Raw genomic sequence first — 57,671 nt, 5'->3', positions numbered from 1 at the left:
GGTCGAGCAGGAACACCTGCTGGCCGCGGCGGCCGCCAAGGGCACCGGTAAGCAGCAGCGGGGCAAGAAGATGGACCCGCTGGACGACAAGCTCTGGGGTCTGGAGATGATCCGGGCCGACAAGGCACGCAAGGTGGAGCCCGGCGACCGCCGGGTGACCGTCGGAGTCCTCGACACCGGCGTGGACGCCGGTCACCCCGACATCGCCCCCAACTTCGACTGGGCGCTGTCACGCAACTTCGCCCCCGACATTCCGGAGGTCGACGGGGAGTGCGAGGTGGCGAGCTGCCTGGACCCGGTCGGCACCGACGACGGCGGTCACGGCACCCACGTCGCCGGCACCATCGGTGCCGCCGCCAACGGGTTCGGCCTCTCCGGGGTCGCGCCGAAGGTCTCGCTCGTCGAGCTCAAGGGTGGCCAGGACTCCGGCTACTTCTTCCTGAACCCGGTGGTCAACGCCCTGCTGCACGCCGGCCGTTCGGGACTGGACGTGGTCAACATGTCCTTCTACGTCGACCCGTGGCTCTACAACTGCACGGCCAATCCGGCTGACTCGCCGGAGGCACAGGCGGCCCAGCGGGCCACCATCAGGGCAATGCGACGGGCGCTTACCTTCGCCCACAACCGGGGCGTGACCCTCGTGGGCGCCCTCGGCAACAACCACGAGGACCTGGGCGACCCGCGCACCGACGCCTCCAGCCCCAACTACGGTGACGTCGCGCCCTACCCGCGCGAGATCGACAACGACAGTTGCTGGGACCTGCCCACCGAAGGGCCGCACGTCATCAGCGTCTCCTCGGTCGGCCCGTCGGGCAAGAAGTCCGACTTCTCCAACTACGGGACTGAGCAGACCTCGGTGGCCGCGCCGGGCGGTTGGTACCGGGACGGCTTCGGCACGGACACGTTCCGCACCGACGCCAACATGATCCTCTCTACCTACCCGAAGCATGTCCTCCAGGAGGAGGGGGCGGTTGACGAGGACGGCAACATCGTGCCCGGCGCCGAGACCTTCGTGTTCAAGGACTGCAAGCGCAACGGAGAGTGCGGGTACTACACCTACCTGCAGGGCACCTCGATGGCGGCACCGCACGCCTCCGGGGTCGCCGCGCTGATCGTGAGTCGCTACGGCAAGCAACAGGGCCGTGACGGCTACGGCATGGCACCGGACCTGGTCGAGCAGCAGCTCCTTCGGACGGCCGCCGAGCGTGCCTGCCCGGAGCCGCGGCTGTTCAGCTACGCCGACGAGGGTCGCCCGGCCGAGTTCGACGCCTACTGCGTCGGCTCGCGCAACTTCAACGGGTTCTACGGGCACGGCATCGTCGACGCGTACGCGGCGGTGACGGTCAAGCCGCGCCGATAGCACCCCTCTGATCGACGGCACGATGGCCGGGCTGGAATCCTCAGCCCGGCCATCTGCCGTCATCGGCGCCATCCCCGATCGCGTAGCACGGAGCTGACTTCCCGGACGACCCCCGGGAAGTCCTGACGAAGACGGCGACTGGTGACGTGCAGCACCAACCAACCGGCACCGACGAGACGGTTCAGGCGCTGTCGATCCCGATGCAACTGCTCGTGGTCCGAATGCCAGTGGCCGTCGTACTCCACCGCCACCCGGACGGCGGGCCAGGCGAGGTCGGGATGCAGGACCAGCCCGCCGGACACCTGCACCGGATGCTGAACCACCGGTCGAGGCAGACCGGCCAGCACCAGGCGGACGCGCAGCTGCGACTCGGCCGGCGACTGGGCCGCCGGCTCAGCCAGATCGAACAGCCAGCTTGCCCGGCGTATCCCGGGACGGCCGTCGTGCAGGGCCGCGAACCTGGTGAGAGCTGCCCGTGTGGTGAGTCCCCGGCCGAGCAGGGTGTCGATGATCGCGATCGCGCGGGTCGGCTGGAGCCAGACGGCGCTCTCCCAGGCTGCCCGGGTCGGGTCGGTGCGGCGGAGCGTGCCCGTGCCGATGCCCTGGAGCCAGGGTTCCTCAGACATCGTGTGGACTTGCAGGCCGGGTTGGCTGCGCAGCCCGGCTGGAGCCGGCACGAGCACGTGAACCTTGTCGGTGAAGCTTGCGGCATGCTCGACGCCGTGCAGGTACGCCGCCGACGGGCCGGCGAACGCTGCCGCGACCGGCAGTTGCAACGCCACGGCACGGCAGGCCAGCTCGTGATCGCGATCGAGCCGGGCATCGGCGTAGATGCCCCGTCGCAGCCGCACCCAGGCGGAACTGCGCAGCTGGTAGGCGGTGAGCAGGCCCTGGTGGACGGCGTCCGAGCCGCGGAACACCTGCCACGCAAGGGCCTCTGGTCGGTGTGCTTGAGCTGGCATGCGTACGAGCCTGCGCGCCCTGCGGTCGCCTCGGCAGCCCCTGTGGACAACCCCGGACGTGACACCGACGGTCTCCTGTGGATAACTTTCCCGGTCCTCGCCAAGTGTGTTATAGGCCCTGTGAACAGCCGGAGCCGGCTCGGGCGGCAAGGCCTCCACGGCGGGTCGGTGCGGCAGCGTCTGTTCAGGGGCCCGCCGGGCGGGCCCTGCGTGGTGGCTCCAGCTCGACTTGCGGCAAGTTGGGGTCTCAAGCCGAGGTTTGGCCGCAACTTGCCGCAAGTCGCGCCGAGCAGCGGGCAAGGCGGAGTCGCGGCGGGCAAGGCGGGGGCGCGGCGGGCAGTGCGGGGTCGCGGCGGCGGGTGGGGCCGGTGGGTCAGGTCAGGGCGGTGGTGATGGCGGTGGCGGCGGCCAGCACCTGCGCGCCGACGGCCTCGGCGTCCAGCGGGGCCAGGGCCACCACTCCGACGCTCGCCTCCAGGCCAGGCACCCCGAGCACCGGGGCGGCCACCCCGTACGCGCCGGGTTGCAGCTCGCCGGCGGTGCTCACCGGGCCGGCGTCGCCTGACCGGCCGGCCAGGATGGCCCGCCCGGCGGCACCGCGTTCCAGCGGATGGCGGGCCCCGGTCCGGTACGCGACGTGGAACGACGTCCAACTCGGCTCGACCACCGCCAGGGCGACCCCCTCACCACCCTCCACCACCGTCAGGTGGGCGGTGGCACCGGCCTGTTCGGCCAGCCGCCGCAGCGCGGGCAGCGAGCCCTCGGCGAGCAGCGGTTGGGCCCGCCGGGCCAGGTGCAGCACCCCGGCGCCGAGGCGCAGCCGGCCGTCGGCGTCGCGGCGCAGCAAAGCGTGCCCGGCGAGCGGTCCGACCAGTCGGTAGACGGCGGCCCGACCGATGCCCAACCGGCTTGCGGCCTCGGTGACGGTCAACCCGCCCGGCACCTCCGCCACCAGGTGTAGCAGCCGCAGTCCCCGGTCCAGCGTCTGGGACGCCTCGCCGCCTGCCGCCGTCCCGCTGGGCGTTGACCCGCCTGCAACCGACCCGCCTGCAACCGACCCGGCTGGCGCCGGACCGTCCGGCACTGCCGGCCGGGAGGCCGGACCGGGCGTCGCTGGAATGCTCACGACCAGCAGCGTACGGCGAGCGGGCGGTCATCGGCAGGCGCGGAGCGGTCGGGTGCTACCCGGCTCCGACCGGGCAGGCAACAGCGGACGGCTACCCTTGTACGGTGACGCTACGCCTGTATGACACCGCCACCCGATCGGTGCGGGACTTCGTCCCGCGGGAAGCCGGCAAGGTGGGGGTCTACCTGTGTGGTCTCACCCTTCAGGCGCCGCCGCACATCGGTCACCTTCGCTCCGGGGTCAACTACGACGTGTTGCGCCGCTGGCTGGCGGTCGCCGGCTTCGAGGTCACCTTCATCCGCAACGTGACCGACATCGACGACAAGATTCTGGTCAAGGCGCAGGAGCAGGAGCGCCCCTTCTGGTCCATCGCGTACGCCAACGAGTTGAAGCTCGCCGAGGCGTACCGGGCGTTGAACGTGCTGCCACCCACCTACGAGCCACGCGCCACCGGCCACATTCCCGAGATGCACGAGTTGATCGCGCAGTTGATCGAGCGGGGGCACGCCTACCCGGCCACCGACGGCTCCGGCGACGTGTACTTCGACGTGTGCTCGTGGCCGTCGTACGGTGCGTTGTCCAACCAGTTGCCCGACGACATGCAGTCCGCCGGTGACGCGCCGGACCGGGGTAAGCGTGACCCGCGTGACTTCGCGCTCTGGAAGGGCGTCAAGCCGGACGAGCCGGCGGATGCCTACTGGCCGTCGCCGTGGGGGCGGGGCCGACCCGGCTGGCACATCGAGTGCTCGGCGATGTGCCGGCGTTATCTGGGCGCGGAGTTCGACATCCACGGCGGTGGGCTCGACCTGACCTTCCCGCACCACGAGAACGAGCTGGCCCAGTCCCAGGCCGCCGGCCTGCCCTTCGCCCGGTACTGGGTGCACCACGGCCTGCTCGGCATCGGCGGGACGAAGATGGGCAAGTCGCTGGGCAACGCCCTCGACCTCGACTACGTCGCCACCCTGGGGGTGCGCCCGGTCGAGCTGCGGTACTACTACGTGGCCGCCCACTACCGCTCCCGGATCGACTACTCGGAGGAGGCGCTGCGCGAGGCTGCCGTCGCGTACCGGCGGATCGAGGGCTTCGTGACGCGGGCCGTGGAACGGGTCGGCGCGGGTGGGCTCGGCGAGTTGCCGGCCGCGTTCGCCGCCGCGATGGACGACGACCTGAACACCTCGGCCGCGCTGGCGGCGTTGCACGAGGTGCTGCGGGACGGCAACAACGCGCTGGCCGGTGGGGACGATGTGACCGTCCGCACCACGCTCGCCAGCGTGCGCGCGATGCTGGATATCCTCGGGGTCGACCCTCTCGACCCGGTCTGGACCGGCGGAGCCCGGGCGAGCGACCTCCGTGGTGTGGTGGACTCCCTGATCGCCCTGGCACTGGAACAGCGCGCGCAGGCTCGGGTCCGCAGGGACTGGGCCGCCGCGGACGCGCTGCGGGATCAACTCAAGCGGGCCGGAGTGGTGGTCGAGGACACCCCACAGGGGCCGCGTTGGACTATTGGAGAGCAGGACTGATGGCCGGCAATTCGCAGCGCCGTGGTCGGCGGGTGGCGTCGAGGGCCAGTGCCCCGAAGGGGTCCGGTGGAAAGAACCGGGACTCCCTCGCCGGGCGCGGCCGGACGTTGCCGGCCGACGAGCGACCCTGGCACAAGGCGTACTCCGGCACCGAGAAGCTGCCGCAGCGCACCGCGTGGAAGCAGGAGAAGGAGCGTCGGGCGGCGGCCGAGGAGGGGCGTGCCCCGAAGATCGGCCAGCCCGGCAGCAAGGACACCACCTGGGGTAAGGGTGGCGGTCGGGGGGCGGCCAACGCGAAGCCGGCCCGGGGCCGGCAGCCCGCGGCGCGTGGTGGGCCCCGGGTGGCGCCGGGACGCAAGTCCAACCCGGCGAAGGACTCCCCGGAGCTGCTGGTCGGTCGAAATCCGGTGCTGGAGGCGCTGCGTACCCAGGTGCCGGCGACCGCGCTCTACACGGCGCAGGGCATCGACGTCGACGACCGGGTCAAGGAGATCATCCGCACCGCCGCCGACCGAGGCATCGCGATCCTCGAAGTCAGCCGGGCCGAGCTGGACCGGATGACCGGGGGAGTGCTGCACCAGGGCGTCGGTCTCCAGGTGCCGCCGTTCGCGTACGAGCCGTTCGAGGACCTGGTCGCCGCTGCACTGGAACAGCCGGTACCGCTGCTGGTGGCGCTGGACGGGGTCACCGATCCGCGTAACCTCGGCGCGGTGATCCGCTCCGCTGCGGCGTTCGGCGCGCAGGGTGTCTTCGTACCGGAGCGGCGGGCCGCCGGGATCACCGCGACCGCCTGGCGGACCAGCGCGGGCGCGGCGGCCCGGGTGCCGGTGGCCCAGGTGACCAACCTGACCCGGTCGTTGAAAGCCTGTCAGGACGCCGGGTTCGTGGTGGTCGGCCTGGACGCCGACGGGGAGACGGACCTGTACGACCTGGAGGCCGCCGTCGGCCCGCTGGTCGTGGTGGTCGGCTCGGAGGGGCGAGGGCTGTCCCGCCTGGTCGGGCAGACCTGCGACCTCACCGTCAGCATCCCGATGATCTCCGACGTGGAGTCACTGAACGCCAGCGTCGCCGCCGCGGTCACGCTGGCCGAGGTGGCGCGCCGCCGGGCCGTCGAGGGCTGAGAGACGCAGAGCGTACGCCAAAAGGGGCGGCCCGCCATCGGCGGACCGCCCCCTTTGGTTGCTAACTCAGATGCGCTGCCCGGTGGCAGAGTGGAAGACGTGGCTCTGGCCGGTACGCGGCTTCACGAAGATCGTGTCGCCGAGCTTCGGCATGGTCCGACGGTCGGTACGGACCACGAACCGCTCGGAGGCACCGTCGAGCGCGGCGTGACCGTAGACGTTGGCGTCGGAGCCCAGGTCCTCGACCAGCTCGACCACGACCGGCATGCCGCCCTCGTTCGGGCTGACGATGTCGCAGTCCTCCGGACGGAAGCCCACGGTCACCTTGCCGTCGCCACCCTCGGCGTTTGCCGCCTCGACCTGCTCGCGGGTCAGCGGCACGGACATCTCGGCGAACGACGCGCCCTGCTCGCCGAACGGCACGGTCTTGATGTTCATGGCGGGCGAGCCGATGAACCCGGCGACGAAGACGTTGGCCGGGGTGTCGTAGAGCGTCCGCGGGGTGTCGACCTGCTGGAGCACGCCGTCGAGCATGACCGCGACCCGGTGGCCCATGGTCATGGCCTCGACCTGGTCGTGGGTGACGTACACGGTGGTGATGCCGAGCTTGGCCTGCAGCGACGCGATCTGCGTACGGGTCTGCACCCGCAGCTTGGCGTCGAGGTTCGACAGCGGCTCGTCCATCAGGAAGACCTGGGGTTCCCGGACGATGGCCCGGCCCATCGCGACCCGCTGGCGCTGACCACCGGAGAGTGCCTTCGGCTTACGGCTGAGGTACTCCTCCAGCTGGAGCAGCGTCGCCGCCTCCTTGACCCGCCGGTCGATCTCGGACTTGGAGGTCTTGCGCAGCTTGAGCGCGAACGCCATGTTCTCGTACACCGTCATGTGCGGGTAGAGGGCGTAGTTCTGGAAGACCATCGCGATGTCGCGGGCCTTCGGCGGCAGGTGGGTGACGTCCCGGTCGTCGATGTAGATCGCGCCGTCGTCGACGTCCTCCAGACCCGCGAGCATGCGCAGGCTGGTGGACTTACCACAACCGGAGGGGCCGACGAGGACGAGGAACTCGCCGTCGCCGATCTGGAGGTCGAGCTGGTTGACCGCGGGGCGTTCGGTGCCCGGGTAGATCCGGGACGCCTTCGCGTAGGTGACCGTAGCCATGAGGGGGACGCTTCCTTTCACCGGCAGGAACGTGCCGGACGATCCGAGTGAAGGAGCGACCGGCACGGATGCCCGTACCGGCGCCACGGCCGCTGCGGGACGGACCCGTGTCGGCCGTGTCACTGCACGGTAAACGGCTTTCGCCGCAATGCCAAGGTTCACCGTCGAGCGGTACTTTCGAAGCATTCGCATTCCGGTCACTCGGGCACGGTCGGACACGAATCGACGTCCACGGGTCGGGATGTCGACGTTTCCCATGCTGGGGACCCCTGCCGAGCAGGAAAAGCGGACGTCGGTCGCTATGCTGGCCACGACACAACGCCCCTGTAGCTCAGCTGGCCAGAGCACCCGCCTTGTAAGCGGGATGTCGCCGGTTCGATCCCGGCCGGGGGCTCCATCTGGATCACGCACGGCACACCGGGCGGACACCTGGGGGTGGCCGGGTGTTCAGACGGGCCGATTAGGCTCCGCCTCCACCCGTCACGCCGTGACCCGTCACCACGACCAGGGGCGCCCGCCACCGTGCACCATGCCAACCACTACTACGGGCACTCCCACGTGCTGGCCCGCTACTGCGGGCTCGACGACCGTGATCCGCCCCGCATCCACGGCTACCTCCAGCACGGCTGGAACATCGGCGACGGCATGGCGTACGACCACGAGTTCGTTCCGGGCGTACCGCTGTTCCTGTGGTCGGAGCGGACCCGGCGGCGTGCCTGGTCCCTCGGCCGTCGACAGACGTACGTGGTCGGTTCCCCGTGGGCGTACCTGTCGGCGATGGAACCGGACGACCCGCCACGGCGGGAGGGCACCATCTGGTACCCCTTCCACGGCTGGGAGGGGCAGCAGATCGTCGGCGACCACGACCGGCTGATCGACGAGATCCGAGCCGTCGAACCGGGGCCGGTCACGGTCTGTCTCTACTGGCAGGAGTACCGATCGGCCCGGGTACGCCAGCACTATGAGCGGGCCGGCTTCCGGGTGGTCTGCCACGGCTACCGGGGTGGCCGATGGCGCGACCTCGACCCGGGTTTCCTGCACCGGCAACTGGCCGAGCTGCGCCGGCATCGTCGGGTCGCCTCGAACCGGCTGTGCAGCGCCGTCTTTTACGGCATCCTGGCCGGCTGTGAACCGGCCGTCTACGGCGATCCGATGCAGCTGGCCGGCGAGGTGCCGATCTGGGGCGGCCAACCACGGATCCGCCGCCAGTGGGCGGCCCTGCACGGCCCGCAGGTCGATCCGGACAGGGCCCGTGCCCTGGCCGTCGCCGAGCTGGGTGCGGACCGGCTGCTGCCACCGGCCGAGCTGCGCCGGTTGTTCCGCTGGCCCGAGCCCGTCGACCGGCACCGGGCCACTGCCACTGCCACTGCCACTGCGGCCCGACCCGGCGGCGAGCAGCACGGCGTGACCGGCGGCGGCCAGCACGGCGGGGTTACCGGCGGAGAGGCGACGCGGTCCGCTCCGACATCCGGGCGGCACGGCACGGAGGTTGGTCGATGAGCGAGGTGCACCTGTTCGGTGACGAGATGCTCGGCTGGTCGGATCTCGACGGCGCGCACGGCCCGGGACCGGTACGCGGGCCGGGGTTGGCGGTCCTGCTGTCCGTCGCGGCCGGCCGCACGCTGGTGGTGGGGCCACACGATCCGCGCCTGCTCGACGCGCTGCCCTCGGCCGACCTGACCGTGCTGGTGCGGGGACTGCCCGACGCCGAGGTGCTGGCCGCCCGCTACGCCGACCGCGCGGGGGTGCGGGTGTGCTGCGGTGGCCCGGAGAAGCTCGCCGGCACGCCCCCGTACGACACCGTGGTCGCCCTGGACGGGCTGGGCCGCCTCGACTCGGTGGAGGGGACGCAGCTGTCCTGGAGCGAGACCTTCGAGGTGCTGGTGTCGGTGCTGCGACCCGGCGGCCGGCTGCTGCTCGGGGCCGAGAATCCACTCGGGCTGCACCGCTTGCTGACGTCGCCACCGCCGAGTGCCGACTCCGACTGGGCGGCACTCGGTGAGTACGACGACACCCGTCCCGCCGGCCCGGCACGGCTGCGGGCCCGGCTGACCGCGTCGGGGCTGCGGATCGGCGGTACCTGGGCGGTATTCCCGTCCCCCGTCGCGCCGGCCGCCCTGGTCGACCCGGAACTGCTGGCCGACCCGGAGGTGACCGGGTTCCTCCAGGCCGTCCTCAGCGACGCCGCCCTCAGCGACGCCGCCCTCAGCGACCGGGCCGTCCGCGGCTACGGCCGGGGCGGGGCGCATGACCCGGCCACCGGACGCGATGACCGGGTGCCGGCCGCACCGCCGCTGGCCGACCCGGCTCGGCTGGCCGGTTCCGCGGTCCGGAACGGAATCGCCGTCGAACTCGCGCCGGCCTGGGTGCTGCTCGGCGAGCGCCTGCCGGATCGGCTGACCCCGGCGGATCAGCCTGTCGCGCGCGCCCAGCCTGAGGTCGATCGGGCCGGGGCGACGCCGTCTGCGGCCCTGCTGGTGCGGAACGGTCGGCTCCGGCAGGTGCGCCGGGATTCGGTGGCCGGGTGGCGGTTCGCCGACGGCGAGGCGGTTCCGTCGGGGCGTACCGTCGAGGATCTGGTGGTGGCCGCGACGTTGCGCCGGGACCTGCCGGCGGTGCGGGCGCTGCTCACCGCCTGGCAGTCCGGTGCGACGGCGGGGATCCCGGCGGACGCCGTGGTCGTCACCCCGGCCGGCACCTGGCACGGGCTGGCCGAGGCCACTGAGCCGACGCTGGCGCTGCGACGGCTGGCCGCCAGGCTGATCGACACCGGGCTCGCCGACCTCTGGCCGGCCGGTGAGCTGGCCGGCATGCTGACCACGATGTCCGGTCGGGAGCCGGGGGCGTCGCTGGACCAGGTGGCGGGTGCGACTGCCGGCGGGTGGCGGGAACTGCTGATGGACCGCGACCGGCTGGCCCGCGAGCTGTCCGAGGCGCGCGCGCTCCGGGACTGGTACGAACGGACGCTGACCGAACGTGATGACGAGTTGAAGCGGCTGCGTCGGATCGTCTCACTGCTGCACGGCACCCCCACCGCACGAGCCGGCCGCCTCCTGCTGGCCGGTGCCCGCACCGCCCGCCGCACCCTCCGCACCGCTCGTTCCGCCGTCCGCCCCCTCCGCCCCACCGACTGACAGCCCCGTTCCCTGCCCGCGATCCGCGATCATGCAGTTCTGGCAGCAGCACAACGGCACAGAAGGCGCGTATCGGCGACCATAACTGCATGATCGCCGCGGCGGGGGTCGGGGTGGTGGGGGGTCAGGGTGGTGGGGGGAGGGAGTTGTAGAGGGCTTCGAGGCGGCGGGTCTGCTGGTGCAGGTCGAAGTCGGTCTCGGCGCGGTGGCGGGCGGCCTTGCCGAGATGATCGCGCAGCGGAGCGTCGGTGAGCAGGCGACGGAGATTGGCGGCGAGGGCCGGCCGGTCGCCCTCCGCGCAGAGCAGGCCGTTCGACTCGTGGGTGACCGCCTCGGGGATGCCACTGTGGTAGGTCGCGACGACCGGCACGCCGAGACTGAACGCCTCCAGGATCGTGGTGGGCAGTCCCTCGGTGTCGCCGTCCGACGCGGTACGCGACGGTGCGGCGAGCAGCCGGGCCTCGGCGATGTGCCGCATCACCTCGGACGGCGGCAGCGCGCCGGGAAACGTGGCGTCCACGCCCAACTGGGTGGCGCGGACGCGTACCCGCTCGTGCAGCGGCCCGGTGCCGACGAGCAGCACGCGGGGGCGCAGCTCGGACAGCATGCCCAGCGCCTCGACGAGATCCTCGACCCCCTTCTTCTCCACGAACCGCCCGACGAACACGACGTCCCACCGCTTCGGCCCGGCCGCCGGCTCCGGTGGCACCGGCACTCCGGTGTGATGGACGCGGATCTTGGCCGGATCCGCTCCCAGCGCCACCGCCCGGTCCCGGATCGCCCCGGAGACGGCCAGGATCAGCGCGGCCCGACCGAACATGACCCGCAGGTTCCGCCGATGCCGAGCACCGCGCGGACCGGGTGCCGCGGCCTGCCGGGTGACGTCGAGACCGTGCAGGGTGACGACCAGCGGGATGCCCAGCTGTTCGGCGGTACGGCTGACCAACCAGCCGTCCCCGCCGAAGTGCGCGTGCACCAACCCGGGGCGTAGCCGGGCCAGCAGCCGACGCAGCCGCGGTGAGCCGCCGGTCAGCCGCAACCGCAGCCATTCGCGGCGGCCACGCGGCGTGGCCGGAGACAACACCACGTCGCTGTCCCGGGACAGCGGTGAGGCCACCCGGACGGCGCCCAGGTAGACCGGACGCCAGGTGGACAGCGCGTCGGCCTGGTTGCGGATGAACGTCTCCGAGCCGGGTAGCAGGCAGCTGCGCCAGATCACGGCGACCCTATCGTCGGACATCGGCCCCGATCCCCGCCGCCCTGTCGGCGCCGGCCGGCCCCGTCGACGTCCCGGCGATCCTGGCGGCGTCGGCCGTCGCGCCCCCCGGCGCTCGTCGCCCGGCATCGACGCCGAGCCCGGTGTTCGCGGACCCCCCGGGCGAGGCCGGACCCCCGTGCCGGCCACGGCCGAGAATCCGGTCACGTACCCGGTGCCGTAGCTGCGGCGGAATCAGCCAGATCTGCCCGAACGTCAGGTAGTCGACGAGGCCCGGCCGCCCGTGCCGGCGAGCCTCGGCGAGCAGCAGCCGGAAGACGCGGAAACTGCGCGTGGGTGCGGCCATCGAGCTGATGATGCTCATCGTGATGGCCGCGTAAGCCCGTGGCGTGATCAGCGGCCGGATTCCGCGCAGCCACTCCAACTGGGCCTCCCACGGCGAGCTGAGGCTGATTCGTGGCCGGTCCTCGTCCTGGTGCCAGAGCACCAGCGGCTCGGCGGCGATGAGCAACTCGACGTCCGGGTGGCTGATCGCGCGTACGGTCCAGTCCAGCTCCTGCTGCCGGCGCAACCCGACGGTGAACGGCACCCGGCGCAGCAGCTCGGTCGGCGCCATGATGGTCGAGGTCTGGATGAACCCGTCGCCGTGGAACAGCCCGCGCCGCAGGGTGAGGTACTCGCAGATCGGCTCGCCCGGCTCCGGCAGCCGCCGGGGCATCACGAACTGTGTGCGGGGCGTCTTGTTGATCAGCCGGCTGGCGAGGATCGGGCTGTTCACCGTGGCGCTGCGGGCCAGCTCCAACTGCGTGGCGAGCTTGGTGGGGAGCCACTCGTCGTCGTCATCGAGCAGGGCGGTCCAGGGGGCGCGTGCCTCGCGTACGCCGGTGTTGCGGGCGTTGGGTGCGCCACCCTTGCCGGGCAACTCGACCACGCGCAGCCGGGGGTCACCGATCTCGGCGAGGGCCTTGCCGGTCTCCTCGTCCGGACCGTCCACCACGACGATCACCTCGATGTCGGTGACGGTCTGGGCGAGGGCGCTGCGCACCGCACGGCTCACCAGCTCTGGGCGGGCGAAGGTGGGGATGACCACGCTTACCTCGGGTGTGGACGGCATGACCACCTGCTCACTCGTGTCGGCTACGACGTGCGCGCACGGTGACGTTAGGAGGCGCGAGCGGCACTGAGGTGAATGCCGGGCTGCGATCAGGCGTACAGCGGCGGTCCTCGGGTGGCCCATCCGGCCGACACGGCGGGCGACGTCGCTAGGGTCGCTGCAGGTGACGCACGGCGTGGTGCGGCGGAGGGACGGTGCGGTGGTGGACGCGGACCTGGTGGTCGAGGTCACGGATGCGGTGGCCACGATGGTGATCCACGACCCGGGGCCGACCTCGAAGCAGCCAGCGAAGCTCGGGCCAGCGGGAGGGGCCGGCGGGCGCGGCGCCAGTGTGCAACGCCGCCCCCTGTGCCCGCCGGCCGGCCCGGATCTGGTGAATCCCGCAACGGCGGTTGACCTTGCATGATCACGGTAGGTGTGGGCGAGGTGAGGCGGCAACGCATTTTCGATGGCCGGTTCGGCACTGAACGCCGCCCCTGAGGTCAGCGTCGGGCGAGCAGACCACGCGGCCGGATCGAGTGGAGCGGCTCGGCGGCACCGCCCGCGGCGCGCAGGATGTGGTTTGCCGCGAGGATGCCGGTGGCCGCCGCCCGTTCCATCAGTGCGCTGGGGAAGTCGGTGCCGACGCCGTCGCCGGCCAGGTAGAGGCCGGCGGCGTCGGTGCGCACCCCCGGGCGTCCCGCGTGGCTGCCCGGCGTGAAGGCCGGCGCCTTCGCCTCGACCCGGGCGCGCAGTTCCCGTACCCGTAGTCGGTTCGTCTCCGGCCAGAGCACGGCCAGCTCGGCGCGCATCTGTTCGGCCAGCTCGGTGGCGGGCACGTCCGGCTCGCAGGCGTACGCGTGCAACTCGATCACCGAGCCGCCGGTGCGCTCGGCCCAGTGGCGGGACTCGCGCTCCAGCCGGTGGTACAGCGTCACCGAGTCCAACGTGGCCTGTCGGGACACCCCACTGAAGATTGCCCGCCCGGGGTCGACGTCCCCGTCGCACCAGTAGCGGGCGACCGCGTACGGCGGGCCGGGCCGGCCGTACGCGGGCATCGCCGCCGCCAGCCCCGGGGCCTGCTCGGCCAGCGACGGCGAGCCCTCGACCAGGGCGGCGAGTGCGGGCGGGTCGACGGCGAGCACGACGTGTCCGGCGCGGTGCGTGCGGTGCGTGCCGTGCACCTGCCAGCCGTCGGGATCGCGGTGCAGACCGGTGACCGGTTCCCCGGTGCGGATCCGGCCGCCGTGCCGCTCGACGTGCCGGGCCAACGGCCCCCAGATCGACGTCGCGTAGTCCTCGTCGGGGCAGTCGAAGGTCAGCCCTTCCGGATTGCCGAGCAGATAGAAGTGGAACTGCGCGATCATCTCGGCGGCCGACATCTCCGCTTCGTGGTTGAAGAACGAGTGGGAGAAGACCTCGAAGAGCATCGCCCTGGCCCGGTCGGGCAGGCGCAACGAGTCGAGCAGCTCGTCGGCGGTGGTGTGGTCGAACTCGGCGTAGGTGCGTACCGGGTCGTACGTCAGCAGGGGCAGGGCCGCGTCCCGGTCCATCCCCCGCAGGTCCCGCAGGCGCAGGCTGGGGCTGCGGGCGAGCAGGGTGAGCAGGTTCGCCGGCGGCGCGGGGGGCAGCCGCCCGAACTCCTCGGTCGGCCACTCGGCGCTGAGCACCGGATAGCCGGGGACGGCCCGCAGAAAACGCAGCGCCGGGTCGACCCGGCGCAGGATGTTCCGCCAGTTGTAGTACTGCCGGAAGAAGGCGTGGAAGCCGTGTTCGTTGACCTGGCCGGTGCCGTCGGCGAGGGTTTCCGGCCAGGCGCCGAGCCGGCCGCCGAGGGTGGGTGCGGCCTCCAGCACGGTCACCGCGACGCCGCGTTCGGCGAGCACCACCGCCGCGGACATGCCGGCGATGCCGCCGCCGACGACCACGGCGGTGACCGGATGCGGCACGCGGGGGGCACCACCTCCGCCGGGGTCGACCCGGTGCCGGCGTACGCCGATGAACCGTCCGGCCAACTGCGACAGCGTCACGCGAACCTCCCTGGTCGACACTGCACAGTGTGCGCTGCCGTTCACCCTGCGCAGCGACGGGGGCGGTCGGAGCTCGGCCAGACGTAGTCCAGGTCGTCGGGGATGTCGTCGCCGAAGATGGGGCGGTAGTGCGCCGGGTCCTTGCGGAGCAGCGACGAACGGTGGCTCAGGTGGACGTCGGTCCGGCCGAGCCACGGTGGCAGCTCCCCGGCGAGGGCGAGTTCCTGCTGGTTACGGACCTGCTCGACGCCGCAGGCGGCGGCCAGGTCGACGGTCAACGTGGTGGCGCAGGTGTCGGCCCGGCCGGCCGCGCACCAGACGGAACAGATGTCCAGCCCGTACCGGGTCAGGGCCTCCTCGTACCCGGCCCACATCTTCACCGCCGGGTGGTTGCGCCAGCCGTACATGGGCCAGGTCAGCCCGCGTAGCACCTGGATCGCCTCCACCCGCTGCTTGCCGAGCCGTCGTTGGTCCAGCGCCCGGGCGCTGGCCAGAAAGTCCGGGTACGGCAGGAAGGTCTGCATGCCGCTGCCCTACCCGCCGCCAGGCAGGACATGCCGCGTCGGGGTCGCCACGATCATGACGGGCTGCGCGGGCTGCGACCGGCTGACTACCATGCGGGGCATGGCGGAGCCGCTGCTCGATCGGGCCCTGCGGGCCAGCCGCCGGTTGCGGGTCAACGGCGAGTCCCGGGCGCACTACGTGATCTGTGGGCAGGATCCGCTCGCCTACTGGGTGGTGCGGACGATGCTGACCGGCGAGACACAGTCCGGCCGGGTGCGGATCACCCTGATCGTGCCGGAGCGTCGGCGTTCTCCCGGGCCGGACGGCCGTGACCTGCCGGGCATCGAGGTGATCCGGGCCGACCGGCTGGACGAGGTCACCTTCCGCCGGGCAGGGCTGGCCGATGCCGCGGGGCTGGCCCTGCTGCACCAGGACGACGTGGGCAACATGCACGCCGCGCTCTGCGCACAGGAGGTGGAGCCTCGACTGCGCCTGGTGGTGCGGATGTTCAACACCGGCCTGGCCAACGGCGTACGACAGATCTTTCCCGACTCGGCGGTGCTCTCGGACGCCTCGATGGCCGCGCCGGCCTTCGTGGCCGCCGCGCTCGGCGAGATCGCGCCGACGCACTTCCGGCACGGCGGGCGCACCCTCTACGTGGCCCGCCGCGACGACGTACGCCCGAGCGAGATCGTCTGCGGGGTGGCCGACACCCGCGACGCCCAGCAGGATCTGGTGCTGCCGGCCGACGACCGGGGCGCCGACGTGGTGCTCGCCGAGGCGGTTGGCCGGCCGGCCGGCACCGAGCTGGCCGCGCGGCGGCTGGTCCGGGCACGGCGGCGGCGTCGGCCGGTGGCGGTGGTGCTCCGGGCGATCCGCAGCTTCGCCACCCGGAAGATCGGAATCGCGGTGCTGGTGCTGCTCGCCATGGTGGCCGCCCTGGGCGGGCTGTACGCCAACGCGGCGCACGTCGGATGGGGTGACGCGCTCTACCTGACGCTCGTAACCACCCTGACCGGGCAGGATCCGGACACCGCCAAGTCGGCCGCCGAGCAGGTCATGCAGGTGGTGCTGAACCTCGCCGGGCTGGCGCTGATTCCGCTGATCACGGCGGTGGTGGTCGACGGGGTGGTGAACGCCGGACTGGCCCTGCACACCGGGCGGATCCTGCCCGAGCGCTCCGGGCACGTCGTGGTGGTCGGGCTCGGCAACATCGGCACCCGGGTGATGGCCCAGCTCAACGACTTCGGCGTCGAGGTGGTGGCGATCGACAAGAGCGCCGACGCGCGCGGTGCCGGGCTGGCCCGGCGGCTCGGCGTACCGCTGGTGGTGGGTGACGCGGCGCAGGAGGAGACGCTGCGGGCCGTCTCGGTGGCGACCTGCCAGGCGCTGGTGGTGGTCTCCACCGACGACGGGGCAAACCTGCGGGCCGCCCTGAACGCCCGTGCCCTCGACGACCAACTCCGCGTGGTGCTGCGACTCTTCGACGGCGACTTCGCCGAACGTGTCCAGCGGGCCTTCGGCATCGGCACCTCGCGCAGCGTCTCCTACCTGGCGGCACCGTCGTTCGCCGCCGCCCTGCTGGACCGGGCGATGATCGCCACCATCCCGGTGGGCCGGCACGCGTTGCTGGTCACCGAGGTTCCGGTGGCCGCCGGTTCGGACCTGGACGGTCGTACGCTCGCCACCGTCGGGCGGGCCGGCAGCGTACGTCTGCTCGCCCACGCCCGGGCGGGACAGCGCCTGGACTGGTCGCCGGACCCGCGCATGGTGATCATGGCTGGTGACCGGCTGACCGTGGTGGCCCGTCGGGCCGCTCTGAACGCGTTGCTCCGCGAGGTCGCGCCACCCGAGCCGGCACCGCCGTCCGGCACACCGGTGCCGCGCGAGGCGACGGAGTGACGCCCAGCTGACTTCCAAGGTGGTGTGGAAGTCGTGGGAATCCGGCACAGGTCATCCCCGGGAGACGGAGTGACCCTGTCAGCGGCGGGCTGACCGGAGGGCGTACCAGGCGCCGCCGAGGGCGAGCACGCCGAGACCGGCGAGCACGCTGGACAGCGGCAGGTTGACGGCGAGCAGCACGCAGCCGACCAGCCCCGCCACCGCTAGTGCCTGCACCGGCAGTCTCCGCTCCGGTTCCCGTCCCAGGGTCAAGGCCGCCGCGTTGGTGATGGCGTAGTAGACAAGCACCGTGCAGGCGGAGAAGCCGATCGCTCCGCGCACGTCGCCGAGCACCACGACCAGGATCACCACGGCGGCCACCGCCAGCTCGGCCCGGTGCGGCACCTGGCGCCGGGGATGCACCGCGGCCAGCCCGGCGGGCAGGTCCCGGTGGCGAGCCATCGCCAGCGTGGTGCGACCGACCCCGGCCAGCAGGGAGAGCAGCACGCCGGTCACCGCGATCGTCGCGCCGGCCCGGACCACCCACTCCAAGCCGGGCAGCCCGACCGCACCCACCACGTCGGCCAGGGGCGCGGCGGAGGCGGCCAGCCGGTCCGCGCCGAGGACGCCGACGGCGACGACCCCCAGGACCAGGTAGATCACCAGCACCAGACCGAGCGCCAACGGCACCGCCCGGGGAATGGTGCGCTGCGGATCGCGTACCTCCTCGCCGAGGGTGGCGATCCGGGCGTACCCGGCGAAGGCGAAGAAGAGCAGCCCGGCAGCGGTGAACACGCCGCGGATAGTGCCGCCGGGCTGGCCGATCCGGTCGACGGAGATGCTCGTCGCGCCGGCCACCGCGACGAGCGCGAGCACGGCGAGCACCAGGACCACCAGGATTCGGGTGGCGGCGGCGGTCTTGCCGATGCCGCGCAGGTTCACCGCCGTCACGGCGACCACCGCCAGCACCGCGACGAGCCGGGCCTGTCCCGGCCAGAGGTACGCCCCGATGGTCAGCGCCATCGCCGCGCAGCTGGCCGTCTTGCCGATCACGAAACCCCAGCCGGCGAGGAACCCGGCGAACGGGTTCAGCCGCTCCCGACCGTAGACGTAGGTGCCGCCGGACTCGGGATAGCGGGCGGCCAGCCGGGCGGAACTTGTCGCGTTGCAGAACGCGATGACCCCGGCCAGGGCCAGGGCGACAAGCAGGCCGGTGCCACCGGCTGCCGCCGCGGCGGGAGCGAAGACCACGAAGATGCCCGCGCCGAGCATCGACCCGAGACCGATGACGACGGCGTCCGGCACCCCCAGCCGACGCGCGAGTCGGTCCACGGCGGCACCCTACCGGTACCGGATGAACGGCCCGTCCCACTGCCGAAGGGGACCGGGCAGCGGCAGCTCGTCCCAGGGCACCCGGTGCAGCAGCCGGTCCAGCAGCAACCCCAGCAGCAGCCCGGCCACCGAGTCGGTAAGCCAGTGCCAGCCCAGATACGTGGTGGTGCACAGCACCACGGTCGGTGGCACGATCCGCACCAGGAGCACCAACCGAGGGGGTACGGCCCGGCCGATGCTGGCCAGCAGCGGGACGAGCAGCAGCGCGAGCACGCCGTACCAGACGATCGCGTTGGCGACGTGCCCGGACGGGTAGGACTGGGCGAACCGCACCGGCAACTCGTCCTGGAAGAGCGGGAGCGTCTGCTCCGGCGGCAGGAACGGCTCCTTGACGCTGGCGCTCGGCGCGGGCCGGGCCGTCCAGACCTTCAGCGGGCCGATCGTCAGGTTGGTGAGGACGAAGGCCGCCACGGGGACGAGCAGCGGGCGCACGGACCGCAGCCGGACCGCGAGCAGCACTCCCAGCCCGGCCGCGATCAGCGTCAGCGGGGTGCCCTGGCCGAGGTAGTTGAGCACGACCGCGATCCATCGGGCGGCCGTGGGCCGGTGCGCGTCGGCCCAGTCCGCCACCGCGCGGTCGATCCCGAAGAACCAGTCGGCGGCGAGGGCGGCGGTCAGGCCGGTGAGAGCGGCGAGCAGCAGAGCGTCGAACCACCAGCCGGCCGGGCGTACCGGTGCCGGGCGGATTCTCCGGCGTACCGATGTCGTCTCCCGCACCCCGATCACGCTACCGGCCCGCGCGACGCCTCCGGTGGACGGCGACTGTGGGGCGAGCCACGAAGGGAGGCGTTCCGGCGGAGGAAACGTCAAACTTGACGCCGTGCGGATCACCTCGGCCCTCGTCGACCCGGCGTTGCTCGACCTTCCCTGGTCGACCCCGCTGGAGCAGTGGCCAGCCGAGCACCTGGTCGCGCTGCCGCAGGGCATCTCCCGGCACGTGGTGCGGTTCGTGCAGTTGGGTGGGTACGTCTACGCGGTGAAGGAGACCGGCGAGCGGGTGGCCGAGCGGGAGTACGACCTGCTGCGTGCCCTGGAACGGATCGACTTTCCGTCGGTGCAGGCGGTGGCGATCGTCGCCGACCGGGAGTCCGACGCGGGTGAGCCGCTGGACCCGGTACTGATCACCCGTCATCTCCAGTTCTCCCTGCCGTACCGGGCGCTCTTCTCCCACACGCTGCGGCCACCGACGATGGGACGACTGCTCGACGCGCTCGCCGCGCTGCTGGTCCGGATGCATCTGACCGGCTTCTTCTGGGGCGACTGTTCGCTGTCGAACACGCTGTTCCGGCGGGACGCGGGTGCCTTCGCCGCGTACCTGGTCGACGCCGAGACCGGCGCGCTGCGCAGCGCGCTCTCCAACGGCCAGCGTGGCGAGGATCTGGAGATCGCCCGGGTCAACATTTTCGGCGAGGCGCTCGACCTTCAGGCGGCCGGCCTGCTGCACGACTCGATCGACCCCGAGGTGGTCTGCGAGGAGGTGGTGCAGCGCTACGAGCGGCTCTGGCACGAGATCACCTACGAGCAGCAGGTCGAGCGCGCGGCCCGGCACGACATCGAGGGGCGCATCCGCCGGCTCAACGAGCTGGGCTTCGACGTGGCGGAGGTGGCCATGTCGAGCATCGACAACGGCCGGTACCTGATCCGACCGAAGGTGGTCGACGCCGGGTACCACCATCGTCGGCTGCTCCGCCTCACCGGGCTGGACGCCGAGGAGAACCAGGCCCGCAAGCTGCTCAACGACCTCGACGCGTACCGGGCGGAGAGCGATCTGACCGACGAGCAGCAGGCCGCGCACCGCTGGCTGACCGAGGTGTTCGAGCCGGTGGTGCGGGCGGTACCGGCACACCTGCGGCGCAAGCTGGAGCCGCAGGAACTGTTCGCCCAGATCATCGAGCACAAGTGGCTGCTCTCCGAACAGGCGGGTCGGGACGTGGGGATGCGTCACGCGGTGCAGTCATTCCTGTCGGACGTGCTGGTGCACCGCCCCGACGAGCAGGCCGTCCTCGGCGTGGAGATCCCCGCGGGCTGACCTGGCGGCTGCCGGATCACTCCACCCAGGCGCCGGCCCGCATCACCCGGACGATCTCCAGGTCGTCGTTGAGCACCACCAGGTCGGCGCGGAGCCCGGTCTGGAGAGTGCCCACCTCGTCGCCGAGGCCGACGGCGAGGGCCGGCGTGGTGGACGCCATCCGTACCGCGTCGGGGACCGAGACCCCGGCGGCGACCGCACGACGCAGCGCCGCGTCCATGGTCAGCGTGCTCCCCGCGATCACCCCGTCGCGGGAGAGCCGGGCCACCCCGTCGGTCACGGTCACCGTCTGGCCGCCCAGCTCGTACTCGCCGTCCGGCATTCCGGCGGCGGCCATCGCGTCGGTGACCAGCGCACAGCGTTCCGGTCCGGCGGTGGAGGTGGCGAAGGTGAGCGTCCCCTCGTGCAGGTGCACCCCGTCGGCGACCAGCTCGCAGATCACGTTCGGCGCGCCGAGCAGCGCCACCACCGGGCCGGGGTCGCGGTGGTGGACCGGGCGCATCCCGTTGAACAGGTGGGTGCCGACGGTCGCGCCCGCCGCCACGGCGGCGCGGGTCTGGTCGTACGTTCCGTCGGTGTGGCCGACGGCGGCCACCACCCCGTGCCGGGTGAGCAGTTCCACGGCCTCCAGCGCGCCCGAACGCTCGGGGGCGAGAGTGACCATCCGGACCGCACCGTCACCGATCTTGATGAGTTCGGTCAGCTCCTCGATGGACGGGTCCCGCAGGAACTCCGGGTTCTGCGCGCCGCACCGGGCGGCGGAGAGGTAGGGCCCCTCGAAGTGGATGCCGCCCAGCACGCCGTCGCGGACCAGCGGCGCGAAGGCGGCGGTGGCCGAGCGCATCAGCTCGAACGGGGAGCTGACCAGGCTGGCCAGCAGGCTGGTGGTGCCATGTTCCAGGTGGAACGCGGCAGCGGCCCGTGCCTGGTCGGCGTCGCCGGTGGTGAAGGTGTGCCCGCCGCCGCCATGGCTGTGGATGTCCACGAACCCGGGCACGATCCAGTGCCCGTCGCGCACCGACGGGTACTCGGCGACCGCACTGATCCGGTCACCTCTGACCTCGACGCATCCCTGCCAGATCACCCCGCCGGGGGTCACCACCTTGCCGTTCACCCGTACGGTCATGGCGTCTCCATCTGGTCGAGGGCGAGCAGGGCGGCGCCGAGGCAGCCCGCCTCGTCGCCGAGGACGGCCGGGACCAGTTGCGGCTCCCGGTGGAAGGTCAGCCGGTCCCGCAGCGCGGCACGCAGCGGGTCGAACAGTCCGGCGCCGGCCTGGGCCAGGCCGCCGCCCAGGACGATGGTTGCCACGTCGTACAGAGCCTGGGCGGTGGCGAGGCCGTCGGCGAGTGCATCGACAGCCTCTCGCCAGACCTGGGCGGCCAGTTCCTCGCCGGCCGCGGCTCGAGACGCCACCTGGGCGGCGGTCACCATGGTTCGCCCCGGGTCCGGTCCGACGGCGAACCCATCGCCCGACGTGCTACCGGTGCGCGGGGTCGTGGCCGTGCTGGTGGTGTCGGCGGCCCTGCCGGTGGCGGTGAGCTCGGCGTAGCGGCGGGCGACGGCCGAGGCGGAGGCGACGGCCTCCAGGCAGCCCGGCCGTCCGCAGCCGCAGACCGGTCCGTCGGGACGGACCAGGATGTGACCGAGTTCCCCGGCGGCGCCGTGCGCCCCGGTGGCGGTCGAGCCGGCCACCACGTGCGCGGCGGCGATGCCGGTGCCGATCGCCACGAAAAGCACGTGCCCGGCGTTTCGGCCGGCACCCAACCGCGCCTCGGCGAGGCCACCGGCGCGCACGTCGTGGCCGAGCGCCGTGGGTAGCCCGAGCCTCGCGGACGCCAGCTCGCGCAGCGGTACGTCCCGAAAGCCGACGTTCGCCGACCAGACCGCGACCCCGCGCGCCTCGTCCACGACGCCTGGCACCACGATGCCGAGCGCGGTCGGTGTGAGCCCGTCCGCGCGCGCCTTGCCGGCCAGCCCCTCGGCCACCGTGAGGATCGTCTCGACCACGGCGTCGGGTCCGCGCGCGGCGTCGGTGGGGTGTCGTTCGGCGTACCGTACGGCACCGTCCACGCCGACCAGCGCGCACTTCATCCCGGTGCCACCCACGTCCAACGCGACGGCAACATCTTCGATCACGTGAGTACCACGGACCGGCTCAGGTGCCGGGGCGCGTCGGCGTCGAGGCCGCGACTGGAGGCCAGCGCGACGGCGAAGCGCTGGGCCAGGATCAGGTCGGCCATCGGGTCCACCGGGGTGCGCCCGGCAGCCCATCGGCCGAGCGCCGTGCGGTAGCCGTGGGTGCGGCTGTGTGCGAAGGATGCGCCGGTGGCCGCGACGTCCTCGGGCAGTCCGTCGGGCAACTCGCCGAAGGCCCAGACCAGCCGGCCGGGAGCGGCCACCGAGATGGGGCCGTGCCGGTAGTCCATCGCGGGGTACGCCTCGGCCCAGAAGGTCGCCGCCTCGCGGCACTTCAGCGCGGCCTCCTGGGCCAGCCCGATCGTCCAGCCCTTACCGAGGAAGGTGGCCTGCTCGATCAGGCTCGGGTCGATCGGCAGTGGGGCCCGGACGGCGACCTCCGCGTCGGCGACCAGCGCGGTCATGTTGTCACCGAGGTGAGCGCGGAGCAGCGCCAGCGCGGTGGTGGCGAAGCGGGTCTGCACCACGGAACGTTCGTCGGCGAACGGCAGGGTGACGGCGGCGTCTGCGCTCTCCACCACCGGCGAGCCGGGATCGCCGACCAGCGCCGTGGTCGGTGTCCGGCCGCGCAGCGTGGCGAGCAGGTCCAGCACCTCCGTGGTGGTGCCGGAGCGGGTGATCGCCAACAGCCGGTCGTAGCGGCGGCCGACGGGGAACTCGCTGGCCTGGAAGGCGTCGGTCTCGCCCTGGCCGGCCGCCTCGCGGCGGGCCGCGTACGCCATGGCCATGAACCACGACGTGCCGCAGCCGACGACGGCGACCCGCTCGCCGGGGCGGGGGAGGCGATCGAGCATCGCCGGGGCCAGCTCGCTCGCCTGGCGCCAGCAATCCGGCTGGCTCGCGATCTCCGCGTGGACGTACGCCATGAGAACTCCTCGCAGGGCAGAGCCTTGCGCATTACGGCTCGTTAATCCCGTCTTTCGCGCGCCATTCTGCGTGAAACTTACCGGAAATGGCAACCACGGGTCCGATCGCGCAGAGGTGGTTTTTGCCTCTTCGTAGTTTCGAGCACTACTGTGCACGCAACCAATCACCGATCGTGCAGACGGGAGCCCGGGGTGGACCGCTACGCGAGATGGAACGCCCTGCTCGAAATGCTCACCGACTCGGGCCGGGTCACCGTGGAGGAGGCCGCCGAGCGGCTCGACGTCTCGCAGGCGACCATCCGGCGCGACTTCGACCAACTCGCACAACAGCAGATGATCACGCGTACCCGGGGTGGGGCGGTCGCCAACGGGGTCTCGTATGACCTGCCGCTGCGCTACAAGACCGCCAAGCACTCGGCGGAGAAGCAGCGCATCGGGGCGGCGGCGGCCGCGCTCGTCTCACCCGGCACGGTGGTCGGCCTCAACGGCGGCACCACCAGCACCGAGGTGGCCCGGGCGCTGGCGGTGCGTCCGGACCTCAACACCAACGCCGAGGGTGCGCAGCTGACCGTGGTCACCAACGCCCTGAACATCGCCAACGAGCTGCTCGTCCGGTCCCGGATGAAGGTGGTGGTGGCCGGCGGCGTGGTGCGGCCCAAGTCCTTCGAACTGGTCGGCCCGCTGGGCGGGGCGCTGCTGCGTGAGGTCACCCTGGACGTGGCGCTGCTCGGGGTGGACGCCATCGATCCGCTGCTCGGTGCGGCGGCCCATCACGAGGGTGAGGCGGCGATGAACAACCTCATGGTGGCGCGGGCCAAGCGGGTCGTGATCATTGCGGACTCGTCCAAGCTGGGCGGTCACGCCTTCGCGCGCATCTGCCCGGTCGACCGGGTCGAGACGCTGGTCACCGATTCCGGGGCCGCGCCCGAGGTGGTCGACGCCTTCCGCGCCGCCGGGGTCCACGTCATCTGCGCCTGAGCGCTCCGGCCCGAAGGTCGGCGTGGTGGCATTGCCCGCGACTGCATACCGCGTATGGTGTGGTCGTGCCCACACATCAACGGGGGAGGTGCAGCTTGCCAGCTGTCCTGGAAATCGAAGGTCTACGAAAGACGTACCGAAGTCGACGCCGTGGCACCCGCAACGCCCTGGACGGCTTCGACATGCGGGTCGACGCGGGCCAGGTGCACGGCTTCCTCGGTCCCAACGGGTCCGGCAAGACCACCACGCTGCGTACGCTGCTCGGCCTGATCCGGCCGGACGGCGGCCGGATGGCGATCCTCGGGCACGAGGTGCCCGGGACGCTGGACCGGGTCGCCCCGCAGGTCGGCGCGATCGTGGAGAGCCCGCAGTTCTTCCCGCACTTCACTGCCCGGGACACCCTGTCGTTGCTGGCGGGTGCCGGCGACCTGCCCGAGCAGCGGGTCGACGAGGTGCTGGAGCTGGTCGGTCTACGCGACCGGGCCGGTGAGCGGATCAAGACGTACTCGCTCGGCATGAAGCAGCGGCTCGCGGTCGCCTCGGCGCTGCTCAAGAATCCGCGGCTGCTGATCCTGGACGAGCCGGCCAACGGTCTCGACCCGGGCGGCATCCGGGAGATGCGCACGCTGATGCGCGACCTCTCCGAGAACGGCATGACGGTGGTGCTGTCCAGCCACATTCTCGGCGAGATCCAGCTGATCTGCGACTCGGTCACCATCATCTCGTCGGGCCGGCGGGTCGCCTTCGGCCCGGTCGACGAGGTGCTGGCCCAGCACTCCTCCGGCGCGGTCCGGGTGCGGCTGGAGGCGGTCACCGATCTTCCGGTCGCCGCCACGGCGCTGACCAGGGCGGGCGTACGCGTCACCAGCAACGACGACCACCTGATGCTCGCCGGAGTGGACAAGCCGGCCACGGTCACCCGACTGCTGGCCGAACAGGGCCTCTACGTCAGCGAACTCGCGCCGATCGCGGTCGACCTGGAGAGCGTCTTCCTGGAACTGACCGCCACCGCGCCGGTACCCGGCCAGCACCGGCAGGTCGACCAGTCCGTACGAGTCGACGGGACGGCGCCGTCCGCGCCGGCCGGAGGAGGTTGGGGCGCGTGAGTCTCTTCCGTACCGAACTACGCCGGCTGGGCAAGCGGCGTTTCGCCCGTTGGATGACCGCCGGTGGCCTGCTGGTGCTGGTCCTGGTGGTGGCCGGCATGTTCCTCAGCAACCAGAAGATCGGCCCGGACCAGCTCGCTGAGGCGCGGCGGGCCGCCGACCAGCAGCATCAGGATCAGATCCGCTGGGCCGAGCAGGAACGCACGGACTGTGAGCGGGCCAAGGCGGCGGGTGAGAACGTCGACTACTACCCGGACGACTGTGCCGAGATCACGCCGCCGCCTCGGGAGTCGATCGAGGAGCAGTGGTTCCTGCCCTCGACCTTCGACTTCCGGAAGAGCTTCGGGGAAATGCTGATCCCGCTCGCCGGGATCCTGGCCCTGGTCGGGTTCGTCGTCGGTGCCTCGTTCGTGGGTGCCGAGTGGAACACCGGCGGGATGATGAACCTGCTGCTCTGGCGGCCGAAGCGGCTGACCGTCCTGCTGACCAAGCTGGGCGCGTTGCTCACCGGGCTGCTCGCGTTGGCGCTGCCCGCCACGGCGGCCTGGTTCGGCAGCATGTGGCTGGTCGCCAACCTGCGCGGCACCACCGAGGGGATGACCTCCGGCGCCTGGCAGTCGTTCCTCATCGGCGGGCTGCGCGGCATCGTGCTGGCACTGGTCGCGGCGACGGTGGGCTTCGCCCTGGCCTCGCTCGGCCGACACACCGCGATGGCGCTCGGCGGGGCGATCGCGGTCATGGTGGTCGGCCAGCTCGGGCTCGGCATCGTGCTCTCCATGGCGCAGGTGCGTTTCCCCGAGGCGTGGCTGCTGCCCACCTACGCCATCGCCTGGATGACCAAGCAGGTCACGCTCCGGGACTGGCAGTCGTGCAACGCCACCTACACCGGTCAGTGCGAGCCGGCCACCCTGGACATCACCTGGCAGCACTCGTCGGTGCTGTTCGCCGTCGGGATCGTGCTCTTCCTCGGCGCGGCGTTGTGGACGATGCGTCGGCGCGACATCACCTGAGCCGGCCGGTGGCGGACCGTCCTCGCCGGTGCGGTGCGCCACTGCCCACGCTTCGTCACTTTCAGTAACGTTCCTGTCGGCAGGATAGCTTTGGCGAGTTGCTCCGGCCGCCGAGCGGCACTCGGGCCGTCCGCCCTGCCCCGCGATGGTGCCGCGGTCCGGCCGGATGCGGCAGGTGCTGGCCCTCGTTAGGCTGATGGGCCAGGTTGGCGTTGCCGTGCCGGCCGCCCCGGATGAGGAGCACGATGCAGCCCGCCGATCCCACCCCGGCAGCGCAGACCGGTCCGGACGCCGTAACGGTGCCACCGCCGAGATCCGCCCCCGAGGTCGAGTCGACGTCGCAGGACAGCCCCTCCGCCGCCGCGTCGCCGGAAGCTGGGGAATCCCCCGTCGGGTCGGGTGCCGCTGCGGGCGGGGAGGCGTCTCCGGCCGGCAGGCTCGACGAGCGGGAACGGGAGATGCTCGCCTTCGAGCGGCAGTGGTGGCGGCACGCCGGTGCCAAGGAGCAGGCCATCCGCGACCGGTTCGGGCTCTCGGCCACCCGCTACTACCAACTGTTGAACGCGTTGCTGGACAATCCGGCGGCCCTGGCCGCCGACCCGGTGCTGGTGGGCCGGCTGCTGCGGCTGCGTGCCTCCAGGACCCGCAACCGCCGCCGCTGACGGGGCCGGCAACACCGTCGGCCGCCGATCAGCGACGTGCCCACCTCGTGCCGTATGACAAACGAGTGTCGTCCGGCGTGAGGTGGGTAGCCGGGGCGCGGGGAGGTGGCGATGAGCAGTGGGGGCCCCAGACGGCCGGGACGAACGGCGCATCCGGACATCGACGTGCCCGAGGCGGCCCCGGACGAGCGTCGGCGGGGCGCGGTGGTCGGGACCGCAAGCACCATGCGGGTACGATCCGCGTCCGCCCCACCACCCGGTCGGGTCGTCAACGAAGACCTGGTGTTCCGGTTCGGGCCGCTTGTCGGAGTGCTGGACGGCGCGACCGTGCCGGAGGGTTTCGACACCGGCTGCGTGCACGGGCCGCAGTGGTACGTCCGGCACCTCGCCGCCCGGCTCGGCCTGGCGGAGGCCGCCCGCCCGGCCGCGACGCTGGTGAGCAACCTGGCCGCGGCGATCCTCGCGGTCCGTTCCGACCACGGTGAGCAGTGCGACCTCGACCACCCCGGCACCCCGTCGAGCACGGTGTGCCTGCTCCGCGACGGCGGCGACCAGGTCGACTATCTCGTGCTCTGTGACAGCCCGCTGGTGCTCGACACCGGTGTTCGGGTCGACGTGGTGGTCGACGATCGGCTGGCCGTCTCGGCGGCCGACGTGCGCGAGACCGCCGACCTGTTGCCCGAGCCGGCCGACTGGGCCACCCGGTTCCGGCGCGCTGTGACGGTGCAGCGGGAGCGGATGAACCGTACCCACGGTTATTGGGTCGCCGCCGCCGAACCGGACGCGGCCTACCAGGCGGTGGTCGGGACGGTGCCTCGGCACGGGTCGGCGGCGCTGCGTCGCGCCGTGCTGCTCTCCGACGGTGCCTCCGCCGCCGTCGAGGAATTCGGGCTGCTCGACTGGCCCGGCCTGTTGGACGTGGTGGCTATGGAGGGTCCGGACGCACTTATCGACCGGGTACGTGCCGCCGAACGGGACCATCCCGACCGGCGACGCCGGCACAAGGCGGCCGACGACGCCTCCGCCGTCTACTGCGAGTTCGGCCGGCCGGACGATCGCGGAGAGTGACCCGGGAGGTGATTCGACCCGACCGGTCGGTCCGTTCCACCGGAGGGGCCGGTCGTTGCCAACCGGGTGGACGCGCGGCGCCCGGCGCGGAAGACTGCGGCACGTGACTGGTGCGGTCCGGTTGGAGCCGGTGGACGAGCGGAACCTCGAACCGTTGCTCTCCGTGGCGGCGGCCGAGGCGGAGCCGGCCGACGTGATGCCGCCGGTGGAGGCGCCGGCCGGCTGGTCGCACGCGCGGCGGGAAGCCTTCCGCGAGTTCCACCGGGCCCGCTTCGATGGCCTCAACGGCCCAGAGCAGACGCAGATGTACGTCATTCTGGCCGGCGGCGAGGTGGTCGGAATGATCCGGATGACCCGCAGCGGCGAACCGGGCACGGTCGAGACCGGCATGTGGCTCGGTCAGTCCGCCCGCGGTCAGGGGCTCGGGCCAACCGCGTTGCGCGAGTTGCTCGACCTCGCGGCGGCAGCCGGAATGCGACGCGTCGTGGCGGAAACGACCACAGACAATCGGGGTGCTGTCTCCCTGCTCGAAAAATGTGGTGCAGAATTGCGCGAGGATCGCGGTGCAGTGCGGGCTGAAATATGTCTCGACTCTCCTCCCACTGCATTCTGACATCAGTATCGCATTCTTTTTACTTTGGTGTTCTCGCTGCTCAGTACCCTAGATCTACTGTCCTGGGTCGGCGGATTGCGACCTGGTACCACCATCGCAAGAACCGGCTTGGTGGCCGTTGTCGTGCCACTCGACACTACGACGCCTCGGTCAGCCGCGCTGGTCGGCGTACGCGGCCAGCCAGGCGACCTGGGCCGGGTCCAGGGACGGGCGAACGCGGGACCGGGCCGCCGCGACGTGTTCGGCGGTGACCGTGGAGGCGGTCAGCGACTCGCGCATCGCGGCCAGTGCGGCCTCCCGGACCAGCGCCGCGCAGTCGGCGGCCGAAAATCGGTCCAACTCCGTGCCCAGTGCGGGCAGGTCGACGCCCTCGGCGAGGGGCACGTTGCGTGATGCGGCGCGCAGGATCTCGGTCCGGGCCTCGGCGTCCGGTGGCGGCACGTAGACCAGCCGTTCCAGCCGCCCCGGGCGCAACAGTGCCGGGTCGACCAGGTCGGGACGGTTCGTCGCGCCGACCACCACCACGTTGCGCAGCGTCTCCACCCCGTCCAGCTCGGTCAGCAACGCGGCCACCACCCGGTCGGCGGTGCCGCCGTCGGTGGCCTGGCCGCGTACCGGGGCGAGGGCGTCCACCTCGTCGAGGAAGACCAGCGTCGGGGCGGCCTCCCGGGCGCGGCGGAACAGTTCCCGTACCGCGCGTTCGCTCTCGCCGACCCACTTGGACAGCAGCTCCGCGCCCTTGACCGAGAGCACGTTCGCCCGGCCGGTCCCGGCCAGCGCGGTCACCAGGTAGGTCTTGCCGCAGCCCGGCGGACCGTAGAGCAGCACCCCGCGCGGCGGCTGCACGCCGAGCCGGGCGAAGGTGTCCGGGTAGGTCAGCGGCCACAGCACCGACTCGGTAAGCGTCTGCTTGACCTGCACCAGGTCACCGACGTCATCGAGAGTCACCCGGGCGAGTTCGAGGGTGGCTGCGGCCATGGTGGTCGGCCGTACCACCTCCAGGGCGGCGGTGAAGTCCGCCATCAGCACCGTGGGCGTCTGCGCCGACTTCTGCCGCAGCGCCGCGCGTACGCCGGCCTCGCGGACCAGCGCGGCCAGGTCGGCGGCGACGAAACCGGGGGTACGCGTGGCGACCTCGTCCAGCCGTACGTCGTCGGCGAGCGGCACCGGACGGGTCAGCACGGTGAGCTGCTCGCGGCGCAGGGCGGCGTCGGGCAACGGTACGTCGATCCGCAAGGAGAGCAGGTCCGGGGCGCGTAGGGCCGGGTCGACCGCCTCCGGCCGGCTGCTGGTGCCGACCACCGCCGCTCCCGCCTGTACGAGCTGCGCCACGCACTGCCGGAACACGGTCGCCACCGGTCCGGGAGCTTCTACCGGGGCCACCGCCTCCACGTCCGTGACCAGTAGCACGGCCGGCCCGCCGGCCAGCGCCTCGGCCGTCACCGCCCGGAGCCGGGCCGCGGCCGACTCGTTTGTCAACGCCGCGACCTCCGGCGCCCAGAGCGGATGCACCCGGGCACCGACCTGGGCGGCCACCGCCCGCACCAGGGCCGCCTTGCCGGAGCCGGTCGGCCCGCTCACCAGCACCCCCAGCAGCACGGTGGTACTCAGCCGGCTGAGCACCTCCCGGTGGTGGAAACCGAGGTCGAGCAGCTCGGTCAGCTCCTCGGCCTGGGCGCGCAGGCCGGGCAACTCGTCTACCGACGCCACGTCCTGCCCGCTCGACTCGTCGGCCCGAGCGGCGTCGATGTTCGGCCCCACACCGGTCCGCAGGGCGTCTCCGCCCGGCACCTTGGCCCGGGTACTGCTGCCACCCGTACCGGTGCCGCCGTGGCTGGCTGGGCCGTGCTCCCAGCCCACCAGGGTGTCCATGGTGACCAGCGCGCCGGGATCCGGTTCGGCGGCCAGCACCCGCAGCAGGGTGCTCGTCCAGGCGTAGCCGACCCGGATGGAGAGGCTGCGCCGCGCCGCCTCGACCAGGGTGCGCGTCGAGGCGTCCGGCAGCACGTCCTGGGGCAGCAGGGACACGTCGTCCCCGGTGGTGACCACCTTGCCGAGCAGTGCCAGCCGCAGCATCTCGGGGGAGACCACCGCGACGACCTCGGCCGGCCCGGCGAGCAGCACCCGACGGGCCGGGGTGACCGGAGTCGGACTCAGTTTCACCTGCGCGCCGTCGCGTACGCCGAGGTTGCCCAGCATCAGGTCGTCGGCGTACAGCAGGGCCGCGCCGGCGGTGCCCTCGGCCGCCGCGACGAGACCGGCGGTCACCCGCCGCCCCGCGAGCCGGACCGGGTCACCCGGGCGCAGCGCGAGGGCGGTGAGCGCCTCCGGGTGCAGCCGGACGATGCCCCGCCGGGCGTCCAGCGCAGCTGGCCGCAGGCTCGCGATCAGGGTCAGCTCGGGTTCGCCCACCGCCCGACCCTAGCGTGTGTGTCGAAGCCCCTGGCCAGCCTGCGGCGGGCCCAGCCGCGACCGATCGCGTCGGGGCCACCCCGCCCGGTCAGCCTGCGGGTTCGTCCCCGGTGAGCAGGGACGGGTCGCGGCGGATCAGCTCGGCCAACCGGGCGGCCGGGTCGTCGTTGAGCCCGTCCTGGGCGGCGGACCAGCCGGGCACCGTCTTGACCGACAGCGGCCAGGACGGTGGCGGTTCGGCCGGCTGTCCGCTGACCGTGACCTCCTGATCGACCCAGGCCACCCGCAGGTCGTACGCCTGCCCGTCGTGCTCGACCCGGGCGGCGACGGATGCCCCCGGATGCGCCGCGACGGCCGCGCGCAGCGCCTCGGCCACGTCCTCCAGCGGGTGCCGTGGCGCTGCCTGGTGTACCGGTTCGTGGACACCGGGCCAGCCAGGCCCCGCATTGCGGCTGTCGGCACGGCTCCGACCGGAATCGTGGCCCGGACCCGGCTCCGGACCGGGCTGGTCGTCGGCCGCCACGGTCGGGTCCGCGGCCCGTCGACGCAGCGCCTCCTCACGCCGACGCATCCGGGCCAGAGTTTCGTCCAGTCCGCCTCTCATCCGCCTCACCCCTTCCACGAGGGGCCTGCGAGCCGGTCGGCTCAGGCCCGTTTCTCCCGGGTGGCCCGGTCCAGCGCGCGGTCCAGGACGACCAACAGGGCGTCCCGGACCGAAAGCCGGTCCCGCGCGTCGAACTGCACCAGGGGTACATGTTCGCCGATCGCCAGAGCCCACCGGATCGCACCCAGGTCGTGCGCCAACCGCCCGTCGAAGGCGTTGACCCCGACCACGAACGGCAGTCCCGACCGTTCGAAGAAGTCGATCGCCGGGTAGCAGTCGTCGAGCCGGGCACTGTCGACCACCACCAGTGCGCCGAGTGCACCTCGGGCCAGGTCGTCCCACATGAAGCCGAAACGGGTCTGGCCCGGCGTGCCGAACAGGTAAAGCTTCAGGCTTCGGTCGATGGTGACACAACCGAAGTCCATCGCCACGGTGGTGGTGGTCTTTCCGGAGCACTGACCAGGGTCGTCGACCCCGATCCCGGCGGTGGTCATCTCCGCCTCGGTGGTCAGCGGAGCGATCTCCGAGATCGAGCCCACGGTGGTGGTCTTGCCGACTCCGAAGCCGCCGGCCACCAGGATCTTCACCGGGATCGGCGGCGTCGCCCGGTGGGTGCCCGTGGTCGCGGGTGTCGCGGCCGGCGGCCGGTACGGCGGCGGCGCCGGGGCGGCACGGGCCGGTGGCGGTGGTGTCGCGGCCCGGCCGATGGACGGTGGGGTCGGTGTCGGACCGCCGTAGCGGGCTGCGGCGCTGTTGGCGGCGAGCGCGCCCGGTGGCGCGGCGGGCCAGTCAGGAGATTGCACGGAGTCCATCAATCACTCGTAGGATGACGTCGGGGTCGAGGGCGTCGTCGACGTCGGTCACGTGTACGTCCAGGTGGCCGGCGGCGCGCAGATCGCCCACCAGCACTCGGGTCACGCCGAAGTGCAACCGGGTCTTCGCGGAGATCTCGGCCACCGAGATCGGCTCACCGCAGAGCGCCACGATGGCCTGGAGTTCCGGGCTCAACCGGGTGGCCGTGACGCTCCACGATCCGGTGGTCGGTCGGGCGGTCACCTGGGTCTCCAGGCCGATCGTGGGGTCGGCGCCGGCCACCCGGCCGGCGGTCAGCACGAAGGGGCGAGGTCCGGTAGGCCCGGCCTCCTCGGGCTCCGGTCCGATCGCCGCCGGTGCGCCCGCCGGGCCGGCGGAGCCGGCCGGGGAGGACTCGCGCAGGTAGGGCCGGATGCGAATGACCGGCTCCTGTGCCGCACCGGCGGCGTCGGGATTCATTGCTGGACGGAGTTCTTGAGTTCGGCGATCAGACGCGGGGTGAGCGCACCACCGGCGCGACCGGCGAAGAGAGTCATCTCGTAGGCGACGGTGCCCAGGTTCGCCGACCGGTCGGCGACCACGCCGAGCACCGACCCGCTGCTGATCGCGCTGATCAGTAGGTAACCCTCGGCCATGTCCACCACGACGCGGTTGAGGCCGCCCAACGCGTACCAACTGGCGGCCCCGCCGGCCAGGCTGGTCATCCCGGAGACAACCGCGGCGAGACGCTCCGCGTTGGACCTGTCCTTGATCGCGGACATGGCCATCAGCAGGCCGTCCGACGACACGGCGATCGCCTCCACCACTCCCGCAGTCCCGGAGGTGAAGGAATCCAGCAGCCAGTTGAAGGTGCGGGCCTCGGGGCTGAGGTCCCCGGCGGGATGGCTCTGGTGGTCGAGGTTCTCGTGCACGTGCGGGCTGGTCAACGTGGCGTTCCTTCGTCGTCGCTGCGGTCGTTACGGACATCGCGCAGAGCCCGGGCGACGCCCGTCTCGAACGCGTTGATGCGATCGCGGACCTCGGCCGGATCGCCCGGGTCCTGGGTGAGCGGTTGTTGCGGTAGCTGCGCGATCAGATTGGCGCCGGGCACCCTGCGGGACAGCTGGGACAGGCCCGGGGGAGCGGGCGACCCAACCGGCTGTGGCAGGGCGTCGGCCTGGCTCAGCTCGGCCCGGCGTACCCCCGACTCGAATGCCTCGACAGCGGCGCGAGCGGTGCTGGGATCCACGCCGCTGGAGTCGACCGTGCCCACCCTCGGCGCCGTTCTCGGCAGGCTGGCACCGGGCACCCGCTGCCGGATGCCGGGCATCGGGGCCGGCGGGGTAGCCGACGCCGGTGCGACCTGCGGCACCGGCACGGTCGTCGGGTCGATTCCGGTCGAATCCGCGTCGATCTTCCCGGCGGGCTCCGGGCCGGTGGCGAACGCGTCCCAGGACTCGGACAGCTCCAAGCTCTCGGTGGCCCGGGTCAGCAGCGTGGGGTTGAACCCGACTGGTTCCGCCGCCGGGGTGGACAGGTCTGCCGTCGCCGAGGCGTCCCGGGTCGGTGGCACCGGTTCGAGCTGGTGCCGGGCCGGCAGGGCGGCCACCGGCGCGGCCCGGCCGACCGGTGGAACCGGGGCGCCGGCCGGCTCGGGCGTCCCGACGACCAGCGACGTACGGGGAATCTGCACGGTCGCGGTGACGCCGCCACCCGGGGTGGCGGAGAGACCGACCGCCCACCGGTGCCGGCGGGCCAACCGACCCACCACGAACAGCCCCAGCACCTCGGTCGGGGCGAGGTCCAGCCGTTCCCGTCGGGTGATGCGGGCGTTCTCGTCGGTCAGCCGCGCCTCGGTCATGCCGATGCCGTGGTCCACCACGGTGAGCTCTACGCCGTCGTCGGTGAGCTCGCCGCTGACCAGCACCCGGGTTTGCGGCGGCGAGAAGACGGTGGCGTTCTCCATCAGTTCGGCGAGCGCCAGCACCAGGTCGCCGACGATCGCGGGTGCCGCGGCGGCCTCGGTGGGCACCTGGACGTCCACCCGGGTGTAGTCCTCGATCTCACCGAGGGCGAGGCGGACCACGTTGGCCAGCGGAACCGGTGCGACGTGCGCGACGTCACCCACCGCGCCGGAGAGCACCACGAGGTTGCCCGCGTTGCGCCGCAGCCGGCTGGAGATGTGGTCGAGGCGGTACAGGTTCTCCAGCCGCCCCGGATCGGTCTCCTGCTGCTCCAACCGGTCGATCAGGGCGATCTGCCGACCTACCAGGTTCTGGGTACGCCGGCCGACGTGGCCGAACATCTGGGCGACGTTGCGCCGGCTCGCCGCCTGTCGTTCCACCAGCCTCGCGGCCGTGTTCTGCACCCGCTCGAAGGCCCGGGCCAGGTCGCCGACCTCGTCCCGGGCGCGGACGTCGACGGGATCGAGCCGGACCGGTTGGGCGTTGTCGGTCTCGTCGTCGGCCACCCGGACCAGCTCGGACTCGGCGACCCGGGCGACCCGGTCGGCGGAGCGGGTGAGTCGGGTCAACGGCCCGGTCACCGTGCGGCCGATGGCCAGGGCGAGCAGCACCACGCCGACCAGGATCACCGCGACCAGCCCGGTCACCCAGTACGCCCCGGACAGCGCCGTCTGCCGTTGCGCGCGTACCTCGGCGGTCACGTCGGCGACCAGCTTCTTCTCGACGAACTGGCCCAGCGTGATCAGTGAGGAGACGGTGGGGAAGAGGGACTGGATGGAGATGTCCGCCACCGCGGCCACCGGGTCCCGGGCGCTCTGCTGGAGGAACTCCGGGCTGGTCCGCGTGTCGACCGCGGTCTGCTCGATGTTCACCAGCGCCTGCTGCTCCGGGGTGAGCAGGTCGAGCATCTTGCTGCTCTCCGACTGGAGGGTGGCCATGTTGGCCACGAACGCGGTGGCGAACTGGGGGTTCGGCGAGGAGGCGACCAGCACGATCAGGGCACCGCCGTTGCTGAGCCCCTCGCTCTTGCGCAGGATGCTGTCCAGGGCCAGCGTCTGCCGTCCGGCCGGGGTCCGGGTGTCCACGTCGTGCGGCAGCCGCAACGAATCGATCAGGGCAATGTGGACCGGCCCGTACGCGCCGATGACCTGTGGCGGCGCCGCCTGTCCGGCCAGTACGGCGGTGCGTACCTCGGCGAGTTGCGCAACGCCGTCGAGTGCTCCGTCCACCCCGGCCGGAAGGTCGCCGTCGAAGTCGACACGCAGATCGACGATCCGGTCGTCCACCTCCGCGATCTCCTGCACCAGCGTGCTGCGCTCGACCTGCCCGAGCAGGAGGCCGATGGCGAGCATCCGTTCCCGTTGCAGGTGCTGGAGCAGGGTGCCGACCCGGCTGGCGAGCTGGACGGTCTGGTCGATGTCGCCGGCCCGCTGGGCCACGCCGGCTCGTTCCCAGACCACCGGCAGGGTCAGCCCCAGCATGCAGAGCAGGGGAATGGTCACCAGCAGGGTGAGTTTGCCCCGGATGCGGAGCCTATCGAGCAGCATCGAAGGGCCTCCACCGATCCGGCTCGTGGACCTGTCCCACCGGCTGGAGCGCCGGTGGTGGTTCGGCGGGACGCGACCCGACGGCACCCCGCTGGACGCCCGACAGCGGAGTCGGCAGGCCGCCGCCCGCCGGGGCGGCGGAGGCGGAGATGTCTCTCGGACGGGACATCCAGCCGCTGACCGCGAAGCCGACCAGCAGCAGCGCGGCGAGGCCGCCCGCGCCGAGGATCAGCAGGCGATCCCGGTCCATCCCGTCGAGTCGCTCCGCCAGGAGCCGGTCGATCTCGTCGAGGAGGACCGGGTGGAGTTGCTTCGCGGCCTGTTGTGCCTCGTTGCGGGCGGCGAGGAGCCGGGTCGTGTCGACCGTGCCGGCACGGTCCATCGGTTGGGAGTGCAGGGCCATCGTCTCGACAGCCCGCTGGTAGGCGTCGAAGGGGGTGAGCACGTTCGCGCCGAGGTCGGTGCTCTCCGTGTTCTCCACCACCGACCGAAGATTGTTGGCCAGGTCGTTGGCGGGTTGCAGCGCGGCAGCCCGAAGGGTCGCCAACTGGCTGAGCGACTGGAGCCGCTCGGCAGCGGACCGGCGGTTCATCAGCACGGCCAGGTCGGTGAGGCGACCGCCGGCCACCAGCGCCTCCGGCATCTCCTCCGCGACGCCGTCCTGAAGGAAGTACGCGTCGACCCCGGGGTCCCGGATCAGGCCGGAGGTCTCCCGTACCTTGCCGTGCAGGGCCAGCAGGAGGTCGGTGACCTCGCCGTACACGGTGAAGGCGGCCTCCGGGTCGGTCAGTGAACGTTCGGGCAGCGCCTCCAACTTCGCGCGGAGCCCGGCCCACCGCTCGCTGGTGCTCAACTCGCCACCGATGCGCGCGTCGACCGTGGCGGCCCGCTCGACCGCCTGGTCGAGCGGGTCCCGGCGCAGCGACCGCCCGGTGACGGCGGCGCTCTGCGCGTCGACCAGCGCGTCGGTCACCGGGCCGAGGGCGCGGAGATACTCGACGCCGAGTCGTTCCCGCGCGACCACGTCGCGGTCGTTGTCGACGAACTCGTGTGCCTGTACGACGAGGAACGCCACCGGCAGCAGCAGCGCGGTGGCGAGTAGCAGCGGCAACAGCCGGCCCGGAGTCCGGGGTCGGCGACGGACCCGCGGAGCGGGAACGGTCATGGTTGTCTCCTCCGGCATGGCGCGGGTTGTCCGACGGCGTCGACGAGCCGGTCCCGTGCGCCGGACCGGAAACTAATCGAAGCCTGGTGCCATCGGTCGGTCGGCAACCGTCAGCTTTGCGTCACTTCGAGCGATGTGACTCACGGCGATCGATGTGCTCACGGTGGGTGCCGTCGATGTGGGAGATAGGCGGAGTTAGGTATCGTTTCAAGCGAAGGGCAGGAATTTCCGCGATGCGAAGTCATCCCAAAGGTTTGCCGACTGGACGATGTGCGGATGACCTTCGCCGGATGCCGATCGGGCTACCAGAACGGACGTACGGCGGATCTCAGCCGATACTCAGGCTTCGGGCCGTACCGTGTGCCCAATGAGATCGCCGTTCTCGGCCGCGCGGATCCGACGTGCCCTGCCCACCGGTCGCCGGGCCGTCGCCGCCACCGTGGTTGTCGTCCTGCTGGCGGTGGCCGCGGTGTGGGTGGTCTGGCCGGACCGGCCGGGCTTCCGTACCGAGTCCGCGATGCTCACCGTCCGGTCCGGACCGGACGGGAACGAGCCGGTCGACCTGGACACCACGTTGTACCTTCCGCGTGACGCCGCCGCCGGCCGCAAGGTGCCGGCGGTCCTGCTCGCCCACGGCTTCGGCGGCACCAAGGAATCGGTCCGCACTGACGCCGAGGACCTGACCGACCGTGGGTACGCCGTTCTGACCTGGACCGCGCGCGGCTTCGGTCGCAGCGGCGGCAAGATTCACCTGGACAGTCCGGACCATGAGGTACGTGACGCGCAGCGGCTGTTGGACTGGCTGGCCGCGCGTCCGGAAATCCGTACCGACGCCACCGGTGACCCCCGAGTGGGTGTGGTCGGCGGCTCCTACGGTGGGGCGCTGTCACTGCTGCTCGCCGCCCAGGACCAGCGGGTCGACGCGATCGTTCCCATGATCACCTGGAACGATCTGTCCCGTGCCTTCCTGCCGGAGAGCACCGGCGGCGGGCCGACCGAGGGCGTGTTCAAGTCCGGTTGGGCCGGCATCTTCTTCGGCGGCGGCGGAAACGTCGGCTCCGGCCCGGCCGGGATCTCCGGCACCGGCGCCGAGACGCCGGAGGGCGCGCCGGGTGCCGGGCCGCCCAGCCCCGCACCGGGCCAGGGGCCCGGCACCGCACCCGGCGCACCGGCCGTCGGCGGTCTACCCGATCCCTCCTGTGGACGGTTCGCCGCCGACGTCTGCGCCGCGTACCTGCGCATCGCCGCCAGCGGTCGGGCCGACCAGGCCGCCGTCGACCTGCTGCGGCGGTCCAGCCCGGCCAGGGTGCTGGACCGGATCACCGCGCCCACCCTGCTGGTGCAGGGCGCGGCGGACACCCTCTTTCCGCTCGCCGAGGCCGACGCCAACGCCCGGGGCGTCGCCGCGAACGGCACCCCGGTCCGGGTCGCCTGGTTCACCGGCGGCCACGACGGCGGCTCCGGACCGCGGACCGACTCCGACCGGGTCAAGTTCCTCACCGCGCAGTGGCTCGACCGCTACGTGGCCGGCGACGGTGACACACCGGGGGACACCTTCACCTTCTCCCGGATCGCCGGCTTCGACGCCATGGACCGTGGCCTGGTCGCCACCAGCTACCGCACGGCCGACTACCCGGGGCTCGACGGGGAGTTCCGGCACGAGGTGACGCTGGCCGGCCCGGTGCAGCGGGTGGCGAACCCGCCCGCCGGCAACCCCGCCGCGATCTCGTCGGTACCGTTCGCCGGCTCGTTGGGTTCGTTGCTCGGTGGGGTGGCCGGGGACATCCCCGGGCAGCACGCCCGGTTCGAGTCCGAGCCGCTGGCCGAGGCGGTCGACGTCGTCGGTGCGCCGACGGTGCAGATCCGCGCGGCGTCGGCCGTCGGCGAGGTGGTCCTCTTCATCAAGGTCTACGTCGTCGACCCGGAGGGCGCCACCACCCTGCCCAGTGGGCTGATCGCCCCGGTGCGGCTGACCGGCCTGCCGGCCACGATCGACGCCGCTCAGCCGGTGACCGTCACCCTCCCGGCGATCGTGCACCGGGTCGAGGCGGGCCATCGGCTCCGCCTGGTGGTGGCCACCTCCGACCAGGGGTACACGACCCCGATCGAACCGAACGTGCACACGGTGGCGCTCGGGGACGCGCCACTGAGCCTGCCCTCGGTCGACGGAGAGCCCATTCCCACCGAGGCGGCGCTCTGGCGCTGGATCCTGGTCGGGCTGCTCGCCGCGATCGTGGTCGGGCTCGTCGTGCTCGTGGCCGTGCTGCGCCGCCGGCACCGTCGCCAGGACACCTCCGTGCACCCGGAGTACGCGGACACCCCGCTGGCCGTGCGCCGGCTGCGCAAGGAGTACGCCGACGGCTTCGTCGCGGTCTCCGAGGTGGACTTCGAGGTGCACCCCGGTCAGGTGATCGGTCTGCTCGGACCCAACGGCGCCGGCAAGACCACCACGCTGCGGGTGCTGATGGGGCTGACGCAGCCGACCGCGGGGGAGATCTACGTCTTCGGGCACCGGCTGGTGCCCGGCTCGCCGGTGTTGTCGCGGATCGGCGCGCTGGTGGAGGGGCCGGGGTTCCTGCCGCACCTGTCCGGCCTGGAGAACCTGAGGGCGTACTGGCGGGCGACCGGCCGGCCGGAGGGCGACGCCCACTTCGAGCAGGCACTGGAGATCGCCGGGCTGGGTTCCTCGGTGCACCGGCCGGTGCGTAAGTACAGCCACGGCATGAAGCAGCGCCTCGCCATTGCCCAGGCCATGCTCGGTCTGCCGGAACTGCTGGTGCTCGACGAGCCGACCGACGGGCTGGACCCGCCGCAGATCGCCGAGATGCGGCGGGTGCTCCAGCGGTACGCCACCGATGGGCGCGCGGTGCTGGTCTCGAGTCACCTGCTCGCCGAGGTGGAGCAGACCTGCACCCACGCCGTGGTGGTGAACAAGGGTCGGATCGTGGCCTCCGGACCGGTCGAGGAGATCGTCGGCGACTCGCCCAGCGTGCTGTTCGAGGTGAGCGACCCGACCGCGGCCCGGACCGTGCTCGACGGCCTCGGTGGCGTACGGGTGCTGGACGACGCCGACGGGCAGTTGGTGGTGGACACCAACGGCACCGCCCGCAGCGAGGTGGTAGCCGAGTTGGTCCGGGCCGGGATCGCAGTGGACCGGGTGGTGCCCCGGCGCCGCCTGGAGGACGCCTTCCTCGCTCTGGTGGGCGAGAACTCTCGGGGAAGCGGGGACCGGTGATGGCGGGATCGACTGTCGAGCCGACGCGGGACACGACCGGCGTCGCCGCCTCGGGAGCGGCGGCGGGTTACCGGCCCGCCCGGACGCTGCCGTTCGGTGCCGAGTTCCGCCGGCAGGCGTCGCGCCGGCGTACCCAGTTGGCGCTCGGCTTCATGGTGCTGCTGCCGCTGATCATCCTGATCGCGTTCCAGTTCGACACCAACGACGACGACAACGGTGGGGGCGAGTTCGGCAGTCTGATCGATCTCGCCACCTCAGGTGGGCTGAACTTCACCCTGTTCACCATCTTCGTGTCCGCCTCGTTCCTGCTGGTCGTCGTGGTCGCGCTGTTCTGCGGCGACACGGTGGCGAGCGAGGCGAGCTGGGGAAGCCTGCGCTACCTGTTGGCGGTTCCGGTGCCCCGGGCCCGACTGCTCGCGGTGAAGCTGCTGGTCGCGCTCGCGTACTCGGCGCTGGCGCTGATCCTGCTCGCCGGCACGGCACTGGCCATCGGCACCCTGCGCTACGGCTGGTCGCCGCTGCGCAGCACGGTGGCCGCTCAGTTGGAGCCGGGCGAGGGGCTGCTGCGGTTGCTCGCGGTGCTCGGCTACCTGGCCATCGTCCTGCTGGTGGTCGCGGGCCTGGCGTTCCTGCTCTCGGTGACCACCGACGCGGCGCTGGGCGCGGTGGGAGGCGCGGTGCTGCTGTGGATTCTGTCCAGCATCCTGGACCAGATCACCGCGCTCGGCGCGATCCGGTCGTTCCTGCCGACCCACTACAGCACCGCGTGGTTGGGACTGCTCTCCACGCCCATACAGACCGACGACATCGTGCGGGGCACGGTCTCGGCGATCTGCTACGCGACCGTGTTCTGGGGCCTGGCGTTCTGGCGCTTCACCCGTAAGGACATCACCAGCTGAGCCCGCTGCCCGCGACGCTCGGCGCGAGCCGACGGCCACCGGAGGCCGGAGTGCGGACCGTGGCATCGGAGCATCGTCGTACCCGCCCGTGGCGGCGGGCGCTCCCGCCACTCACGTAAGCAGACCACAAGGTTTACGTCGGGCTGCTGCCGCCGGAAGTTTCGGCCGCTAGACTGAGTGTGGGAGCGTTCCCAACAAGAGAGATTGCATCGACAACTATATATGAAGTCCGCATTCTGGTACCACCACCCCACTCGTAGGAGGTACCAATGCGCACTTACCGGTTCGGCGGGCCGGCTCTGTCCCTGTTCCGCATAGTCATCGGGTTGTTGTTTCTCATTCACGGCATGTCGTCCGTCTTCGGCGTCTTCGGCGGCAACCGTGGCACCGGCGAGGCGGTGCCGCTCGGCCAATGGCCGGGCTGGTACGCCGCGATGATCCAGTTGGTCTGCGGCGCCCTCGTGCTCCTCGGCCTGTTCACCCGGCCCGCCGCCCTGCTGGCGTCGGGCTCCATGGCCTACGCGTACTTCGTGGTCCATCAGCCCGAGGCGCTGCTGCCGCTGCGGAACAACGGCGAACTGTCCGTCCTGTTCTGCTGGGCGTTCTTCCTGGTGGCGGTGCTCGGACCGGGCACCTGGGCGGTGGACGCGCTCTGGCGGCGCGGGCCTGCGACGGTCGCCCTGGCCGAGGGCGAGCGGCGGTCCGTGCCGGCCTGACGGCGATGCTCAGCGGCGCCGGGGGGACGGCAACGGCGCCGCTGAGGATTCGCTCACAGGCTGGGATTGGCAGGCGACGGCCGCGTCCGGATCGCCTAGACTCGGCGGCACAACTGCATACCTCATCCAGAGGGGCTGAGGGATACGGCCCGACGACGCCCCGGCAACCACCCCGCGCGCTCACCGTTGAGCGTCCGGCGGGGCAGGTGCCAATTCCGTCCCCGCCGCAAGGTGCGATGCGGGGAAAGATGAGAGGACTTCGACATGACGTCGACGCTCGCCCCGTCCGGCATCGACACCGCCGCCAGCCCCGCCCGTGCCCTGGTCTGCCGGGCCTGTTCGGCCCGTTACCCGCTCGCCGCCCAGCACGCCTGTTACGAGTGTTTCGGCCCGCTGGAGGTCGACTACGATCCGGCCGCACTCGCCACCGTCACCCGCGAGCAGATCGAGGCCGGTCCACGCAATCTCTGGCGGTACGCCGCTCTGCTGCCCGTCGGCCAGGACCCGACCACCCGGGTCACCCTGGACCCGGGCTTCACCCCGCTGGTGGCCGCCGACCAGCTCGCCGCCGAGTTGGGCATCACCGCGCCGCTCTGGGTCAAGGACGACAGCGCCAATCCCACCCACTCCTTCAAGGACCGGGTGGTGTCGGTGGCGCTGACCGCCGCCCGCGCGCTGGGCTTCTCCCGGTTCGCCTGCGCCTCCACCGGCAACCTGGCCAACTCCGTGGCCGCCCACGCCGCCCGGGTCGGTGTGCCCTCCGTGGTCTTCATCCCCAGCGACCTGGAGCAGGGCAAGGTCGTCACGACCGCCGTCTACGGCGGCGACCTGGTCGCCATCGACGGGTCGTACGACGACGTGAACCGCCTCTGCGGCGAACTGGTCGAGACCGACGAGTTCGAGGACACCGCCTTCGTCAACGTCAACGTGCGGCCGTACTACGCGGAGGGGTCCAAGACGCTCGGCTACGAGGTGGCCGAGCAACTCGGGTGGCGGATCCCCGCCCAGGTGGTCATCCCGATGGCCTCGGGCGAGCTGCTCACCAAGATTGACAAGGCGTTCAGCGAGCTGGTGGAGATCGGCCTGGTCGAGGCACCGGCCGGTGGCTGGAAGGTCTTCGGGGCGCAGTCGGCCGGCTGCAACCCGATCGCCACCGCACTACACGCGGACACCGACGCCATCACTCCGGTCAAGCCGACCGGGATCGCCAAGTCACTGAATATCGGCGACCCGGCCGCCGGGCTGTACGCCCTGGAGGCGGTGCGCCGCACCGGTGGCTGGATGGACTACGCCGACGACGACGAGATCCGGGCGGGCGTACGCCTGCTGGCGCGTACCACCGGGGTCTTCGCGGAGACGGCTGGCGGGGTGACCGTGGCGGTGCTGCGCAAGCTTGTCGAATCGGGCCGACTGGACCCGACCGCCGAGACGGTGGTGTTCAACACCGGCGAAGGGCTGAAGACCCTCGACGCGGTCGCCGGTGAGGTCGGCCCCACCCACCGGATCAAGCCTTCGTTGCGGGCCGCTCGCGACGCGGGTCTGCTGAGCTGACGACGAACGGATGAGTAAGCGGCATTTCGCAGGGAGTGAGCGAAACACGCCGCCAAGGACTTGACGACCGCAAACGGACGGCGCAAGATGCTCCGTGCGGGAGGGCGCTTCGCCGTAGACTTTCAGTCTTTACGACCCAGCGCCGGAGGCGTTGTGCGATCGTCCCTCCCGACCAACGTCCGAGCGGGCCAGCGAAAATTCGCTGGCCCGCTCGCCTGTCGCTGGCGCAGGCTGCCGTCATGACCATCACCGTCACCCCGTTCGGTCCCGCCGACGAGCAGGCGATCGAACATGCGTACCAGATCGGCGTGGCGCACGCCGCCGCCGACCTGCCCGACTTCCCGCCCTTCTGCCGGCAACGGTTCACCGCGATGGTGCGTCATCCGATGCCGGGTAACGCCCCGGTCAATCTGGTGGCACACATCGACGGTGAGCCGGCCGGCCGTCTCGTGCTCGATCTGCCGCAGCTCGACAACACCGAGAACGCCTCCGCCGACCTGGTGGTGCACCCGGCGTACCGGCGCCGGGGGGTGGGTCGGGCGTTGCTCCAGCACGGTCTCGCCGTGCTGCGCGAGTACGGGCGCAAGCGGGTGAGCGCGATGAGCAGGGCGCACCCGCCCGGCGCGCCCGACCGCCCCTCGGTGGCCACCGCCTTCGCCACCGCCTTCGGCGCGGTCGACGTCCTGCCCGACGTCCGGCGGCGGCTGGACGTCGCCGACCTGGATCAGGTGCGACTGGACGCGCTGTTGGCCGACGCCCGGGGTCGGGCGGTCGGTTACGAGGTGCTGCACTGGCGCGGGCGTACCCCTGACGACCTGGCCGCCGACGTCGCGTACCTCGACGGACGGCTGCTGGCCGACGCGCCCATGGGCGACCTGGCGTGGGAGCCGGAGCGGGTCGACGCCGAACGGCTGCGCGGCACCGAGCTGGCGCTGGATGCGCAGGGCCGGCGGCGCTACCACGTCGGCGTCCGCCACGAGGAGTCCGGTCGGCTGGTCGCGTGGACGCTGCTGGACGTCGGGGCGTCCGCGGACTGGCACTCCTTCCAGCAGATCACCATCGTCGACCCGGAACACCGGGGCCATCGGCTGGGCCTGCTTGCCAAGATCGAGAACCTGCGGCACCTGTTCGCCCACGAACCGGGCGTGCGGGTGATCGACACCTTCAACGCAGCCAGCAACGACCACATGATCGCCATCAACGAGCAGCTCGGTTTCCGGGTGCGGGATCGGTGGAGCAACTGGCAGCGCGACGTGTGACCGGCGGGAAACCGGTGGCGACGGCCGGCGGCGGGCGGGCAGGATCGCGCCCATGGCCATCACCGTCACCCCGTACGAGTCCACCGACGAGGCAGCGCTCGACGAGGCGTACCGCGTCGTCGCGGCGGCCCAGGCGGTCGACCTGCCCGACCTGCCGGTGGGAGACCGGGCCGAGTTCGGGCTCCTGGTCGCCCATCCGCCGCACGGCAACGTGATCCATCAGGCGCTGGCCCGGCGGGACGGCGAGGTGGCCGGCCACCTGCGGATGCGGCTGCCGCAACTGGACAACACCGGCATCGCCACCGTCGAACTGACGGTGGACCCGGCGCAGCGGCGGCAGGGGGTGGGTCGGGCGCTGCTGACGTACGCGCGGAAGGTGGCCGCCGAGCACGGCCGGCAGCGGTTGATCGGTGAGACCCCCGGGCCGTTGCCCGACGGACCGGGCCGGGACGCGCCCGGCGCGGCCTTCGCGGCGGCGGCCGGCGCGCAGGCCGCGCTGGCCGAGGTGCGGCGTCGACTGGACACCACGCGGCTCGACCAGGCGGCCCTGACCGCCTTGCACGATGCCGCCCGCGCCCGGTCTGCCGGCTACCGGACGGTGGCCTGGCGGGGGCCGGTGGCCGAGGAGTACGTGGCCGACATCGCCCGGCTCGAGAGCCGGCTGCTCATCGACGCGCCGATGGGCGATCTCGCGATCGAGGCGGAGCAGGTGGACGCCGCGCGGCTGCGGGAGATCGAGCGGATCCAGCGAATGCGGGGCCGACGGCGTTACCACGTCGGCGCGGTGCACGAGGCGACCGGCCGGATGGTCGCCTGGACGATGATCGACAGGGGCCCGTCGACGCCGTGGCACGCCTGGCAGGAGATCACCATCGTCGACCCCGCACACCGGGGGCACCGCCTCGGTCTGCTCGTCAAGGTCGAGAACCTTCGGCACGCGCTGGACCACGAGCCGGCCCTGGCCGCGATCGACACCTGGAACGCGGCGGTCAACGATCACATGATCGGCATCAACGAGCAGCTCGGGTTCCGCCCGGTCGACGCCTGGACCGATTGGCAGCTGACCATCTGAAGTTGTGACACGCCCCTACTGATCTGGGGGCTTCGTGTTGCATGATGGCGGGCATGACGGAGACCCCGCACCCCCGCTACGACAGGCACGCCGAGACTCTCAACCGCGCGCTGACCGCGATCAAGGAGCGGGGATACTGGTCGGCCTATCCGGAATCACCAAGCCCACGGGTGTACGGCGAGACCGCCGCCGCCGACGGCAAGGCCGCCTTCGAGGCGTACCTGGGCGGGGACTTCCCGCTCGACCAGCCGGGTGACGGCGATCGGGTCGCCACCGAGGACAGCCCGTTCGGCGTCGCCCTGCACGTGCGCTACCCGCACGCCGACGCCGACCAACTGGTAGCCGCCGCGTCAGCGGCGCTGCCCGCCTGGCGGGACGCCGGCCCGCAGACCCGGGTGGGTGTCTGTCTGGAGATCCTCGACCGGCTGCACAAGAACGTCTTCGAGCTGGCCAACGCGGTGCAGTTCACCAGCGGCCAGGCGTTCGTGATGGCCTTCCAGGCCGGTGGTGCGCACGCCCTGGACCGCGCACTTGAGGCGCTGGCCTACGCGTACGCGGAGATGACCCGGCACCCGGGCACCGCAGGTTGGGAGAAGGCCGCCGGGAAGGGCGACCCGCTACGGATGTCCAAGACTTTCCACGTGGTGCCCCGGGGCGTGGCCCTGGTCATCGGCTGCAACACCTTCCCGACCTGGAACTCGTACCCGGGTCTGTTCGCCTCGCTGGTCACCGGCAACCCCGTGGTGGTCAAGCCGCACCCGCGCGCCGTGCTGCCGTTGGCGGTCACCGTCCGGTACGCCCGGGAGGTGCTGGCCGAGGCCGGCTTCGACCCGAACCTGGTGCTGCTGGCCCCCGAGTCCCCCGGCGAGAAGCTCGCCTCGACGCTGGCCCTGCACCCGGCGGTCCGGATCGTCGACTTCACCGGCTCCACCGAGTACGGCGACTGGCTGGAGGCGAACGCCCGCCAGGCGGCGGTGTACACCGAGAAGGCGGGGCTCAACACGGTGGTGATCGACTCCACCGACGACTTCGCCGGGATGTGCCGCAACCTGGGCTTCACCCTGACTCTGTACAGCGGGCAGATGTGCACCACCTCGCAGAACATCCTCATTCCCCGGAACGGCGTCGACACCGACCAGGGGCACAAGAGCTTCGACGAGGTTGCCGGCGGCATCGCCGCGGCGGTCGGCAAGCTCACCGGTGACCCGGCCCGGGGAGTGGAGTTGACCGGCGCGATCGTCAACGACGGGGTGCTGGAGCGGCTGGACGAGGTGACCAAGATCGGTTCGCCGGTGCTGGAGTCGCGTACCGTCGAGCACCCGTCGTTCCCAGACGCCGTGGTGCGTACGCCGACCATCGTCAAACTGGACGCGGGTGACACCGAGACCTACTCGCGGGAGTGGTTCGGGCCGATCTCCTTCGCCATCGCGACCGACTCCACCGCCCACAGCCTGGAGATCCTGCGCTCGACCGTGGGCGAGAAGGGTGCCCTCACCGCGGCGGTCTACTCCACCGACGACGCGGTGCTGGACGCCACCGAGGCGGCGGCGATCGAGGTCGGGGTGCACCTGTCGGCCAACCTCACCGGCGGCGTCTTCGTGAACCAGTCGGCGGCCTTCTCCGACTTCCACGGCAGCGGAGCGAACGCGGCAGCGAACTCGGCGTTGACCGACGGGGCGTACGTGGCGAACCGGTTCCGGGTCGTGCAGAGCCGCCGGCACGTCTGAGGCGGGTGGGGCTCCGGGGTCTTCCCCGGGGCCCCCAGGTCGGCGATCGTCTGTCGTGGCTACGCCGCCCTACGCATCTGGAGTTCGCGCAGGGTGGGGATGTTGGGGTGCGGGAGGCGGACGCCGGTGTCGACGAATCCCAGCCGCTGGTAGGCCCGGTAGGCGCGGTCGTTGCCGACCACCACCTCGAGCATCAGCTCGTTCCGCCCGCAGGCCCGGGACCAGCCCGCCACCCCGTCGACCAGATCCGCGAGCAGGCCGGTGCCCCGCCAGTTCGGAGTGATGTAGACGGCGTAGAGCACGGTCACCCCCGGCTCGGCCGGGTGTGCCATGCCACCGGCGTGCCCGACGAGCCGGCCGCCCGGATCCGCCACGAACTGCGCCGTGTCCGGACCGGCGGAGACGTGGGCGACCCGGGCGGCGTACTCGGCGTGTGGTCGGGCCGCGGCCTCGGCGATCGTCTCCAGAAAGGCCAGCGGCGCGTCCGCGAGCATCTCCAGGCGCAGCGCCCGCATCCGAGCTGCGTCGGGCGGCTCGACTCGGCGGATGGCGGCCCGGCGCAAGCCCGTTCCGTCGGTGACGCTTGTCATGCCGGAATGCTTATCACAATGACGTGCGACGATACTGACGACTGTAATACGCCCGATTTGTGGTCGTGCGCCGTCGTCACTCCTCGTGTAGCGTGCGATTTCGGTCACCCGATTCAGCGGTCGTCGCCGACTGCCGAAACCGGTGGTTTCCGGGTGCCGGTACGTCGGCGACCCGAGGTATTGGAACGCCGTGCAGAGTGAGGAAAACACCGTGGCACAAGGCACCGTGAAGTGGTTCAACGCAGAGAAGGGCTACGGCTTCATCGCCGTTGACGGCGGGCAGGACGTCTTCGTCCACTTCTCCGCGATCGAGATGGACGGCTACAAGGCGCTGGACGACGGTCAGCGGGTGGAGTTCGAGATCGGCCAGGGTCAGAAGGGCCCACAGGCCGAGCGGGTACGCCTCATCGCCTGAGCGCCGACCAACCACCCCATTCGACCGATCGTCGTCGGGGTGGCGTGACCATCGCCGGAGGGGGCAGCGGTGCCGGCACCCCACAAGGGAAGATCATGGACCGAGCCAGCGCCGTAGCTGAGGAGGTCCGGGCCAGCCTCGCTACGGTGTGCCGCCGGCTCATCCCACGCAGTCGCCGCACCCCGGCGGGCCGTTCTACGGCTGGTACCCCCCCGGGCGGCTACGGCCACGACCCCTCCGATGCCCTGGTCACCCCGCCGGGGGGGTCGGGCCGGTTGTCACCTACGCGAGCAGCGGGCACACGAGGGCCCGGTTAACGCCGCCCAACTGGCGGCCGAACTCGGCTGACCCCGGCCATCGTGCTTGCACTCGGCAGGGCAGAGTGCTAAACAGGTCATTGGCACTCGCATGGCGTGAGTGCCAGCTGGTCGGGACGGTGGGGCTGCGGTCGCGCCCGTGACATAACCACGGGTGGGGCACGTGGCCGGTCGTCGCGGGCTATCCGGCCCGGCCGAGGAGACGTCGCCGTCGCCAGGTGGCGACGTCCCAAGGTGCGTACACCAGACGGCCCATCCGGGGCACAACACTCGGGTGGCCCGTGAGTGTCCAGGAGGACAACGCCGTATGGCCAAGATGATCGCGTTCGACGAAGAGGCGCGCCGCGGCCTCGAGCGGGGCATGAACCAGCTCGCCGACGCCGTGAAGGTGACCCTCGGCCCCAAGGGCCGCAACGTCGTGCTCGAGAAGAAGTGGGGTGCCCCCACCATCACCAACGATGGTGTGAGCATCGCCAAGGAGATCGAGCTCGAGGACCCCTACGAGAAGATCGGCGCCGAGCTGGTCAAGGAGGTCGCCAAGAAGACCGACGACGTCGCCGGTGACGGCACGACGACGGCGACCGTCCTGGCCCAGGCCCTCGTTCGCGAGGGCCTGCGCAACGTGGCCGCCGGTGCCAACCCGATGGCCCTGAAGCGGGGCATCGAGGCTGCGGTCGCGAACGTCTCGGAGGAGCTGCTGAAGCTCGCCAAGGACGTCGAGACCAAGGAGCAGATCGCCTCCACCGCCTCCATCTCCGCTGGTGACACCAGCGTCGGCGAGATCATCGCCGAGGCGATGGACAAGGTCGGCAAGGAAGGCGTCATCACCGTCGAGGAGAGCAACACCTTCGGGCTCGAGCTGGAGCTCACCGAGGGTATGCGCTTCGACAAGGGCTACGTCTCGGCCTACTTCATGACCGACCCGGAGCGTATGGAGGCCGTCTTCGACGACCCGTACATCCTGATCGCGAACAGCAAGATCTCGTCGGTCAAGGACCTGCTCCCGATCCTGGAGAAGGTCATGCAGGGCGGCAAGCCGCTGCTGATCATCGCCGAGGACCTGGAGGGCGAGGCCCTGGCCACGCTGGTGGTCAACAAGGTCCGCGGCACCTTCAAGTCGGTCGCCGTCAAGGCGCCGGGCTTCGGTGACCGCCGCAAGGCCATGCTGACCGACATCGCCATCCTCACCGGTGGCCAGGTCATCAGCGAGGAGGTCGGCCTCAAGCTGGACGCCGCCAGCCTCGACATGCTGGGCCGGGCCCGCAAGGTCGTGGTGACCAAGGACGAGACCACCATCGTCGACGGTGCCGGCGACGCCGAGCAGATCCAGGGCCGGGTCAACCAGATCCGGGCCGAGATCGACAAGAGCGACTCCGACTACGACCGGGAGAAGCTGCAGGAGCGGCTGGCCAAGCTGGCCGGCGGCGTTGCGGTGATCAAGGTCGGCGCGGCCACCGAGGTCGAGCTGAAGGAGCGCAAGCACCGCATCGAGGACGCGGTCCGCAACGCCAAGGCCGCCGTCGAGGAGGGCATCGTCCCGGGTGGTGGTGTCGCGCTGGTCCAGGCCGGCAAGACCGCCTTCGACAAGCTCGACCTGGCCGGCGACGAGGCGACCGGCGCGCAGATCGTGAAGATCGCGCTGGACGCCCCGCTGCGGCAGATCGCCGTGAACGCCGGCCTTGAGGGCGGCGTCGTGGTGGAGCGGGTCCGCAACCTCGACTCGGGTCACGGCCTCAACGCCGCGACCGGCGAGTACGTCGACCTGCTGGCCGCGGGCATCATCGACCCGGCCAAGGTGACCCGTTCCGCGCTGCAGAACGCCTCGTCGATCGCCGCGCTGTTCCTCACCACCGAGGCCGTCGTGGCGGACAAGCCGGAGAAGACCCCGGCCGCACCGGCTGGCCCGGGCGGCGGGGACATGGACTTCTGAGTCCAGCTCCAACGCCGGAAGGGGCGGGCCGCGTCAGCGGTCCGCCCCTTCCGCTGTGTCGGCGGTGGCAAGACGAGGTCGGCAGTGGCCGCTGGTCCGCTAGGTCGGCAGTGGCCGCTGGTTCCGTCGCTTTCGCGCCCGGTCGTACGGTGGCCGGTGCTGAACCGGCTCGTCCACCAGGATGAGCGGCTCCTCGGGTGGCTCGTCCACACCGGTCATCTCGGCCAGTTGCTCGGCGTCGCCGTAGTCGAGCCGGTCGATCGGCAGTTGGCCGGGGAGTCCGTGGAGCGCAGCCCCGGTGGCTGGTGGGACTTCCCGGGCCTGATCGTCGTCCGTGCTCATCGCTGCCTCCTCTACCGAAACGGTAGGGCGTGCCGGGCACCGGGATGAGCGAATGGCCTTATCAGATCTATTTGGTATCTGCACCTTTTAGCGTGCTCAAGGGCACTACGTACGGAAAAAGCTGCATCCGTTACCGCCCGAATAATGATCAACCACGGGCCGCCGAGACGGCCGCGTACGCGTCGACCAGCCCGGCACCCACGACGTTCGCCGGGTCGCCACAGTCATCGGTCCGCGCCCGGGCCGGGTCGCTGGTCTCGATCGGGTCGGCCGTCTCTCGGAGGATCCGCCGCGTCCGGTCAAGGTCACCGACGAGTTCCGGGTTGGCCGACCACATCAACGCGACCACGCCAGCCACCTGTGGTGTGGCCATCGAGGTGCCGTCGAGCACGGCGTACCCGCCGCCAGGCATCGCGGAGATGACCTCCGCCCCCGGCGCCATCAGATCCGGTTTGGTCACTCCGGCGACCGTCGGGCCACGGGAGGAGAAGGCGGTGACCCGCCGCCGGTCGTCCACCGCGCCAACGGTCAGCACGTCCGCGTACGGTGCGGGCGGGTCCTGCACCGAGCCGCAGAACGGGCCGGTGTTGCCGGCCGCCGCGACGACGAGAATCCCGGCGGCCTCCAGCGCCTCCGTGGCCGGCCGCAGCGCAGAGGGATCGCAGCCTTCGATCGGCGGGCAGCCCCACGAGTTGGTCAGGATCTCCGGTGCCCGGGCGGGCCGCCCCTGTCGGAACGTGTCGCCGCCGAGCGGGAAAGGCGCCAGCATGAACTGGAGGCAGTCGAGGTAGGCGGCCGGGTTCCCCAGATTGCGGTCGAGGTTGACGCAGCCGACCCATCGCGCGCCGGGGGCCACACCGATGCCGTCCCGCCCGACGGCGCTGCCGATCGTGTGGGTGCCGTGCCCGCTGCGGTCGGTCGGCGTCCCGCTGCCGTTCCACGGGTCGAACCACGAGTCGTCGCCGCCCCGGAAACCCTGGGCGAGGGTCGGATGCCGCCCGTCCACTCCCGAGTCGGAACTGCCCACGGTCACCCCGTCACCGGTGACGCCGAGTTCGGACCAGACCCGATCCGCGCCGATCATGGTGATGTGCCACGGCGGGCCGGACGGAGGCGGGGCGCTGCCGGTGGCGCTGTCAGCGGGTGCCGGCAACGGACGCAGTCGCTGGCTGACCAGCACCCGGGCCACCTCGGGCCGGCTGGACAGCCAGGCTCGTACCGCCGGCCCGCCGGCCACCTCGATCGCGTTGACCAGGTAGTAGCGGGTGTGTGGCAGTCGGGCCCGGCGCAGGTCTCGCCGCAGGTCGGCCTGGGTCCGGTCGGCGGTGTCGACCAGCCGCCGGTAGACCTCCTCGGCGCGTGCGTCCCGGCCTGCCCGACCTGGCCCGCCGCTCACACCGCTCAGGTCCGCCTGCTCGCGGAGCAGTACGAAGAGGCGTTCCCCGTGCAGCCCCGGCTGGCCGACGGTCACGCCGACCAAACCGACCGTGACCAGCAGCGTCAGGGTGCTCGCCACGGCCAGCACCCGGCTCGGCGTGCGGGCCGAGCGGCGCGCCAGCAGCAGGCCGTACCCGACCGCCAGCACCAGCCCGACGGCGAGGCCGAGACCGGTCGCGGCCGCGACCCAGAAGGGCACGTCACGGTTGCCGACCAGCAGCAGGCTGACCTCCTCCGGGTCGGTGAAGGCAAGCGGGCCGAACACGCCGAGCCCGACCAGCCAGGCCGCTGGCGTCCGACCGCCATCCCCGGCCGGGTGGTGGGCCACGACGGCCCCGGTTATCGGTTGATCCGGCGGGACCTGGCCCGTGCCCGGGTGGGTGACACCACGTCCGCCGGCCGGCCGGCGGCTCATGGAATGCAGCGCGGCCAACGCGAAACCGGCCGGCGGCAGTGTCACCAGCAGGGGCAGTTGCGCTCCTGAGTGGCCGCCGCCGGCACCGATCAGCAGCAGCACGACCCCGGCGACGAGCCCGCCCAGCAGCACCGGCCGGGCCGGTCGGGGCGGCTCGTCGGCCTCGAAGCGGCCCCAGAACCGGACGTCGAGCAGCGTCGCGGCCAGCACGCCGACAGCCGCCGCAGCCAGCCCGGCGAGAATGGTCTCCAACAGCCCGCCGAGCGCACCCCACCAGACCCAGGGCAGCAGCAGGGCGAGCCCGGCGGCCACCGCGAGCGCGGCCGGCACCGACTGCTGCCCGCCCAGTCGCTCCGGACGCCCGGTCTCGGCGTGCCGGCCGGGGCCGAGGACGTGGGAGGGCAGCCGGGCCGTCACCACCGTCAGCAGCGTGGCCACGAGGGCGAGCGCGCCGAGGTACGCCTCGTGGTGCACCGGGGGGATCGTCCGCAGCAGGCCGAGCAGGCCGAGTACGAGCGCGCCGGCGAACCAGACCCGGCCGGTCACACGGACCGCCGCCGAGCGGGGAACGAGCGCCAGCGGTAGTGCCACGGCGGCGATCAGCAGCACGGTGAACAGGCAGACCACCGGCCAGAGCGGCACCAGCCGGTCCAGTCCGCCGATCAGCGCCACCTGGTCCACGGCCCAGCCGCCGGTCTGTGCCAGGACCGTGACCGCGACCGTCCAGCAGCCGGCGAGCACCGCCGCGACGATCGCCCAGGGGCTACCGGTCGAGCCGGATGTGGTGGGTTCCGCCCGCATCCGCACACAGTACGACCCAACGCCGCGCCGCCGGACGGATCTGACGGGCAACGGATCGAGGTGCCCGGGCCGGCACGTGTCGGGGGAGGACCGGGCCGGTTAACGTGGACGGGTGCGTGATCCGAACGTTCTGCGGTCCGTTGCCGGGCAGTTGTCGCCCGCCCGCCGCGCCGCCGACCTGCGTCGGTTGCGCGCCGAGCGGTTCGACGTGCTGGTGATCGGGGGCGGGGTGACCGGTGCCGGAGCGGCCGTCGACGCCGCGTCCCGGGGGCTCAAGGTGGCTCTGGTCGAGGCCCGCGACTTCGCCGCCGGCACCTCCAGCCGGTCCAGCAAGCTGATCCACGGTGGCCTGCGCTACCTGGAGCAGTTGGAGTTCGGCCTGGTGCACGAGGCGCTGACCGAGCGCGGGCTGCTGGCCACCCGGCTGGCGCCGCACCTGGTGCGGCCGGTGTCGTTCCTGGTGCCGCTTCCCGCCGGTCAGGGCGTCCGCGGCCTGCCCGCCCGACTGCTGCGGCGGGCCTACTACGGCGCGGGTGTGGCCGCGTACGACGCCTTCGCCGGAGTTTTCGGCGGCGGCCGGGGCATGCCGTTGCATCGCCACCTGAGCCGCGAGGGGGCCCGCCGGGTCTTCCCGAGTCTGCGCTCCGACGGCCTGGCTGGCGCGATCCGCTATCACGACGGGCAGGTCGACGACGCCCGCCTGGTGGTCACCCTGGCGCGCACCGCCGCCAGCCTGGGCGTGACCGTGGTGAGCAGTGCCCGGGCGGTCGGGCTGATCCGGCAGGCCCGCGAGGTCACCGGGGTCCGGGTCCGTGACCTGGAGGCGCCCGCCGGTTCACCCGAGGCCGAGTTCGAGGCACGCGCCCGTACGGTCATCGCCGCCACCGGTGTCTGGACCGACGACATGTCCCGCATGCTCAACGACGTCGGGCTGCGGCCCGGTATCCGGGTCCGGGCGTCCAAGGGCGTGCACCTGGTGGTGCCCCGATCGGCGATCACCGGCGAGACCGGGCTGATCCTGCGTACGGCCACCAGCGTCCTGTTCGTCATCCCGTGGGGCGGGCACTGGATCATCGGCACCACCGACACCGACTGGCGATTGGACCGCTCCCACCCGGCCGCCTCCGCCAGCGACATCGACTACCTGCTCCGGCAGGTCAACACGGTGCTGGACCGCCCGCTGACCACCGCCGACATCGAAGGCGTCTACGCCGGGCTGCGCCCGCTGCTGGCCGGCGAGGCGGACTCCACCTCGAAGCTCTCCCGGGAGCATGCCGTCATCGAACCGATGCTCGGGCTGCTGCTGGTGGCCGGCGGGAAGTACACGACGTACCGGGTGATGGCCGCCGACGTGGTCGACCGGGCGGTACGCCGACTCGGTGGCCAGCGGGTGTCGCGTACGGCGGACCTGCCGCTGCTCGGCGCGGACGGGTACGCGGCCATGTGGCGGGACCGGGCGGACCTGGCCCGCCGCCACGGGATGCCGGTGGGCGTGGTGGAGCACCTGCTGGAGCGGTACGGCACCCTCACCCTCGACCTGCTCGCCCTGATCGACGCCGACCCGTTGCTGGCCTCCCCGCTGCCGGGGGCGCCGGAGTATCTCGCCGCCGAGGTGACGTACGCTGCCCGCGCCGAAGGGGCGTTGCACCTGGAGGACGTGCTGACCCGGCGTACCCGGATCTCGATCGAGACTACGCACCGTGGTCTGGAGTCGGCCGAGCAGGCGGCCGAGCTGATGGGCGCGGTGTTGGGCTGGGACGCGGCCCGGCGGGCCCGGGAGGTGACCCACTACCGTGCCCGGGTGGAGGCCGAGCGACAGTCCCAGCGGATGCCGGACGACGCGACCGCCGATGCCGCGCGGCTCGGCGCGCCGGACGTGCGTGGCTACGCCGCGGATCGGGGTGCCGACGACGGCGCGGCCGGCCTGGCCCGCTGACGGCCCACTCTGGAGATCGTCGAGTATGGATATCCTTCTGGCGGGTTATACTCGCTACCTACGGTGGGGTAGGTTCCGCGAGTGATGGCGCTTTCCCGATCACGACTGTTCTTCCTGCCCGGCATCGTCCTGCTGGCGGTCGCTCTCGGCGGCTGTGCCCCTTTCGGCGACAACTCCGAACCGCCCGTGGCGGCGAGCGCGCCGGCCGCCGGGCAACCCGGCGGCGCAGGGGCCACCACCACCGGAAAAGGCCGAGTCAGCCTGCTGCAGAACGACGGGGCCGACGGTCCGCTGCGCACCCTGAACGTGGAGCCGGACGGGCGCTGGGAGTGCATCGACTGTGCCGGCGACGGAGTCACCTCGACCGGCGCGTTGAGTGCGGAGCACCGGGAGCGTCTCCAACAACTGCTGGCCGAGCCGGACCTGGCTCGGGAGACCGACGAGGCCCGGGGCTACCGGGTCAGCTGCGTCGGCGCGCTCACCTCCACCCTGCTGACCGCGGCCGGCCTGATCACCTCGCAGGACTGTCCCGGGGAGGAACGGCCGGCGGCGGCCGAGGAGATCCTGCTGCTGCTCACCCAGAACACGCCCGCCGAGATGGTCGGCTGACGCGGGTCAGAGCACCTTTCCGGGGTTGAGCAGGCCGGTCGGGTCGAGCGCTGCCTTGATCGCCTGGTGCACCCGTACGCCGACCGGGCCGATCTCCCGGGCCAGCCAGTCGCGCTTGAGCAGGCCGACGCCGTGCTCACCGGTGCAGGTGCCGCCCAGGTCGAGCCCCAACCGCATGATCTCGTCGAAGGCCCGTCGGCCGCGCTCCAGGCTCGCCGGATCGGCCCGGTCGACCACGATGTTGGGGTGCATGTTGCCGTCGCCGGCGTGACCGACCACCCCGATCGGCACCTGGCACTCGGCCGAGATCCGGGCCACGCCGTCGAGCAGCGCGGCGAGCGCTCCCCGGGGCACCGCCAGGTCGTCGATGATCAGGCCACCGCTGCCGCCCGGGTACGCCTCCGCGGCGTACTTCTCCATGGCCGGATGAGCCGACCGGCGGGCCTGCAACAGCGCGGCGGCCTCCACCGCGTCGCTGGCCGCGTACACCTCCTCGGCGCCGGCCGCCTGGCAGACCGCGGCCAACCCGGCCAGGTCCGCTGCCGCCCGGGGGCCGGTGTCGACGGCGGCCAGCAGCAGCGCCTCGGCGTCGGTGCGCAAACCCATCGGCCGGTACGCCTCGATCGCCGCCAGGTGGGTGCGGTCGAGCAGTTCCAGCAGGCTGGGAGAGAGCCCCTGGGTGGCGATCCGGGCCACCGCCTCGCCCGCGCCCGAGGTCGAGCCGAAGACGGCCACCAGGGTCAGCGACTCCGCTGGTGCGGGTCGCAGCGCGACGGTGACCTCGGTGATCACTCCGAGGGTGCCCTCCGACCCGACGAAGAGCCGGGTCAGGTCGTAACCGGCCACGCCCTTGGCGGTACGCCGCCCGGTGCGCAGCACCTCGCCGGAGGCGAGCACCACCTCCAGGC

47 protein-coding genes, 1 tRNA gene, 1 pseudogene and 1 riboswitch (2 of these 50 only partly in view) are annotated in these 57,671 nt (G+C 72.0%); of the genes and pseudogenes, 26 read left to right on the top strand and 23 right to left on the bottom strand.

All coding sequences use genetic code 11. The annotated features are described in order from the left end of the window. Positions 1-1,360, top strand: partial view of a S8 family serine peptidase gene (locus tag AC2CHE_RS03310; protein WP_484503387.1) — the 3' portion only. It extends 320 nt beyond the left edge of the window; only the last 1,360 of its 1,680 coding nucleotides appear in the window; the start codon falls outside the window, past its left edge; it ends in the stop codon at positions 1,358-1,360. Positions 1,361-1,419: 59 nt separating this feature from the next. Here the strand turns inward: AC2CHE_RS03310 and AC2CHE_RS03305 are convergent, their stop codons facing one another. Both AC2CHE_RS03305 and AC2CHE_RS03300 read right to left on the bottom strand, forming a co-directional pair. Next, on the bottom strand, positions 1,420-2,322 hold the full coding sequence (locus AC2CHE_RS03305; RefSeq protein ID WP_484503386.1) for an endonuclease domain-containing protein: 903 nt from the start codon (positions 2,320-2,322) through the stop codon (positions 1,420-1,422). 373 nt (positions 2,323-2,695) lie between these two features. After that, on the bottom strand, positions 2,696-3,304 hold the full coding sequence (locus tag AC2CHE_RS03300; RefSeq protein WP_484503424.1) for a helix-turn-helix domain-containing protein: 609 nt from the start codon (positions 3,302-3,304) through the stop codon (positions 2,696-2,698). Positions 3,305-3,552: 248 nt separating this feature from the next. On the opposite strand from AC2CHE_RS03300, the gene cysS reads away from it, so the two are divergent. Together cysS and rlmB are read left to right on the top strand one after the other, a co-directional pair. Beyond that, positions 3,553-4,968 carry a cysteine--tRNA ligase gene (cysS, locus tag AC2CHE_RS03295; RefSeq protein ID WP_484503385.1) on the top strand — a complete coding sequence of 472 codons (1,416 nt, stop codon included), beginning with the start codon at positions 3,553-3,555 and terminating at the stop codon, positions 4,966-4,968. Beyond that, entirely contained in the window at positions 4,968-6,089 is a 1,122-nt protein-coding gene (gene rlmB / locus AC2CHE_RS03290) for a 23S rRNA (guanosine(2251)-2'-O)-methyltransferase RlmB (protein ID WP_484503384.1), read from the top strand. Before cysS ends, rlmB begins: the two co-directional genes overlap by 1 nt. Before the next feature lie 66 nt (positions 6,090-6,155). Here the strand turns inward: rlmB and AC2CHE_RS03285 are convergent, their stop codons facing one another. After that, complete coding sequence (locus tag AC2CHE_RS03285) at positions 6,156-7,247, bottom strand: ABC transporter ATP-binding protein (protein WP_484503383.1); 1,092 nt, start codon at positions 7,245-7,247, stop codon at positions 6,156-6,158. A gap of 320 nt (positions 7,248-7,567) precedes the next feature. On the opposite strand from AC2CHE_RS03285, the gene AC2CHE_RS03280 reads away from it, so the two are divergent. The 3 genes and pseudogenes from AC2CHE_RS03280 (at position 7,568) to AC2CHE_RS03270 (ending at position 10,381) form a co-directional block, all read left to right on the top strand. Further along, positions 7,568-7,644 (top strand) — tRNA-Thr (locus AC2CHE_RS03280). A 125-nt stretch (positions 7,645-7,769) separates the two neighbouring features. Beyond that, positions 7,770-8,573, top strand: a pseudogene (locus AC2CHE_RS03275) (hypothetical protein); the annotation flags it as partial. A gap of 170 nt (positions 8,574-8,743) precedes the next feature. Continuing rightward, positions 8,744-10,381: a hypothetical protein gene (locus tag AC2CHE_RS03270; protein ID WP_484503382.1), complete on the top strand. Its 1,638-nt coding sequence runs from the start codon at positions 8,744-8,746 to the stop codon at positions 10,379-10,381. 124 nt (positions 10,382-10,505) lie between these two features. Here AC2CHE_RS03270 and AC2CHE_RS03265 read toward each other — a convergent pair whose 3' ends face one another. Both AC2CHE_RS03265 and AC2CHE_RS03260 read right to left on the bottom strand, forming a co-directional pair. After that, positions 10,506-11,621, bottom strand: a complete 1,116-nt coding sequence (locus AC2CHE_RS03265; RefSeq protein ID WP_484503381.1) for a glycosyltransferase — start codon at positions 11,619-11,621, stop codon at positions 10,506-10,508. Beyond that, positions 11,608-12,711, bottom strand: a complete 1,104-nt coding sequence (locus tag AC2CHE_RS03260) for a glycosyltransferase family 2 protein (protein ID WP_484503380.1) — start codon at positions 12,709-12,711, stop codon at positions 11,608-11,610. The genes AC2CHE_RS03265 and AC2CHE_RS03260 overlap by 14 nt, the downstream gene beginning before the upstream one ends. 163 nt (positions 12,712-12,874) lie before the next feature. On the opposite strand from AC2CHE_RS03260, the gene AC2CHE_RS03255 reads away from it, so the two are divergent. Further along, a complete protein-coding gene (locus AC2CHE_RS03255; RefSeq protein ID WP_484503379.1) occupies positions 12,875-13,117 on the top strand; it encodes a hypothetical protein in 243 nt (80 codons plus the stop codon). Positions 13,118-13,193: 76 nt separating this feature from the next. On the opposite strand, the gene AC2CHE_RS03250 is transcribed toward AC2CHE_RS03255, so the two are convergent. Next, complete coding sequence (locus AC2CHE_RS03250; protein WP_484503378.1) at positions 13,194-14,720, bottom strand: hydroxysqualene dehydroxylase; 1,527 nt, start codon at positions 14,718-14,720, stop codon at positions 13,194-13,196. 41 nt (positions 14,721-14,761) lie between these two features. Then, positions 14,762-15,244 carry an MSMEG_6728 family protein gene (locus AC2CHE_RS03245; RefSeq protein ID WP_484503377.1) on the bottom strand — a complete coding sequence of 161 codons (483 nt, stop codon included), beginning with the start codon at positions 15,242-15,244 and terminating at the stop codon, positions 14,762-14,764. A gap of 91 nt (positions 15,245-15,335) precedes the next feature. Here AC2CHE_RS03245 and AC2CHE_RS03240 point away from each other — a divergent pair, with 91 nt between their 5' ends. Beyond that, a complete protein-coding gene (locus tag AC2CHE_RS03240; protein ID WP_484503376.1) occupies positions 15,336-17,126 on the top strand; it encodes a potassium channel family protein in 1,791 nt (596 codons plus the stop codon). 78 nt (positions 17,127-17,204) lie between these two features. Here AC2CHE_RS03240 and AC2CHE_RS03235 read toward each other — a convergent pair whose 3' ends face one another. Both AC2CHE_RS03235 and AC2CHE_RS03230 read right to left on the bottom strand, forming a co-directional pair. Then, entirely contained in the window at positions 17,205-18,437 is a 1,233-nt protein-coding gene (locus AC2CHE_RS03235) for an APC family permease (RefSeq protein WP_484503375.1), read from the bottom strand. A 9-nt stretch (positions 18,438-18,446) separates the two neighbouring features. After that, on the bottom strand, positions 18,447-19,214 hold the full coding sequence (locus tag AC2CHE_RS03230; RefSeq protein WP_484503374.1) for a phosphatase PAP2 family protein: 768 nt from the start codon (positions 19,212-19,214) through the stop codon (positions 18,447-18,449). A 103-nt stretch (positions 19,215-19,317) separates the two neighbouring features. Between AC2CHE_RS03230 and AC2CHE_RS03225 the strand changes: the two genes are divergently transcribed. Then, positions 19,318-20,526: a DUF4032 domain-containing protein gene (locus AC2CHE_RS03225; protein ID WP_484503373.1), complete on the top strand. Its 1,209-nt coding sequence runs from the start codon at positions 19,318-19,320 to the stop codon at positions 20,524-20,526. 16 nt (positions 20,527-20,542) lie between these two features. Here the strand turns inward: AC2CHE_RS03225 and nagA are convergent, their stop codons facing one another. Genes nagA through AC2CHE_RS03210 form a run of 3 tightly spaced genes read right to left on the bottom strand, consistent with a single transcriptional unit; the run spans position 20,543 to position 23,591 of the window. Then, positions 20,543-21,652, bottom strand: coding sequence for an N-acetylglucosamine-6-phosphate deacetylase (nagA, locus tag AC2CHE_RS03220; RefSeq protein ID WP_484503372.1), 1,110 nt, complete (start codon positions 21,650-21,652; stop codon positions 20,543-20,545). After that, positions 21,649-22,620 (bottom strand): ROK family protein, encoded by a 972-nt coding sequence (locus tag AC2CHE_RS03215; RefSeq protein WP_484503423.1) that lies wholly within the window; start codon positions 22,618-22,620, stop codon positions 21,649-21,651. Before AC2CHE_RS03215 ends, nagA begins: the two co-directional genes overlap by 4 nt. 41 nt (positions 22,621-22,661) lie before the next feature. Then, positions 22,662-23,591: an SIS domain-containing protein gene (locus AC2CHE_RS03210; protein ID WP_484503371.1), complete on the bottom strand. Its 930-nt coding sequence runs from the start codon at positions 23,589-23,591 to the stop codon at positions 22,662-22,664. A gap of 192 nt (positions 23,592-23,783) precedes the next feature. Between AC2CHE_RS03210 and AC2CHE_RS03205 the strand changes: the two genes are divergently transcribed. The 6 genes from AC2CHE_RS03205 to AC2CHE_RS03180 all read left to right on the top strand — a co-directional run bounded on the left by AC2CHE_RS03205 (position 23,784) and on the right by AC2CHE_RS03180 (position 29,028). Then, a complete protein-coding gene (locus tag AC2CHE_RS03205; RefSeq protein WP_093403331.1) occupies positions 23,784-24,569 on the top strand; it encodes a DeoR/GlpR family DNA-binding transcription regulator in 786 nt (261 codons plus the stop codon). Between the two features lie 95 nt (positions 24,570-24,664). Then, positions 24,665-25,675, top strand: a complete 1,011-nt coding sequence (locus tag AC2CHE_RS03200) for an ATP-binding cassette domain-containing protein (RefSeq protein ID WP_484503370.1) — start codon at positions 24,665-24,667, stop codon at positions 25,673-25,675. Beyond that, on the top strand, positions 25,672-26,685 hold the full coding sequence (locus tag AC2CHE_RS03195) for an ABC transporter permease subunit (RefSeq protein WP_484503369.1): 1,014 nt from the start codon (positions 25,672-25,674) through the stop codon (positions 26,683-26,685). Before AC2CHE_RS03200 ends, AC2CHE_RS03195 begins: the two co-directional genes overlap by 4 nt. Positions 26,686-26,930: 245 nt before the next feature. Then, a complete protein-coding gene (locus AC2CHE_RS03190) occupies positions 26,931-27,347 on the top strand; it encodes a DUF3263 domain-containing protein (RefSeq protein WP_484503368.1) in 417 nt (138 codons plus the stop codon). A gap of 111 nt (positions 27,348-27,458) precedes the next feature. Beyond that, positions 27,459-28,415 (top strand): hypothetical protein, encoded by a 957-nt coding sequence (locus AC2CHE_RS03185; RefSeq protein WP_484503367.1) that lies wholly within the window; start codon positions 27,459-27,461, stop codon positions 28,413-28,415. Between the two features lie 103 nt (positions 28,416-28,518). Next, positions 28,519-29,028 (top strand): GNAT family N-acetyltransferase, encoded by a 510-nt coding sequence (locus AC2CHE_RS03180; protein ID WP_484503366.1) that lies wholly within the window; start codon positions 28,519-28,521, stop codon positions 29,026-29,028. 150 nt (positions 29,029-29,178) lie between these two features. Here the strand turns inward: AC2CHE_RS03180 and AC2CHE_RS03175 are convergent, their stop codons facing one another. The 7 genes from AC2CHE_RS03175 to AC2CHE_RS03145 all read right to left on the bottom strand — a co-directional run bounded on the left by AC2CHE_RS03175 (position 29,179) and on the right by AC2CHE_RS03145 (position 37,512). Continuing rightward, on the bottom strand, positions 29,179-31,440 hold the full coding sequence (locus AC2CHE_RS03175) for an AAA family ATPase (protein WP_484503365.1): 2,262 nt from the start codon (positions 31,438-31,440) through the stop codon (positions 29,179-29,181). Between the two features lie 88 nt (positions 31,441-31,528). Beyond that, positions 31,529-32,044, bottom strand: coding sequence for a hypothetical protein (locus AC2CHE_RS03170; RefSeq protein WP_484503364.1), 516 nt, complete (start codon positions 32,042-32,044; stop codon positions 31,529-31,531). 41 nt (positions 32,045-32,085) lie between these two features. Then, positions 32,086-32,856: a GTP-binding protein gene (locus tag AC2CHE_RS03165; RefSeq protein ID WP_484503363.1), complete on the bottom strand. Its 771-nt coding sequence runs from the start codon at positions 32,854-32,856 to the stop codon at positions 32,086-32,088. Beyond that, positions 32,834-33,316, bottom strand: a complete 483-nt coding sequence (locus AC2CHE_RS03160) for a DUF742 domain-containing protein (protein WP_484503362.1) — start codon at positions 33,314-33,316, stop codon at positions 32,834-32,836. The genes AC2CHE_RS03165 and AC2CHE_RS03160 overlap by 23 nt, the downstream gene beginning before the upstream one ends. Next, positions 33,313-33,783: a roadblock/LC7 domain-containing protein gene (locus tag AC2CHE_RS03155; protein WP_281564955.1), complete on the bottom strand. Its 471-nt coding sequence runs from the start codon at positions 33,781-33,783 to the stop codon at positions 33,313-33,315. Before AC2CHE_RS03155 ends, AC2CHE_RS03160 begins: the two co-directional genes overlap by 4 nt. Then, positions 33,780-36,347, bottom strand: a complete 2,568-nt coding sequence (locus tag AC2CHE_RS03150; protein WP_484503361.1) for a sensor histidine kinase — start codon at positions 36,345-36,347, stop codon at positions 33,780-33,782. The genes AC2CHE_RS03155 and AC2CHE_RS03150 overlap by 4 nt, the downstream gene beginning before the upstream one ends. Beyond that, positions 36,334-37,512 (bottom strand): hypothetical protein, encoded by a 1,179-nt coding sequence (locus tag AC2CHE_RS03145; RefSeq protein WP_484503360.1) that lies wholly within the window; start codon positions 37,510-37,512, stop codon positions 36,334-36,336. The genes AC2CHE_RS03150 and AC2CHE_RS03145 overlap by 14 nt, the downstream gene beginning before the upstream one ends. A 367-nt stretch (positions 37,513-37,879) precedes the next feature. On the opposite strand from AC2CHE_RS03145, the gene AC2CHE_RS03140 reads away from it, so the two are divergent. The 7 genes from AC2CHE_RS03140 to paaN all read left to right on the top strand — a co-directional run bounded on the left by AC2CHE_RS03140 (position 37,880) and on the right by paaN (position 47,971). Further along, positions 37,880-40,747 (top strand): alpha/beta fold hydrolase, encoded by a 2,868-nt coding sequence (locus AC2CHE_RS03140; RefSeq protein ID WP_484503359.1) that lies wholly within the window; start codon positions 37,880-37,882, stop codon positions 40,745-40,747. Next, on the top strand, positions 40,747-41,646 hold the full coding sequence (locus AC2CHE_RS03135) for an ABC transporter permease (RefSeq protein WP_484503358.1): 900 nt from the start codon (positions 40,747-40,749) through the stop codon (positions 41,644-41,646). The genes AC2CHE_RS03140 and AC2CHE_RS03135 overlap by 1 nt, the downstream gene beginning before the upstream one ends. 269 nt (positions 41,647-41,915) lie before the next feature. Further along, positions 41,916-42,362: a DoxX family protein gene (locus AC2CHE_RS03130; RefSeq protein WP_484503357.1), complete on the top strand. Its 447-nt coding sequence runs from the start codon at positions 41,916-41,918 to the stop codon at positions 42,360-42,362. Between the two features lie 119 nt (positions 42,363-42,481). Continuing rightward, a riboswitch (SAM riboswitch) is annotated at positions 42,482-42,617 on the top strand. A 9-nt stretch (positions 42,618-42,626) separates the two neighbouring features. Further along, a complete protein-coding gene (gene thrC, locus AC2CHE_RS03125; protein WP_484503356.1) occupies positions 42,627-43,913 on the top strand; it encodes a threonine synthase in 1,287 nt (428 codons plus the stop codon). 239 nt (positions 43,914-44,152) lie between these two features. Then, positions 44,153-45,172: a GNAT family N-acetyltransferase gene (locus tag AC2CHE_RS03120; protein WP_484503355.1), complete on the top strand. Its 1,020-nt coding sequence runs from the start codon at positions 44,153-44,155 to the stop codon at positions 45,170-45,172. A 52-nt stretch (positions 45,173-45,224) separates the two neighbouring features. After that, positions 45,225-46,244, top strand: coding sequence for a GNAT family N-acetyltransferase (locus tag AC2CHE_RS03115; RefSeq protein WP_484503354.1), 1,020 nt, complete (start codon positions 45,225-45,227; stop codon positions 46,242-46,244). Between the two features lie 53 nt (positions 46,245-46,297). Beyond that, positions 46,298-47,971, top strand: a complete 1,674-nt coding sequence (gene paaN, locus AC2CHE_RS03110; protein WP_484503353.1) for a phenylacetic acid degradation protein PaaN — start codon at positions 46,298-46,300, stop codon at positions 47,969-47,971. Between the two features lie 59 nt (positions 47,972-48,030). On the opposite strand, the gene AC2CHE_RS03105 is transcribed toward paaN, so the two are convergent. Continuing rightward, positions 48,031-48,561 (bottom strand): GNAT family N-acetyltransferase, encoded by a 531-nt coding sequence (locus AC2CHE_RS03105; protein ID WP_484503352.1) that lies wholly within the window; start codon positions 48,559-48,561, stop codon positions 48,031-48,033. Between the two features lie 211 nt (positions 48,562-48,772). On the opposite strand from AC2CHE_RS03105, the gene AC2CHE_RS03100 reads away from it, so the two are divergent. Then, positions 48,773-48,976 (top strand): cold-shock protein, encoded by a 204-nt coding sequence (locus tag AC2CHE_RS03100; protein WP_484503351.1) that lies wholly within the window; start codon positions 48,773-48,775, stop codon positions 48,974-48,976. Between the two features lie 624 nt (positions 48,977-49,600). Continuing rightward, positions 49,601-51,223 (top strand): chaperonin GroEL, encoded by a 1,623-nt coding sequence (gene groL / locus AC2CHE_RS03095; protein WP_484503350.1) that lies wholly within the window; start codon positions 49,601-49,603, stop codon positions 51,221-51,223. A 99-nt stretch (positions 51,224-51,322) separates the two neighbouring features. Here the strand turns inward: groL and AC2CHE_RS03090 are convergent, their stop codons facing one another. Next, positions 51,323-51,565, bottom strand: coding sequence for a hypothetical protein (locus AC2CHE_RS03090; RefSeq protein WP_484503349.1), 243 nt, complete (start codon positions 51,563-51,565; stop codon positions 51,323-51,325). A gap of 148 nt (positions 51,566-51,713) precedes the next feature. Next, positions 51,714-54,218 (bottom strand): S8 family serine peptidase, encoded by a 2,505-nt coding sequence (locus tag AC2CHE_RS03085; RefSeq protein ID WP_484503348.1) that lies wholly within the window; start codon positions 54,216-54,218, stop codon positions 51,714-51,716. Between the two features lie 112 nt (positions 54,219-54,330). On the opposite strand from AC2CHE_RS03085, the gene AC2CHE_RS03080 reads away from it, so the two are divergent. Further along, positions 54,331-56,154, top strand: a complete 1,824-nt coding sequence (locus AC2CHE_RS03080) for a glycerol-3-phosphate dehydrogenase/oxidase (RefSeq protein ID WP_484503347.1) — start codon at positions 54,331-54,333, stop codon at positions 56,152-56,154. Positions 56,155-56,238: 84 nt separating this feature from the next. After that, complete coding sequence (locus tag AC2CHE_RS03075; RefSeq protein ID WP_484503346.1) at positions 56,239-56,763, top strand: hypothetical protein; 525 nt, start codon at positions 56,239-56,241, stop codon at positions 56,761-56,763. Positions 56,764-56,769: 6 nt separating this feature from the next. On the opposite strand, the gene AC2CHE_RS03070 is transcribed toward AC2CHE_RS03075, so the two are convergent. Then, positions 56,770-57,671, bottom strand: partial view of an FAD-binding oxidoreductase gene (locus AC2CHE_RS03070; RefSeq protein ID WP_484503345.1) — the 3' portion only. 499 nt of this gene lie beyond the right edge of the window; the window shows 902 of its 1,401 coding nt (coding positions 500-1,401); the start codon falls outside the window, past its right edge; the stop codon is at positions 56,770-56,772.

Source organism: Micromonospora sp. ATLC16 (assembly GCF_057196645.1).
Note: the sequence above shows the minus strand (reverse complement) of the source record. Positions and strands in the feature narration are given on the sequence as shown.

Coding starts and splice junctions, on each gene's coding strand:
- AC2CHE_RS03305 (WP_484503386.1), bottom strand. CDS start 2,322: ATGCCAGCTCAAGCACACCGACCAGAGGCCCTTGCGTGGCAGGTGTTC.
- rlmB (WP_484503384.1), top strand. CDS start 4,968: ATGGCCGGCAATTCGCAGCGCCGTGGTCGGCGGGTGGCGTCGAGGGCC.
- AC2CHE_RS03285 (WP_484503383.1), bottom strand. CDS start 7,247: ATGGCTACGGTCACCTACGCGAAGGCGTCCCGGATCTACCCGGGCACC.
- AC2CHE_RS03270 (WP_484503382.1), top strand. CDS start 8,744: ATGAGCGAGGTGCACCTGTTCGGTGACGAGATGCTCGGCTGGTCGGAT.
- AC2CHE_RS03265 (WP_484503381.1), bottom strand. CDS start 11,621: ATGTCCGACGATAGGGTCGCCGTGATCTGGCGCAGCTGCCTGCTACCC.
- AC2CHE_RS03260 (WP_484503380.1), bottom strand. CDS start 12,711: ATGCCGTCCACACCCGAGGTAAGCGTGGTCATCCCCACCTTCGCCCGC.
- AC2CHE_RS03245 (WP_484503377.1), bottom strand. CDS start 15,244: ATGCAGACCTTCCTGCCGTACCCGGACTTTCTGGCCAGCGCCCGGGCG.
- AC2CHE_RS03240 (WP_484503376.1), top strand. CDS start 15,336: ATGCGGGGCATGGCGGAGCCGCTGCTCGATCGGGCCCTGCGGGCCAGC.
- nagA (WP_484503372.1), bottom strand. CDS start 21,652: ATGACCGTACGGGTGAACGGCAAGGTGGTGACCCCCGGCGGGGTGATC.
- AC2CHE_RS03215 (WP_484503423.1), bottom strand. CDS start 22,620: ATGAAGTGCGCGCTGGTCGGCGTGGACGGTGCCGTACGGTACGCCGAA.
- AC2CHE_RS03210 (WP_484503371.1), bottom strand. CDS start 23,591: ATGGCGTACGTCCACGCGGAGATCGCGAGCCAGCCGGATTGCTGGCGC.
- AC2CHE_RS03190 (WP_484503368.1), top strand. CDS start 26,931: ATGCAGCCCGCCGATCCCACCCCGGCAGCGCAGACCGGTCCGGACGCC.
- AC2CHE_RS03185 (WP_484503367.1), top strand. CDS start 27,459: ATGAGCAGTGGGGGCCCCAGACGGCCGGGACGAACGGCGCATCCGGAC.
- AC2CHE_RS03170 (WP_484503364.1), bottom strand. CDS start 32,044: ATGAGAGGCGGACTGGACGAAACTCTGGCCCGGATGCGTCGGCGTGAG.
- AC2CHE_RS03165 (WP_484503363.1), bottom strand. CDS start 32,856: ATGGACTCCGTGCAATCTCCTGACTGGCCCGCCGCGCCACCGGGCGCG.
- AC2CHE_RS03160 (WP_484503362.1), bottom strand. CDS start 33,316: ATGAATCCCGACGCCGCCGGTGCGGCACAGGAGCCGGTCATTCGCATC.
- AC2CHE_RS03150 (WP_484503361.1), bottom strand. CDS start 36,347: ATGCTGCTCGATAGGCTCCGCATCCGGGGCAAACTCACCCTGCTGGTG.
- AC2CHE_RS03145 (WP_484503360.1), bottom strand. CDS start 37,512: ATGACCGTTCCCGCTCCGCGGGTCCGTCGCCGACCCCGGACTCCGGGC.
- AC2CHE_RS03140 (WP_484503359.1), top strand. CDS start 37,880: ATGAGATCGCCGTTCTCGGCCGCGCGGATCCGACGTGCCCTGCCCACC.
- AC2CHE_RS03135 (WP_484503358.1), top strand. CDS start 40,747: ATGGCGGGATCGACTGTCGAGCCGACGCGGGACACGACCGGCGTCGCC.
- AC2CHE_RS03130 (WP_484503357.1), top strand. CDS start 41,916: ATGCGCACTTACCGGTTCGGCGGGCCGGCTCTGTCCCTGTTCCGCATA.
- thrC (WP_484503356.1), top strand. CDS start 42,627: ATGACGTCGACGCTCGCCCCGTCCGGCATCGACACCGCCGCCAGCCCC.
- AC2CHE_RS03120 (WP_484503355.1), top strand. CDS start 44,153: ATGACCATCACCGTCACCCCGTTCGGTCCCGCCGACGAGCAGGCGATC.
- AC2CHE_RS03115 (WP_484503354.1), top strand. CDS start 45,225: ATGGCCATCACCGTCACCCCGTACGAGTCCACCGACGAGGCAGCGCTC.
- paaN (WP_484503353.1), top strand. CDS start 46,298: ATGACGGAGACCCCGCACCCCCGCTACGACAGGCACGCCGAGACTCTC.
- AC2CHE_RS03105 (WP_484503352.1), bottom strand. CDS start 48,561: ATGACAAGCGTCACCGACGGAACGGGCTTGCGCCGGGCCGCCATCCGC.
- groL (WP_484503350.1), top strand. CDS start 49,601: ATGGCCAAGATGATCGCGTTCGACGAAGAGGCGCGCCGCGGCCTCGAG.
- AC2CHE_RS03090 (WP_484503349.1), bottom strand. CDS start 51,565: ATGAGCACGGACGACGATCAGGCCCGGGAAGTCCCACCAGCCACCGGG.
- AC2CHE_RS03085 (WP_484503348.1), bottom strand. CDS start 54,218: ATGCGGGCGGAACCCACCACATCCGGCTCGACCGGTAGCCCCTGGGCG.
- AC2CHE_RS03075 (WP_484503346.1), top strand. CDS start 56,239: ATGGCGCTTTCCCGATCACGACTGTTCTTCCTGCCCGGCATCGTCCTG.